We start from the raw sequence: 55,663 nt of genomic DNA, 5'->3' as shown, positions 1-55,663 counted from the left end.
GTATGCCACCAAGGCAGAGCATGGCAAGGTGGTGCCCACTTGGAACTACGCAGTGGTCCATGCCAAAGGCCTGCTGACGGTGCATGACGATGCGGCCTGGATCCGCAGCCAGATGCAGCAGATCACCGCCCAGCAAGAAGCGCCCATGGCCCAGCCATGGGCCGTGGACGATGCGCCACGCGACTACACCGAAAAAATGATTGCGGCCGTGGTCGGCATCGAGATCGTGGTGGACGAGTGGGTGGGCAAATGGAAGATCAGCCAGAACCAGCCGCCCGCCAACCAGACCACCGTGCGCGAAGGCTTGGAACGCCAGGGTACTGACGCCGCCCACACCATGGCGGGCTTGGTGCCTCGCCCCTGAAAACCGTGCTCCGTGCAGCGGCGGAGCGTGGGGCTTGATTTGCCGCTAGGCTAGCCTCGTTCCTCTACTTTCCCATCCGCGTGCTTGGCAAAGCGGCCTTTGTCGCGCGGGTGCACGGGGTCGTTGGCGCCCCAGGGCCAGCCGCCGAATTCGGTGCGACGGTAGTCGGCAAAAGCCTGGTGAATTTCGGCCTGGGTGTTCATCACAAACGGGCCGTACTGCGCCACCGGCTCGCCGATGGGGCGGGCCTGCAGCACCAACAGCTCGCTCTCGGCATCGCCATTCACCAAAGTGCAGTCGTGGTCGGCTTGTACCACCATCACCGATTTCACCGGCACGTCTTCACCCGCTACTTGCAAGGCGCCACCTTTGAAAAAGTACAGTACGCGGCGGGTATCGGCGCTCTGGGCCGCAGGCAGTGTCCACTGCGCACCGGGGCTGAGTTGGATGGTGTAAATGCCGAGGTCGCTATCCGGCTCGCTCGCCCACGAATCAGGCGGCGGTGGCAGGCCTTGCTTGTCGTGGAGCTTGCCGGCAATGCAGACCACTTGGGTGGTGTTGCCTTGCGCGTCGGTGGCGGTGATGCGTGGAATGTCTTCATGCCAAAACATGGTGAAGTGCGGCTCGGCCATTTTGTTTTTGGCCGGCAGGTTCACCCAGATCTGGAACAGCTCGGTGGAGTTGGGCGCATCGGTGTGCAGCAGTGGAAACATCTCGCAGTGCACGATGCCTTTGCCCGCTGTGAGCCACTGCACATCGCCGCCGCCAAAGCGGGCAGTGGCGCCCAGCGAGTCCGAGTGGTCGATGCGGCCATTGCGCACGATGGTCACCGTCTCAAAGCCCCGGTGTGGGTGGGAAGGAAAGCCCGGCACCGTATCGCCGTGGTACATGCTCCAGCCGTCTTGGCCCGCAAAGTCCTGGCCGATGTTGCGGCCGGCCAGCAGGGCCGGGTCCGGCGCCATCTGCGCATTGCCGGCGGGGTAGGCGTCGTTGTGGTGTACGCAAAATAAAAACGGGTCCATGGTTTGCCAGGGGAACCCGAGGGGGGCGATGGAGAGCAGGGTTTTCATAGCGCTAGATTGTCGTCCGGCTTCCGGGGCTGTGCCAGCGGCCACTAAGATCCCCCTATGTTGTTTTCTTCTTTTCCCGCACGTGCGGGACTGGTGTTGGGCCTGGCAGCGGCGGTGCTCGCTGTGGATGCGTGGGTGCGCCCGGCCGCGCCCGGCCCGGCCTTGGCGCAGATGCCGGCTATTGCGGTGCATGGCCAGCCGGTGCAGGCGGCCTCGTTGCAGCGTGTAGCCATGGGCGATGTGCCCATGCCCCCCGGCACCCAGGCGGCACATGCCAGCAGCCTGCTGCCCATGCCGGCCAGCAGCGCCACGGCCTTGAGCCTGTTTTGGTTTTCGGGGGAGCGCGAGAGCGGCCCCTTGGTGCAAATTGCCGCCACCCAGTGGGACCGCGCCAGTGGCCGCTGGCTGGAGCCCCGCTTTGTGGTGAACCGCGAAACCATGGGCGAGGTGCTGGGCCACGGCCTGCGCCGCTTGGGCAACCCGGTAGCGTGGATGGACGGGCAGGGCCGCATGCACCTGTTTGTGGTGGCCACCGGTTGGGGCGGGTGGGCGGCCAGCCGGGTGCTGCACCTGCGGCAAAGCAGTGCGTCGCAAGCGCTGCAAGACCTGGCGTTTGAGCCGGTGCGGGTGCTGCCTTTGTCGTGGTTGTGGAACACCAGCTTTCTGGTGCGCAATGCCGCGTTTCCTTTGCAAGACGGGGGCATGGTGCTGCCGGTGCACTTTGAGCTGGGCCTCAAGTACCCGGTGGCAGTGCGCCTGGATGCGCAGGGGGAGTTTGCCGGTATGACGCGCATTTCTGCCCAGGCCTACAAGCTCCAGCCCACCGTGGTGGCCCAAAGTCCAGCCGAGTGGGTGGCCCTGATGCGCGATGAGCGCCACAACGGCAAAGTCACCGCGGCCCGCACCCGCGATGGCGGCGCGAGCTGGGAAGACCTGCCCGATTTGCCCCTGGGCAACCCCGACTCGGCGGTGGCCGCTTTTGGCCTGGGGCCGCAGCAAATGCTGCTGGCCCACAACCCCACGCCGGAAGGCCGCGCCAAGCTGGACCTGAGCCGCAGCCACGATGGCCTGCAATGGACCTGGCAGCAAACCCTGCGCCAAGGCACCGAGGAGGCCGAGTTTTCCTACCCCGCCATGGCGTGGGCCGATGACGCTTTGTGGCTCGCTTACACCGTGGACCGGGCCACCTTGTCCTGGCAGCGCTTTGCCCCCGGAGGCACGCCATGAGCGCGCCGGCCTTGCCTGCATTGGGCGTGATGCAGCTGTGGCTGCAGATCGGCTGGGCGCTGGTGATTGCCGGAGGCGTGACGGCGGTACTCGCTCGGTTGACCACGCGGTTCACCGCGCGGGTGGCTGTGCTGCGTGCCGTGGCTGCGGCGCTGGCGCTGTGGGCCTTGTTGCCCGGCCCGTATTCCTGCGCGTATTGGTTGGGGCTAGCGTTTCAGGCGCCTAGCGGGGTGCTGGCATTGGCGTGTGGCGCGTTGGCATGGCCCGCGTTGCGGAGCCCCGGCCGGGCATTGCTTGGGGCTACACCGGCGACCCTGCCAGCGGAGGCCGGCTTGGCCGTGGCTGGGGTGCTGCTGGGCTGGGTGCTGCTGCTGGATACATTTGCGCAACTGCCGTGGGCGGTGTACGGCCTGGGCTTCGGCCCTGCCGCTGTGGCCGGGGTGCTGTTGCTTGCGCTGCTGCCCTTGCTGCAACCGGGGGCCTGCCTGCGAGTGACCGCATGGCTGGCACCTGCGGCGGTGCTGCTGTTTGTGGCGCTGCGCTTGCCCACGGGCAATGTGTTCGATGCGGTGCTGGACCCCTGGCTGTGGCTGGGCCTGCATGGGGTGGTGTTGCGGGGCGCCTACCGGCGCTGGAAGTCCTAGGGTTAACCCTACTGTTGAACGCCACAGTAGGCGCACAAAGGGTGGAGCCGTATCGTTGCGCCCTTTCATTCCTCGACTGCAGAACTACGCTATGGCTTCGACTTCCGGGCGCAAACCGCTCTACCAATCCCTTTACGTTCAGGTGATCACTGCGGTGGTCATCGGGGTGCTGCTGGGGCATTTTTACCCCCAGACCGGCGCTGACATGAAGCCGCTGGGTGATGCCTTCATCAAGCTCATCAAGATGATCATTGCCCCCATCATCTTTTGCACGGTGGTGGTGGGCATTGCCGGCATGGAAGACATGAAAAAGGTCGGCAAGACCGGCGGCCTGGCGCTGCTGTACTTTGAGATCGTGTCCACGCTGGCACTGGTGATCGGTTTGATCGTGGTGAACGTGTTGCAACCCGGCGCGGGCATGCATGTGGATGCCGCGTCGCTGGACACCAAGGGCATTGCGGCCTACACCGCGCCCGGCAAGATGCAGGGCACCGTGGACTTTTTGCTCAACGTGATTCCTACCTCGGTGATTGATGCGTTTGCCAAGGGCGAGATTCTGCAGGTGCTGCTGTTCTCGGTGCTGTTTGGCTTTGCGCTGCACAAGTTCGGCGGCCGCGGCACCATGGTGTTTGATTTGATCGAAAAGACCTCCCACGTGCTGTTCGACATCGTCGGCATCATCATGAAGGTGGCCCCCATTGGTGCGTTCGGTGCCATGGCCTTCACCATCGGCAAATACGGCGTGGACTCGTTGTTCTCGCTGGGCAAGTTGATGGGCGCGTTCTACGTGACCTGCCTGATTTTTGTGTTCGGCGTGCTGGGCATCATCAGCCGCTTGCACGGTTTCAGCATCGTGAAGTTTGTGCGCTACATCAAGGAAGAGCTGCTGATCGTGCTGGGCACTTCGTCCTCGGAGTCGGTGCTGCCCCGCATGATGGAAAAGCTGGAAAACCTGGGCGCTCGCAAATCGGTGGTGGGCCTGGTGATTCCGACTGGCTACTCCTTCAACCTCGATGGCACCTCTATCTACCTGACCATGGCGGCGGTGTTCATTGCGCAAGCCACCGACACCCCCATGGACCTGACCCAGCAGCTCACCTTGCTGGCCGTGTTGCTGCTCACCTCCAAGGGCGCAGCGGGCATCACCGGCAGCGGCTTTATTGTGCTGGCGGCAACTTTGTCGGCCGTGGGCCATGTGCCGGTCGCAGGCTTGGCGCTGATCTTGGGTATTGACCGCTTCATGTCGGAAGCCCGCGCCCTGACCAACCTCGTTGGCAATGGCGTGGCGACCTTGGTGGTCGCCAAGTGGACAGGGGACCTGGACATGCAGCGCCTGCAACAAGGCCTGGCCAACCCCACGGAGATCGAAGCCCAGGAGCCCGAGGTGCTGCTGGACCAGCAAGTGGCCACCATGGCGGTGCCAGCCGACGCGCGCTGATGCGGAGAGAGCTGGATACGTTCAATACACAAGGGCCTTCGGGCCCTTTTGTTTTTGGGGGGCGGTAGCGGCTGTATCGCGCTGCGGAACTCTTGGGGCCGGGGGGGGGTCCACTCCCTGTCACTGTTTGGAAAATTGCATGCACCGCAGAACTGCCCTGGCGTCCCTCGCCACACTCTCCACCCTGTTCAACAGCACCTTGGCCGGCGCCGCCTCGCAGCCCTTGCTGCAGGCCTTGAAGCCCTCGGCCCGCATGCCGGTGCTGTTTGTGGGGCACGGCAGCCCGATGAATGCGATTGAAGACAACGCCTGGCGCCGGGGCTGGCAGGCCGTGGGTGCCGAGCTGCTGGCCCGCAAGGAGCGGCCGCAGCTGATTCTGTGCGTGTCGGCCCACTGGCTGACGCAGGGCTGGCAGGTCACCGGCATGGCGCAGCCGCCCACCATCCACGACTTCGGTGGCTTTCCGCAGGCACTGCACGATGTGCAATACCCCGCACCCGGTGCACCTGCCGTGGCTCGCAGCCTGGCGCAGGAGCTCAAAGCCCCCATCGGCGACAAGCTGGCGCTGGACCCTGAGCGCTGGGGCTTGGACCATGGCACCTGGTCGGTGCTCAAGCCTATGTTTCCCAAGGCGGATATTCCTGTGCTGCAGCTCAGCATGGACTACAGCCGCCCGCCCGCCGAGCACTTTGCGCTGGGCCGCCAGTTGCAAGCGCTGCGCAGCCGGGGCGTGCTGGTGGTGGGCAGCGGCAACATCGTGCACAACCTGCGCGCGACCCGCGAGGGCACTGGCCCGAACGAAACCTACGACTGGGCCCGCGAGTTCGACACCCGCGTGCAAGACCAAATCAAGCAAGGCCGCCTGGACCAGTTGCCCCAGTTTCAAGCCATGGGGGCAGTGGCGCAGCAGGCCCACCCGTCGCACGACCACTACCTGCCCCTGCTCTACGCTGCCGGTGCTGCGCGCCCGGATGAGATGCCGCGCTTTTTCAACACCGGTTTTCAGTCCGCCTCCATCTCCATGCGCTCGGTGATGTGGGGGTGAGTGGGGCACGGAGCGTGTGAGTTTGCTCCTGTTTTGATAGCTGCTTGCGCAGATGCAGTGAGCACTAGGTGCCGATTTAATGCCTCATCGGATACCCCAAGCCGTCTGATGCCTTGGCAGGGTAAACCTGCACTCCCTCCCGCGTGGCGCGCTTCTATACTGAATGAATGAACGAGTTAGTACATTCTGGTGGCGAGGCAGACACCCCCGCCCCGCGCAAGGCGACCACGCGCACCAACGACCCGGCGCGCACCATGGCCGGCATTTTGGAGGTGGCGACACAGGAGTTCGCGGCCAAGGGCCTGAGCGGTGCGCGCATCGATGCGATTGCCGAAGCCACGCACACCAGCAAGCGCATGATTTATTACTACTACGGCAGCAAAGAGGGGCTGTATGTGGCGGTGCTGGAGGAGTCGTACCGGCGCATGCGGGCCATCGAGGCCGAGCTGCACCTGGACGACCTGGAGCCGGTGGCTGCGCTGCGCAGGCTGGTGGAGTTCACCTTCGACCGGCATGCGGACAACGAAGATTTCATCCGCCTGGTGATGAACGAAAACATCGAGCAGGGCAGCTATTTGGCCCAAAGCAAGTCGATCCAGCAGCTCAATGTGCCTGCCATCGATGCGATCCGCCGGATTTACGAGCGGGGTGTGGTGCAGGGCGTGTTTCGCGAAGGGCTGGACCCGGTGGACATCCACGCTTCCATCTCCGCGCTGACGTTTTTCAACGTGTCCAACCGCCATACCTTCGGGCTGATCTTCAAGGACAAGGCCCGTTCGGCCCAGTCGGCGGCGCGGCGCGCCAGCATTACCGACATGGTGGTGCGTTTTGTGTGCAAGCAGGAGCGCGAGTGATTCACTTCCGGCATAACAGCTTTAGTGGTTATGCCGAGGATGTTTAGGGAAAACCCGCAATCTCAAAAACTAACTAGTTCGTACATTATTAAGAGTACGACCCTGAGGAGCTTTCTGTGCTTAAAAAATTGATTGATGCCTATTGCCGACTCATCGGCTACGCCATCGCCGCAGCGCTGGCGCTGATGGTGGTGCTGGTGTTCGGCAATGTGTTCATGCGCTACGCGTTCAACTCCGGGCTGACCGTGTCGGAAGAGCTGTCCCGCTGGCTGTTTGTGTGGGTGACCTTTTTGGGTGCCGTGATTGCGCTGCGCGACAACGCGCACTTGGGCACCGACATGCTGGTGAGCAAGTTTGGCCCCACCGGCAAGCGCATCTTCATGGGCATTTCGCTGGTACTGATGATTTACTGCCTGTGGCTGATCTTCAAGGGCACGTATGACCAGTTCATGGTCAACAAAGACTCCGACAGCGCGGTCATGGAAGTGTCCATGGGCTGGTTTTACGCGGGGGGCATGGTGTTCTCGGCCTTGAGCTTTCCGATCCTGGCGCTGGACCTGTTCCGCCTGGTGACCGGCCAGATTGCCGACGAAGACCTGATGCTGATTCAGGAATCTGAAGAAGCCGCCCACTAAGTCCTGGAGCCACTTGTCATGACGATCATTATTTTTCTGGGTTCCCTGATGGCGGCGATGGCCATTGGCGTGCCTATCGCTTTCTCTTTGTTGTTGTGCGGTGCCGCGCTGATGTGGCACCTCAATATGTTTGACGCCCAAATCCTCGCGCAAAACCTGCTCGAAGGCTCCAACAGCTTCCCCTTGCTGGCCGTGCCCTTTTTCATGTTGGCCGGTGAAATCATGAATGCGGGCGGCCTGTCCCGCCGCATTGTGAACTTCGCCATGGCGCTGGTGGGCCACGTCAAGGGTGGCCTGGGTTATGTGACCATCGTGGCCGCGGTGATCATGGCTTCTCTGTCCGGTTCTGCCGTGGCGGACGCGGCTGCGCTGACCGCTTTGCTGCTGCCCATGATGGTGGCGGCCGGGCATGACAAAGCACGCTCTGCAGGCCTGATTGCCTCGGCCGGCATCATCGCGCCCATCATTCCCCCCAGCATCGGCTTTGTGGTGTTCGGTGTGGCGGCCAACGTGTCGATTTCCAAGCTGTTCATGGCCGGCATCTTCCCGGGCGTGTGGTTGGCGCTCTCGCTGGTGGTGACCTGGTGGTGGCTGGTGCGCAAAGAGGTGGTTGTGCCGCCACCCCGCAAGAGCGCTGCTGAGGTGGTTGAGGCCTTGCGCCTGGCGACCTGGGCGCTGGTGCTGCCTTTCATCATCGTATTCGGCCTGAAGTTTGGTGTGTTCACCCCGACCGAAGCGGCGGTGGTGGCGGCGGTGTACTCGCTGTTTGTGTCTACGGTGATTTACCGTGAGTTGAACTTTAAAAAGCTGGTGCCCCTGTTCGTGACTGCCGCCAAAACCAGTGCGGTGGTGATGTTCCTGGTGGCTGCGGCCATGGTGTCGGCCTGGTTGATTACAGTGGCCAACCTGCCTGCGCAAGTGGTGGCCTTGCTGGAGCCCTTGCTCGACAGCCCCAAGCTCCTGATGTTTGCCATCATGGTGCTGGTGATTGTGGTGGGCACGGCCCTGGACATGACGCCCACCATCCTCTTGCTGACCCCCGTGCTGATGCCGGTGGTGAAGGCCGCTGGTATTGACCCGGTGTACTTCGGTGTGCTGTTCATCATCAACAACGCCATCGGCTTGATCACGCCACCGGTGGGCACCGTGCTCAACGCGGTGGCCGGTGTGGGCAAGGTGAGCATGGACGAGGTGACCAAAGGCGTGGTGCCATTCATGATTGCCCAGTTCGCCATCATGTTCCTGATGGTGCTGTTCCCGCAGCTGGTGATGGTGCCGGCCCGCTGGTTTTATTGATTCCCCCTGATTTTTAACCCCTGAGGAGACAACTCATGAAGCGACTGTTTATCAAATCCGTCCTGGCAACCGTGGCCTTGGCCGCTTGTGGACTGGCATCCGCCCAAGACATCAAAGAACGCACCATCAAGTTCGGCCTGAACAGCCCCGAAGGTCACCCCGCTGTGGCCGGCATGCGCAAGTTCGCCTCTGCGGTGGAAGCCAAGTCGGGCGGCAAGATGAAGGTGCAACTGTTCCTGAACGGTGCCTTGGGCAGCGACCAGGCCACCTTGTCCGCCTTGAAGGGCGGCACGGTGGAAATGGCCGTGATGAACTCCGGCATTCTGGCCAGCGAAGTGAAAGCGCTGGAAGTGTTTGACTTCCCCTTCCTGTTCGCCAACGAAAAAGAAGCTGACGCGATTGTGGACGGCCCCATCGGCCAGAAGATGCACGCTGCCTTGGCAGACCGCGGCATCATCGGCTTGTCGTATTGGGAGCTGGGCTTTCGCAACATCACCACCGGCAAGAAAGCCATCACCAAGGTGGAAGACATTGCCGGCCTGAAGCTGCGCGTGATCCCCAACGCGATCAACGTGGACTGGGTGAAAGCTCTGGGCGCCAACCCCACGCCACTGCCATTCCCCGAGGTGTACGCCGCCTTGGAGCAGGGCGCGATTGACGGCCAGGAAAACCCGATTGCCGTGATCGCCGCGAACAAGTTCTGGGAAGTGCAAAAGAACGTGGCCCTGACCAACCACCAGTACAACCCGCAATCCGTGATCTTCAGCAAGAAGGTGTGGGACAGCATGTCCGCCGCTGAAAAGAAGATCATCGACGACGCGGCTGACGAGGCCGTGAAAGCCCAGCGCGAAGCCAACCGCGCTGCCTTGAACGCCAACCTGGAGTTGCTCAAGAAGAACGGCATGACCATCAGCACCCTGCCGGCTGCTGAAATTGCCAAGCTGCGTGAGAAGATGAAGCCCGTGATCGACAAACACAGCGCTGCCCTGGGCACCGTCGTGGCCGATGTGCAGGCTGAATTGGCCAAACTGCGCAAGTAATAGCGCAGCGCAAAACGGCCCTTCGGGGCCGTTTTGCTTTTGTATTTTTCATTTTTTCTAGAGGTGTGTATGAAAGTTCTGATGCTCCACGGCATTAACCACAACATGTTCGGCAAGCGCGATCCGGTGCAGTACGGCACCATCACCCTGGACGAAATCAATGCCAGCCTCACCGCGCTGGGCAAAGAGTTGGGCGTGGAGGTGGAGGCATTCCAGACGAATTGCGAAGGCGCCATGTGCGAGCGCATTCACCAAGGGTTTACCGACGGGGTGGATGCTGTGCTGATCAACGCCGGTGCGTGGACGCACTACAGCTATGGCATCCGCGACGCGCTGGCCATTCTGACCTGCCCCATCGTAGAGTTGCACATGTCCAACATCCATGCCCGCGAGGAGTTCCGCCACAAGTCGGTGTTTGCGGAAATCGTCAAAGGCCAGATCGCTGGCTTCGGTGTGGACAGCTACCTGCTGGCCCTGCGCGCCGGTGTGTCAGCGGCCAAGGCAGCGAAGTAAGTTTTTCGGAGTTTACCGCCCGCCTCTCAGGGGCACGGTTCACCGCCGGGCGGTGAGCAACCACTCGCGGCGGAAGAGCCAGTCCTGTACCTGCCAGAGGTTGTCCAGCGTGACTTCGCTGTCCTTGTGGCGGCTTTTTACATGCCAACGTTGCGCCAGCAGGGTGCAGCCGGGCAGGCAGGCCGGGGGCTCGTTCAAGTCCTCCTGCAGCCAGATCACGGCATCAAATTCATTCAGCAGCCGCGCCAGCCGCTCCTTGGGCAGCATCTCCGGGTACAGCGCCCCGGTGTTGCGGCCTTCGGCGTCATAGGGGGTGATGTGCGCACCGTGCAGCAGGAAGTGAAAGCGCTCGTACTGACCGGTGAACCCGTTGGGCACCGCTACGCGCTGGCCTTTCATTTGAGCCTCGATAGCCGGGCTGTAACCCGCTGCGTCCTTGGAGATGGGCTGCACCATCAGCGTGAAGCAGCCATACACCGCCAGCACCGCGACCAGGCTGGCATTGCCGGCCCACGATTTACGATAAAAGCCGGCCGTGGCGCCCGCAATACCTGCGCAAGCAGCTATCAAAGTCATAGCAACTTCGGTGCGGGTCGCCATCTCCAGAGTCCCCATCACCCAGCCGATGCGGCCCAGCATCACCAGCGCGGGCAAGGTGATGAGCAGCGTCAGCCAGAACCAGATGCGGGGCAGCCGGTCCCACACCAGTGCCATGGCAATGGCCACGGCAGGCATGGCCGGAATCACATAGCGCTCGGAGCGCTGGTTGGGAATGGTGAACACCACCAGCCACACCAGTACCCAGGCCAGCACGATCCACAACGCAGGGCTCAGGTTGGCGCGCCGGCGCAGTTGGCCGGTGTGGCGCAGGGCGAGCAAGCAAAAGCCCAGCACTGGTAGCGCCAGCAGGCCGCCATTGGCCGGGTAGGCCAACAGCTGCGTCCACATGGGGTAAGGGCCGGAGAGCGCGGCTTGCCAGTAGCCCATGGCGCTGGACATCTTGCCGGCGTTCTCGGCCACCACAAACTCTTGCCAGACGCTCGCCGGGTCCGGGTCCAGCACGAACCACAGGGCAAAAATCCCCACCCCAATGAGCGTGCTCCAGCCCGTGCCCATGGTGGTGCAAAGGGTCGTGCGCCAACTCCAAGGGGTGCTCAACAACACGGCGCACCACAGCGCCGCAGCAGCAGGCGCCACCAGGGCAAAGGATTTGTAGGCCGCACCCAAGCCCATCGCAATGCCGAACAGTGTGTAGGCCAGCGCGCCGGGCGTTGCCGGCGTGTTGGCGTCCTGTTGGGCCGGGTTGCGCAAGCGCAGCCACAGTACCCACCACATGGGCAAGGCCAGCCAGAAAGTTTCGGGGGCCGACGTTAGGTACACCCGCCCGTAGCGGAAGGTGGAGAAAAACAGCAGGTACAGGACGGCCGCGATGCAAGCGGTGCGCAGCCGGCTCGTCGCATCGCTCATCCGGTAAGCAAAAAATACGAGCAACGCAGTGGTGGCAAAGGTGTAGGCAATGCTGGGCAAGCGCAGTGCGAACAGGCTCCAGGTCTGGCCCCAGCCACCGGCCACCATGGCCTGCCAGATCAGCAAGGGCGGCTTCGTGTTGCGGGTTCCCACCAGCTCCGACTGCAGGGGCAGCCAGTGGCCGCTTTCTGCGGTCATCCGGGCGATGTGGATGTACACCATTTCGTCGCCATTGGTGGGTGCATAGCTGCTGCCCAAGCCGAAGAGGTAGAGTGCAGCCGCTACAAAAACAAGAGCTAGCCACGCCCTATTGGCGAGCGCTAGAGGCTCAAAACGCTTGTGATTGGGCCCCATGGCGTGCTCAGTCGCGGTGGCGTTTGAAGGTCCAGCGGTCGTTGGCCAGGAAGTTGCTCACGCTGGCGGCCACGATAGCGATGATGTTGGCCAGGCGGTAGTCCATGCTGCCCGATAGCAGCAGGGTCAGCACATATTGCATGCCGCTACCGAAGGCCGAAGCGGTCACGTACTGGCCGAATTCCATGCCCAGCAAGCGAAGGCTCACCGGTTGTATTTCGCCCGCTTCCAGGGTCTTGACCCGGTCCGACCAGGTCCACAGGCGGTTCCAAGTGAAGTTGTTCAGGGTCGCCAGTGCGATGGCGAGGACCAGCGAGAAGTAAGGCTTGTTGTAGCCGGCTTCCAGGTTGTTGAACACATACTCATGGCCGAAGTGCAGCACCACGAGGTTGACCACCGTGCCACTGGCGCCCACGATGCCGAACTTGATGTAGCGGTAGCGTTCCAGCAGCCCGAGTGCCCAGAGCACTGCGCGTTGCAGGCCCGTCATGCGGTGGCACCTGCCGTGGTGTCCGCAGACTGGCTCAAATAGGCCAGCGCTTGGTCGAGCACCGGATCGGGGGCGATGCGCTTGAGGCACTGGTTGTCACCATCGCAGAAGGTCAGGCGGTGGTTGTAGGCCGTCAGGCAGGGTGAGCAGGCAATGCCGCTTTCCAGAATGATGGTGCGGTGGCCCAAGGGGCCATAGAGCTTGCCGGTTTCCGGCCCGAAGAACACCATGGTCTGGATGGGCGTGACGGTGGCAAAGTGGCTGGGGCCGCCGTCGTTGGTGATCAGCAGGCTGCTCGCATGCATCAGCATGAGCAGTTCGCGGATGCTCTTGGTGTAGCCAGTGAGGTCAATGCACGCGTCGTGGCCCACTTGGGTTTTCAGGTCGCGGGCCAATACAGCATCGTCTTTCAGGCCGATGAGGCCGACCGCATACCCGGCAGCACATAGGCCTTGCACCACGCGTGCGTAATGCGCTGCAGGCCAGGCGCGCTCCTGCAGGATGCCGCCCCCGGCGTACACCAGTACCAGCCGGCGGTCGCGGGTGACGGGGTGATCGCTCTCCAGCTTGCCCCGGTAGTGGCCCAGCTCGGTGTCGGTGAACTTGACGGACAGCTCGGTGTCTTCCGGCGTCGCGCGAATGGCCCCCGCCCGGTTGCGCGGCATGCCCTCAGGCGCATCCAGCGCATCCACCAGCGACAAGAACTGCTTGCTGATGTGCTGGTAGGGGTTGTACGGAATGCTGTGGTTGATGAAGCTGCCGCGGTACAGGCCTTCCTGGGTGTGCGGCGTAAAGCCTACACGCACGGGGGCACCAGTGCTGAAAGACAGCAGGGCGCTCACGCGGGAGAACAGCTCGCAGTCGATCACCGCATCCAAGCCGATGCTGCGCATCTTCAGGCTCACCTTGAGGATGTCGGCCATCAGTGACGCACCGGAGCTGTCGTCCAGTGTGTGCATGTGCTCTACGTCCGTGAGCGAGAGCAGTTTGGAGACTTCCTGGTTCTTTTTGAGCTGCAGCACGTGAATCGCCGCACCCGGGTACTTGCGGCGCAACTCCGCAAACATGGGCCCCGCCAGCACGATGCTGCCCATCTCGGACAGCAGGATGACCAGGATGTTTTTCGGCGCCGCCGGCATGCGCGCGGGTGCCGTGAAAAGCCCCGTCAAACGCACCCATGCAGACACACCGCCGCAGAGTAGCTGGCCAACCCAGCGGTCAATGAAGCGTTGTGTCTGGATGTTCATAGGCGGTGCTTACTTCAGGCCGGCAGCGGCACGCAGGGCGGCTGCTTTGTCGGTGCGCTCCCAGGTGAACTCGGGCTCTTCGCGACCGAAGTGGCCGTAAGCCGCAGTCTTCTCGTAGATCGGGCGCAGCAGGTCCAGCATCTGGATGATGCCCTTGGGGCGTAGGTCGAAGTGCTCGTTCACCAGGGCGGCGATCTGGTCGTCAGGGATGACGCCGGTGCCTTCGGTGTAGACAGTCACGTTCATGGGCTTGGCCACGCCAATGGCGTAGGCCACTTGCACCTGGCACTGGCGCGCCAACCCAGCGGCCACCACGTTCTTGGCGACATAGCGGGCTGCATAGGCGGCAGAACGGTCCACTTTGGACGGGTCTTTGCCGGAGAAGGCGCCACCACCGTGGGGGCAAGCGCCGCCGTAGGTGTCCACAATGATTTTGCGTCCGGTCAAGCCGCAATCGCCCTGGGGTCCGCCGATCACAAAGCGGCCGGTGGGGTTGATCAGGTAGCGGGTGTTCTGCAGCCACTCTTTGGGCAGAACAGGCTTGATGATTTCTTCAATGATGGCTTCGGTGAACGAGGCCTTCATCTTGTGCTGGGTTTCGGACTGGTCAGGGCTGTGCTGGGTAGACAGCACCACGGTGTCGATGCTGTGGGGCTTGCCATCCACATAGCGCATGGTCACCTGGCTCTTGGCATCCGGGCGCAGGAAGGGCAGGCGTCCGTCTTTGCGCAGCTGCGCTTGGCGCTCCACCAGGCGGTGGGCGTAGTAGATGGGCGCGGGCATCAGCTCGGGCGTTTCGTCGCAGGCATAACCGAACATCAGGCCCTGGTCACCGGCACCAATGTTGAGGTGGTCGTCAGATGCGTGGTCCACGCCTTGGGCGATGTCGTTGGACTGCTTGTCGTAGGCCACCAGCACGGCGCAACCTTTGTAGTCGATACCGTACTCGGTGTTGTCGTAACCGATGCGTTTGATGGTGTCGCGCGCCACCTGGATGTAGTCCACGTGCGCGTTGGTGGTGATTTCACCTGCGAGCACCACCAGACCGGTGTTGGTCAGGGTCTCAGCGGCCACGCGGGAGCGGGGGTCTTGCTTGAAAATCGCATCCAGAATCGCGTCGGAAATCTGGTCTGCCACCTTGTCGGGGTGACCTTCGGATACGGATTCAGAGGTAAAGAGGAAATCGTTCGCCATTCAGTTTCTCCAAAGTAAACATCAAGACGCGTTGCTTGAGCTTCGGAGCTTTCAGCGAACGCTTTAGCAGATTCGCCGGAATCAGCGAGGCACAATGGCTTCTTTTTGATCAGTTGCCCCTGTGGTGTCACCCTGCAAGTAGTTCTGTAACTCGGTGACAGCACAGATTTTAGCCCACCCATGGCCTTTGTATTTCAATTCCTTTCCCGCTGGCCCCTGCGTCTGTTGCACGCGTTGGGTGCGTTGTGCGGGTGGGTGGTGTACGCCTTGTCTGCGGAATACCGTCATCGTTTTCAGGCACATATCCGTTTGGCAGGCGTGTCCGTTGCAGACGCGCGCGCGGCTGTTGCTGCGGCAGGCCACATGGTGCTGGAGCTACCCAAGTTGTGGCTGGGTGCGCCGGTGGCAGTGCAGTGGGATGGTGCACACCACATCGAGCAGGCGTTGGCAGAGCGGCGTGGCATCATTTTTTTAACGCCCCACTTGGGTAGTTTTGAAGTCACTGCGCAAGCCTATGCCCAACGCTTCGGCGCCTCGGGTTCTGCCATGACGGTGCTGTATCGGCCCGCACGTCAGCCGTGGTTGCGCCGCATTGTGGAAGCCAGTCGTTCCCGGCCCGGGCTGCACACGGCACCGGCCAACCTGGCGGGTGTCAAGCAGCTCATCAAGGCGCTGAGGGCCGGCGCGTGTGTAGGGTTGTTACCTGATCAGGTTCCGCCCGAGGGGCAAGGGGCTTGGGTGCCGTTTTTCGGGCAACCGGCCTACACCATGACATTGGCGGCCCGTTTGGCGCAGCAAACCGGGGCGCGTGTGGTGTTGGCATGGGGCGAGCGATTGCCGGCGGGTGCGGGGTACAAGGTATGTGTGCAACCCTACGAAGTGGCCTTGTCCCGGGATTTGAGCGAGGCGACAGCCCAAATCAATGCCGCCATGGAGCAGGTGATCCGGCAGTTGCCCTCGCAATACTTGTGGGGGTATGCGCGTTATAAACAGCCCCGTCAGCCGGACACCGGCTCTACGCAAGAGGGTTAGTCAAAGCATGAGTCGTTGGATATTGCGGGGCATCGAAGTGTTGGGGCGTTTGCCGCTCCCAGTGCTACGGGCGCTGGGTGTGGTGTTGGGGTGGGGGTTGTATGCCGTCGTGCGCTCACGCCGCCACGTGGTCCACACCAATTTGAGGATTTGTTTTCCGGACCTGCCGCCCGCGCAGCGTCGGCGTCTGGCGCTGCGTACTTTTGTTGCCTTTGCCCAGGCGTGGCTGGATCGGGGTTGGCTGTGGCATGCCGAACCCGCCGTATTGCGCCAGCGCTTGCGCTTGTCCGGGGCACTGCATGAATTGGAGGGGCATACCCCTACCGTATTGTTCGCGCCGCATTTTGTGGGGTTAGATGCCGGCTGGACTGCGTTGACACAGCAGGTCGACCGCAGCTTCACTACGATTTATACCGACCAAGCCAACAAGGTTGCGGATGCCTGGATCCTGGCCGGACGACAGCGCTTGGGTGGGCGCCTGTTTGGCCGGATTGAGGGGGTGAAACCCATCATTGCCGGGCTGAAGGCCGGGGAGCCCTTGTACCTGCTGCCCGATATGAATTTCGGGCCCGAAGAATCGGTATTCGTCCCTTTTTACGGTCGCCCCGCGGCGACGGTGCCTTCTTTGTCGCGCTTTGCGCGCTTGTCACGCGCCAAGGTCGTGCCGGTGATCTGCCGTTTGGCGCCGCATGGCTACCACATCGACGTATTGCCAGCCTGGGCGGACTTTCCCAGTGGGGATCTGGAAGCGGATACCGCCAGCATGAACCGTACGTTGGAGACCTATATCAACGCCATGCCGGAGCAGTACTACTGGGTGCACAAGCGCTTCAAAGACCAGCCTGCAGGCGTAACGCCTCCTTACTGAGGTGTCGCAGGCGCTGTGGCGGGCTCTTCGGCTGCAGGGGCATTGGGGTGTGCCCAGTCCCACAGCAGCGTCGCCACTTCATCAATGCCAGTGCGCTTGGTGGCTGAAAACAGGCGAACTTCACCACCGCCGGCTTGTAGCTTGGTAATGGACAACACCTTCGCACCTTCGGTGCGGGTGAGCTTGTCGGCCTTGGTCAGAATCACCAGAAACTTCAAACCTTCCGCGACCCGGGGGCGGATCACATCCAGCAGGATTTCATCAAGTTCTGTCATGCCATGACGTGGATCGCACATCAGCACGATGGCCTTGAGATTTTTACGGGTGACGAGGTAATTCGCCATTACCTGCTGCCAGCGAATTTTGTCCTGCTTGGGCACCGCTGCGTAGCCGTAGCCTGGCAAGTCGGTCAGCACTGCGTCGGTGGCGCCTTGTTTGCCCAAGGCAAACAGGTTGATGTGCTGGGTGCGTCCGGGTTTTTTGGAGGCAAACGCCAGCTGTTTTTGCTGGGTGAGGGTGTTGATGCAGGTCGATTTGCCTGCGTTGGAGCGCCCCACGAAGGCGATTTCTGGCACATCCAGCTCCGGCAAGAAGTGCAACTGGGGCGCTGTGGTCAGAAAGCGTGCGGTGTGCAGCCAGCCCAAGGCAACCGTGGCGGCGCTTTTTTCGGAGGCGGTAGAAGACTTGGCGTAGGGCGTGCTGCCCTTTGGGTTTTGTGTGGTGGTCATTGAATTAGAAGGTAAACCCAGAGCTGCATTGTAGAATGGTGCAGTTTTGCTCACCAGACATAACATTCCTATGAAGTTGATTGCCCAATTGATCATTGCCGCTTCGGTGGCCACGCTTGCTGTCTCTTCTTATGCTGAAGAGCCCAAACATGAGGCCCCCAAGGTGGCCAAGCCGGATTTGGCCAAGGGCGAAGCCAGCTTTGGCGCGGTGTGCGCTGCCTGCCACGGGGCAGACGGCAACTCCGGCACGCCCGCCTACCCCAAGCTGGCGCAACAGCATCCCGAATACCTGGTGAAGCAGCTGCAGGAATTCAAGTCTGACAAGCGCAACAACGCTGTCATGAAGGGCTTTGCCTCTGCCTTGAGCGATGAGGACATGAAGAACATTGCTTACTGGGTGACCAGCAAGAAGGCCAAGCCCGGCTTTGCCAAAGACAAGGAACTGGTGACCTTGGGCGAGCGCATCTACCGTGGTGGTATCGCAGATCGTCAGGTTCCCGCTTGTGCAGGTTGCCATAGCCCCAATGGCGCAGGCATCCCCTCCCAATACCCTCGTTTGAGTGGTCAGCATGCGGATTATTCGATTGCCCAGTTGACCGCGTTCCGTGACGGTGGTCGCAAAAACAGTCTGCAAATGACACAAGTGGCAGCCAAGCTGAACGACCGCGAAATCAAGGCGGTGGCTGACTACATCGCCGGACTCCGCTGATTCGCTGACTTTGAAGGTTCTGCGGAACCAAAGCGGGCGCTAGCAACCCAATAGGCGGGACCATCCACAGGATGGCCTGCCTTTTTTTTTTGATTGTTCTCTTCATGACCGTTTCCACCCAAGGCCTTGAGATTGCCGCCGGCTCCCGCGTATGGCGGGCAACCGTGGAGTTGCTGTCGTCCATGCGGTTTGCCATTTCCTTGCTGACGGTCATCTGCATTGCCTCCGTTATCGGCACTGTGCTCAAGCAGCACGAGCCACTGGGAAACTATGTCAACCAGTTCGGTCCTTTCTGGGCCGAGGTGTTTGAGCGGGCCAGTCTGTACAACGTGTACAGCGCCTGGTGGTTCTTGTTGATCTTGGCGTTTCTGGTGACAAGCACGTCGCTCTGCGTGCTGCGTAACACCCCCAAAATCCTGGCGGACCTGCGTTCTTACAAAGAAAACATCCGGGCACAGAGCCTGCAAGCCTTCGGGCACAAGGCCCAGGCGAAGTGGACTGAACCGGCAGAAGCATCTGCCAAGCGTTTGGGTGCCTTGTTGGCGGGTGGTGGCTGGAAGGTGAAGCTGCAGTCGCGGGAAACGCCACGCGGCACTGGCTGGATGCTGGCGGCCAAGGCGGGTGCCAGCAACAAGCTGGGTTACATCGCGGCACACAGCGCGATTGTGCTGGTGTGTCTGGGTGGTTTGCTGGATGGTGATCTGGTGGTGCGGGCGCAAATGTTGTTCAACGGCAAGTCGGCGTACAAAGGCGGCGGACTGATTGCCGATGTGCCGCAGCAACACCGCTTGGGAGAGCGCAACCCCACCTTCCGTGGCAACCTGATGGTGGCGGAGGGGACCCAGTCCAGCACTGCGATTTTGAGCCAATCGGATGGCATCCTTTTGCAAGAGCTGCCATTTGCGGTGGAGTTGAAAAAATTTGTAGTGGAGTATTACTCCACTGGCATGCCCAAATTGTTTGCCAGCGATATCGTGATCCACGATAAAGCCACGGGTGAGCAAACGCCTGCACGTGTGGAGGTGAACCACCCGGCGAGCTACAAAGGCATCGAAATCTACCAATCCAGCTTTGACGATGGCGGGTCGAACCTGACCTTCAAGGGGTTGCCCTTGCGTCATGCAGGCCCTGCATTTGAACTCAAGGGCCTGGTGGGCGGCTCTGCGGGGCTGTCCAACCAAGGCGGTACGGCGGGAGACGATTTGACGGTGGAGTACACCGGCTTGCGGGTGATCAACGTCGAAAACCTGGGCAAAGAAGCGGGCGGCAAGACCGATGTACGTGGCGTGGACCTCGCCGCTGCGCTGGATTCGCAAATGGGTGCGGCCAACAAGCACAAAGACTCCAAAGCCTTGCGCAACGTGGGCCCCAGCTTCAGCTACAAGTTGCGGGACAAGGCGGGGCAGGCTCGGGAGTTCAACAATTACATGCTGCCGGTGGATCTGGGGGATGGCGTTCCGGTGTTCCTGCTGGGTATGCGGGACAGCCCGGCCAACCCGTTCCGGTATTTGCGGATTCCGGCGGATGCAGATGGCTCCATGGACGGGTTTTTGCGCCTCAGCCGTGCGCTGGCAGACCCGGCTTTGCGTGAGCAGGCAGTTAAGCGCTATGCCAGCAAAGCCATGGACCCTAAGCGGCAAGACCTGGCCCAGCAACTGGCGGGCTCTGCCAACCGTGCGCTGCAGTTGTTTGCCGGTGCGGGTGAAACCGCGGGCCCCAACCAGACGGCGGGCTTGCAGGCGGTGTCTGACTTTATTGAGGCCAATGTGCCGGAGGCCGAGCGCAGCCGGGCGGGTGAGGTCTTGGTCCGCATCCTGAATGGTGTGCTCTATGAACTGGCGCAGCTCAGCCGCGAGAAAGCGGGCCTCAAGCCGATGCCCGCCGATGCTGCGACCCAGATGTTCATGACCCAGGCGGTACTCGCGCTGAGTGACGTGCCTCTGTACCCCGCGCCCTTTGTGCTCTCGCTCACCGACTTCACGCAGGTGCAGGCCAGTGTGTTCCAGGTGGCCCGTGCCCCCGGCAAAACGGTGGTGTACCTCGGGTGTGCGCTGCTGATACTCGGGGTATTTGCGATGCTCTATGTGCGGGAGCGCCGATTGTGGATATGGTTGGAGCCCGCCGAGGGGGATCCGCAAACTACCAAAGCGACCATGGCCCTGTCCACTAACCGCAAGACCATGGACGGCGACAAAGAATTCGATCACCTGAAACGCCGGCTTTTAGCTTGGAAGGAATGAACAAGATGAGTGCTGTATCTGCCAACACCCCTGCGCCCGCGTCGCAGACTGTCACCCTCACGTTGAACCAAGGCTATTTCCAACGCTCGGTGTGGGCTTGGCTCTTTGCCGCATTGGTGGTCGCGGGCGGGCTGTTTGCCTTTTTCCGTTACCAGGACGCTATGGATGTTTATGAAAAAGGCATCCTGTTGGCGGCCATTCCGGCCGCGGTGTGGCTGGGGTGGCTGTGGACGCCTTTACAACGCCTGATGTTGGGCGTGGCAGCGCTGTCCTTGCTGGGTGTCAATGCCTACCAGGGCGACTTGGCCCGTGCTGAGTCGGTGTTCTGGCTGAAGTACTTTTTGTCCAGCCAATCGGCCATTTTGTGGATGAGCATGCTCTTCTTCATGGCCACGTTGTTTTACTGGATTGGCGTGTTTGCCAAAGGCCGCGCAGAGGGGCTGGAGCTGGTGGCGTCGCGTCTGGTGTGGGCTGCGGTCACGATGGCGCTGACAGGCACCATGGTGCGCTGGTTTGAGAGCTATCTGCTGGGGGCGGATATCGGTCACATCCCGGTGAGCAATCTGTATGAAGTGTTCGTCATGTTTTGCTGGATGACGGCGGTGTTTTACCTGTACTTCGAGGCACAGTACAACACCCGTGCCTTGGGGGCGTTTGTCATGCTGGTGGTGAGTGCGGCCGTGGGCTTTTTGCTCTGGTACACGGTGGAGCGCCAGGCGCAAGAAATTCAGCCTTTGGTGCCGGCCCTCAAAAGCTGGTGGATGAAGCTTCATGTGCCAGCCAATTTCATTGGCTATGGCACGTTTGCTTTGGCCGCCATGGTGGCCTTTGCCTACCTGATCAAACAGCAGGCAACCGAGACCAAGTGGTACCGCATGGCGCCCTTGTGGTTGCTGGGCGTGGTGCTGTGTTTTGAGCCGATTGTGTTCCGCAAGTCTTCTGCGAGCGGCTTGAGTGACTACTGGGCCATGTACTTCGGCATCTCCGCCTTGATCGTGGCGGGCATTTTGTTGGGCCGCCGCGCGATCGCCGCCAAGTTGCCCGAGCTGGAGGTGCTGGACGACGTGATGTACAAGTCCATCGCAGTCGGCTTTGCGTTTTTCACCATTGCTACCGTGCTGGGTGCCTTGTGGGCGGCAGAGGCGTGGGGTGGTTACTGGAGCTGGGACCCCAAGGAAACCTGGGCCCTCATCGTGTGGTTGAACTATGCGGCCTGGTTGCACATGCGCCTGATGAAGGGCCTGCGGGGCACCGTGGCGGCCTGGTGGGCACTGGCGGGCTTGGCGGTGACCACATTTGCCTTCATTGGCGTCAACATGTTCCTGAGCGGATTGCACAGCTACGGAACTTTGTAAGAAAACCCGGTCTCCCACGACCAAACTGGAAACAAGGAAGTCTCTATGCACCTCAAGTCATCCTCCAACGGATTCGAGCACCCGGTTTCCAGCGAAATCACCCCGCAGGTGGTCTACCAAGACCGCCGCCGTTTGCTCAAGCAGATGGCAACCGGGGTGGCGGGTGCCGGCCTGGCTACATGGGCCTCGCGCAAAGCCATGGCCCAGGGCGCGGGCTGGGGCGCCAAGCCCGGCAAGCTAGCTGCCTTGAATACCAAACCTACTGCGGTGGACGGTGCGGTTACTTCCGAAAAAGTGACGCCTTACAAAGACGCCAGCACCTACAACAATTTCTATGAGTTCGGCACGGACAAGGCCGACCCCGCCGTCAACGCCCACACCCTGAAAACGGCGCCGTGGACGGTCGAGATTGAGGGGCTGGTCAAAAAGCCGGGCAAATTCGCCTTGGAAGACTTGCTCAAGCTCAGCCCTCTGGAGGAGCGCATTTACCGTTTGCGCTGCGTAGAGGGTTGGTCCATGGTGATTCCGTGGGTGGGCTATTCGCTGGCAGAGCTGATCAAAAAAGTGGAGCCGTTAGGCAGCGCCAAATATGTCGAGTTTGTGACGCTGGCAGATCCGAAAACTATGCCATTCGTGGGCTCCCGCGTGCTGGACTGGCCCTATGTGGAAGGCCTGCGTCTGGACGAGGCGCAGCACCCGCTGACCTTATTGACTTTCGGCATGTATGGCGAGGTGCTGCCCAACCAGAGCGGTGCGCCGGTGCGCTTGGTCGTTCCGTGGAAGTATGGCTTCAAGAGCGGCAAGAGCATCGTGAAAATCCGCTTCACCGAGAAGCCACCTGCAACCGCGTGGAACAAAGCAGCGGCCAACGAGTACGGTTTCTATTCCAACGTCAATCCGAATGTCGACCACCCCCGCTGGAGCCAGGCGACCGAGCGCCGTATTGGCGAAGACGGGCTGTTTGCCAAAAAGCGCAAAACCCTCATGTTCAACGGCTACGAGGCCCAAGTGGGTCAGTTGTACGCCGGTATGGACCTGAAGAAGTTTTTCTAAACCTGATTGTTTGCAATGAACACGTGGTTGTTACACCGCGCTGCGAAGCCGTGCCTGTTGCTCATCCTCTGTGGCCCCTTGGCGTACCTCGTGTGGGCGGCGTTTGCCGATCAGTTTGGCGCTAACCCCGCAGAAGCGTTGATCCGCTCCACCGGGGACTGGACGCTGCGTTTGCTGTGCCTGACGCTGCTGATGACGCCGCTGCGGGTGCAGACGGGCTGGACCGGGCTGGCGCGCTTCAGGCGCATGGTGGGCGTATCCACCTTTTGCTATGGCATGTTGCATGTGGCGGCCTATAGCTGGCTGGACATGGGGCTGGAGCTGGCGGATATTGCCGCCGACATTCTCAAGCGCCCGTTCATTCTGGTGGGCTTTGCTGCCATGGTGCTGCTGAGCGCGCTGGCCGCTACTTCCTTCAACCGGGCCATCAAAGCGATAGGCGCCAAGCGCTGGCAGGCCCTGCACCGCAGTGTGTATGCGGTGGCGGTGCTTGCCATCCTGCATTTTTTCTGGATGCGCGCCGGCAAAAACAACTTTGCCGAGGTGGCGGTCTACGCCGCCATTCTCAGCCTATTGCTGGGCTGGCGCATTCGCCGGTTTATAGGTAAAAATAGCCGCTAGCGCACGTGAAATATGCGCAAGCAGCTATGTTTTTAGTAGCAATTAAAGCAGCTTTTCGCCACGAATCTGGTCTGCGAAGCTGTCGCGCTGGCGGATCAGGTGGCTTACTGTGCCGTCTACCAATATCTCTGCGGCTTTGGGCCGTGAGTTGTAGTTGCTGGACATGCTCATGCAATACGCACCGGCAGACAGCACGGCCAGTTTGTCGCCCGCTTTCACCTGCAGTGCGCGGTCGTGGCCAATCCAGTCTCCGCTTTCGCACACCGGGCCCACCACGTCGAACACGTCCGAGCCTGCCGTAGCCACCGCCGCTTGCTGCAGAGGGACGATGCTGTGAAAGGCCTGGTACATCGCAGGGCGGGGCAGGTCGTTCATCGCGGCATCCACGATGCAGAAGTTTTTTTGCTCACCGGGCTTCATGTAGAGCACCTCGGTCACACACACGCCCGCGTTGCCCACCAGGGAGCGGCCTGGTTCGATCATCAGCTGGCGCTGGCCGAAGCCACGGGCATCCAGCTTGGCGAGCAGTTTGTGCCACAAGGCATCAGCTGCAGGGGGCGTATCGCCGTTGTAGTTGATGCCCAGTCCGCCGCCGAAGTCGATGTGGTGGATGGGGATGCCCGCTGCCTCGATGGACTCGACCAAGTCCAGCATGCGGTCCATGGCATCCAGGTAGGGTGTTTCTTCGGTGATTTGGGAGCCAATGTGGCAGTCAATGCCCACCACTTGCAGGCCGGGCAGGGCGGCTGCGCGTTGGTATGTCATGAGGGTGCGTTCATGCGCAATCCCGAACTTGTTGCCTTTGAGACCCGTGGAGATGTAAGGGTGGGTTTTGGGGTCCACGTTCGGATTGACACGGATGCTGATGGGCGCGCGCTTGCCCAAGCCTAGTGCGACCTCGTTCAGCACGTCGATTTCTGCCTCGCTCTCCACGTTGAAGCAGCCAATGCCCACTTCCAGTGCGCGGGTCATTTCCGCCCGCGTTTTGCCCACGCCGGAGAAGATGACCTTGTCCGCTTGCGCTCCGGCAGCCAGCACCCGGGCCAGTTCGCCCTCGGACACGATGTCGAAGCCGCAGCCGGCTTGCGCAAACAGTTGCAGGATAGCCAGCGAGGAGTTGGCCTTCATGGCATAGCAGATGCGGGCGTTGCGTCCGGCGAAACCGCGTTGGTAGGCGGCCAGCGCGTCCAGCATGGAGGCCTTGGAGTACACAAAAAGCGGGGTGCCATGGGCAGATGCCAGTGCGTCGAGCGCGCAGCCTTCCACTTGGAGTTGCGCGTTGGCGTAATGGATATGGGGTTGGCCGGGGAGAAGAGGTGCGCTCATGGGGTCGTAGGGGCTGTGTCTTTGACAAGGGGTGGGGAGGACGGGCTGCTGGAAGGCGCTACTTTGGCGGGAACCTTGGGGAGGTAAAGCGGCCCGGTCTGGCCGCAGGCGCCCAGAGACAGCACACACATCAGTGGAATCAGGCCACTGACTAAAATTCGCGATCGATTCAACATAGTGAAATTGTAATGACCGACCCCGAATTCATGAGCCTGGCCGAATCTTTGTTGGGCGCCATCGAGCTGGCGTGTGACAGGATCAATGACGAATCGGATGCCGATATCGACAACCAGCGCGTAGGCGGCATGGTGACACTGACGTTTGCCAACCGGTCTCAAATCATTGTGAATCTGCAGAAACCCCTGCATGAAATCTGGATGGCGGCCAAATCCGGTGGCTACCACTACAAGTGGTCAGGCACCGCGTGGCAAGACACCAAAGGGCAGGGCGAGTTTTTTGCAGCCTTGAGCGCCAATGCCAGCCAGCAAGCCGGCATGGCACTGGTGTTCGCCGCGGCTTAGTTTTTAAAGAGATCGATAATTTTTTTCTTTTCATCTGCAGCCGCTGGCGCGTCTGCAGGTGTTTCTGGTTTTTCGCTCAGTCCGAGATTGCTCACACCGGCTCCGTGGGTGAACTCTTCGTAAAACCACTCGTTGCCGAGTTTGACAACGCCCTCGGGCGCAGAAGGCTCTGCTACCGGGACGCCCTTGAGCGCGGTTTCCATGAAGCTAATCCACACGGGCAGGCTCAGACCGCCGCCGGTTTCCCGGTCGCCCAATTTGCGTGGTGTGTCGTAGCCAATCCAGGTGATGGCGGTCAGGGTGGGTTGGTAGCCTGCAAACCATGCGTCCATCGAGTCGTTGGTCGTACCGGTTTTGCCATATACGTCCGGGCGCTTCAAGGTTGCCTGTGCCCGCGCCGCCGTGCCCGAGCGCGTGACTTCTTGCAGCAAGCTGCTCATCATGAAGGCGTTCCGTTCGTCAATGGCCCGCTCGCTCTCTGCCAAGTCTGGCGCCTTGGTTTCAATCAGCACTTTCCCACGCTGTTCGCTGACCTTGGAAATCAGCCAAGGATTGATGCGGTAGCCGCCGTTGGCAAATACCGAGTAGGCCGTGGCCATTTGCAGCGGGGTCACGGTGCCGGCGCCGAGGGCCATGGTCAAGTAAGGCGGGTGTTTGTCTGCTTCAAAGCCGAAGCGGGTGATCCAGTCTTGCGCGTACTGGGTGCCGATGGAGTTGAGCACCCGGATAGAAATCATGTTTTTGGACTTGGCCAAGCCGCGCCGCAAGGTCATCGGGCCTTCAAAAGTACCATCGTAATTTTTGGGCTCCCACGGTTGCCCGCCGGTGACGCCCGCGTCAAAAAACAAAGGTGCATCGTTCACCACCGTGGCGGGGGTGAAGCCTTTTTCCAGTGCCGCCGAGTAAATAAAGGGTTTGAAGCTGGAGCCCGGCTGGCGCCAAGCTTGGGTGACGTGATTGAACTTGTTTTTGGCAAAGTCGAATCCACCGACCAGTGCTTTGATGGAGCCGTCGCGGGGGTCTAGCGCGACAAAAGCGGCCTCCACTTCGGGGAGTTGCGTAATTTCCCAAGTGCCTTTGGCGGTTTTCGCGACCCGGATGACAGCGCCTTTGCGCAGTTTGATGTTCGGGGGGGCTTTGTCAGACAGGCCTGATTGGGCGGGTTTGAGGCCGTCTCCGGCAATGTCTACCACCTCGCCGCCTTGGCGCTGGGCTTTGATGTGCTTGCTGTCCGCCTCTAGCACGATGGCGGCCATCACATCACCGTTGTCCGGGTGCTCATCCAGTGCCTCGTCGATAGCGTCTTCCAGGTCTTGGCCTTTTTCCGGCAGATTCAAGAATTTTTCCGGCCCTCGGTAGACTTGGCGGCGTTCAAAATCCATGATGCCGCGGCGCAAAGCCCGGTAGGCGGCAACTTGCTGTTCCGACTTCAAGGTGGTTTGCACACTGAGGCCGCGGGTGTAGGTTTCTTCACCGTACTGGGCAAACATCAACTGGCGGACCATCTCCGCCACATATTCGGCATGGATGGTGTTGGTGCCGGGGCCGGTTTTAATCTTCAGCTCTTCGGCGCGGGCCGTTTCGGCTTCTTGTTCGGTGATAAACCCGTTCTCCAGCATCCGGTCAATGATGTATTGCTGCCGTGCTTTGGCGCGTTTGGGGTTGCTGATGGGGTTGTAGGCCGAGGGCGCCTTGGGCAGGCCGGCCAGCATGGCCGCCTCTGCGATGGATATGTCTTTCAGTGGCTTTCCGAAATACGTTTCTGACGCTGCGGCGAAGCCGTATGCCCGGTTCCCCAGAAAAATCTGATTCATGTAAATCTCAAGAATCTGGTCTTTGCTGAGCAAGTGCTCCAGCTTGAAGGTCAGCAAAATTTCATAAATTTTCCGGGTGAAGGTTTTTTCTGAGGTCAGGTACACATTGCGGGCCACCTGCATAGTGATGGTGGAGGCGCCTTGGCTTTTGACCCGGCCCACGTTGGCCAAGCCCGCCCGAATCACGCCGATATAGTCCACGCCGCCGTGCTGGTAAAAGCGCGCGTCTTCGACCGCCAGAATGGCGTCCGTCATGACCTTGGGAATTTCTTTGATGGGCGTCAAATTGCGCCGCTCTTCGCCAAACTCTCCGATCAGGTCACCTTCTGCCGAGTAAATTCTTAAAGGCAGCTTAGGCCGGTAATCCGATAAATCGCTGATATCGGGCAGGTTGGGAAAAGCCATGGCCAGCGCAATCGCCACGAGCGCCGCTACGGAGATCAGTCCGGCGACTGCAAGCCCTATCAGCCAGAAAAGAGTCACAAGGGCCCAATGTCTTTGGGGACTTTGGGTGGCAGGCTGTTGGCGTGGGGTGTCAGGCATGAATTACTTTTCAGTTAGAGCCCGATTATAAAAATGGATCATTCGGACGATCTTGTTAGGCTCGGGCGTGCAAATCGTAGCGGAATACGGTTGTGTTTCGTCGGCTTTTGGCAACGTAAGAAATTGTCAGAAAGTGAAAAAACCTTTGCCGCTCAATACTCTTGCTGATAGCATTCAAGTGAATTCTTAAGTTTGGCCGGTGCTTTCCCGGCTCGTTTCAGGGGACTAATTTGATCTCATTGGGGTCTCTATTCAGCCGGCAGCCCGCTCCCATGATCGGGTTGGACATCAGCTCGTCCAGTGTCAAACTGGTAGAGCTGGGGCGCGACAAGGCTGGAAATCTCGTCTTGGAGCGCTGTGCCATTGAGCCCCTAGAGCGTGGGTGGATATCGGATGGCAACGTCGAGAAGTTTGACGAAGTCGCGGATGCAGTTCGCCGCCTGGTGAAGAAGAGTGGCTCCAAAACCAAAAACGTCGCCATGGCGCTGCCGCCATCGGCAGTGATCACCAAAAAGATTATTTTGCCCGGCGGTATGTCAGACCAAGAGCTGGAGCAGCAGGTCGAGTCAGAAGCCAACCAGTACATTCCGTTTCCTCTGGATGAAGTGAGTCTGGATTTTTGTGTCGTTGGTCCCAGTGCCGCTTCTGCTGGCGATATTGAGGTGCTGATTGCCGCATCCCGCCGCGAAAAAGTGCAAGATATTCAGGGCTTGGCAGAGGCGGCTGGCCTGACGCCGGTGATTGTCGATGTGGAGTCCTACGCATCCCGCTTGGCCGCAGGCCGTTTGATTGAAAATCTGCCCAGCAAGGGTGCAGGGCTGATCGTGGCACTGTTTGAGATCGGTGCGATGACGACCAGCATGCAAGTGCTGCGCGACGAGGAAGTGTTGTATGACCGGGATCAGGCCTTTGGTGGCGCACAACTGACCCAGCAAATCGTTCGGCAATATGGTTTTTCGCAAGAAGAGGCGGAGACCAAAAAGCGCAATGGCGAATTGCCTGAGGACTACGATTCCACCGTCTTGAAGCCTTTTATCGATACGATGGTGCAAGAGTTGGGGCGCGCGCTGCAGTTCTTCTTTACCAGTACACCGCACAACAAGGTGGACTACATCATGCTGGCGGGGGGCTCTGCGGCATTGCCTGGCTTGACTAATGCGGTTACGCAGCAGTCCACATTCCCCTGCAGTTTGCTGAATCCCTTTGACGGCATGGAAATTGGTGATGGTGTGCGACTCAAGCGCATGACCCGTGAAGCACCCTCTTATCTGACCTCTTGTGGTTTGGCATTGCGGAGGTTTTCGCAATGATTTTGATCAACCTCTTGCCTCACCGCGAGGCAGCGCGTAAGCGACGCAAGGATATTTTCAACATTACCCTCGGTGCGTCGGTGTTGCTTGGGGGGATATTGGCCGGCACGGTTTACTTGTGGTTTGAAGCTGCCATATCGCACCAGCAATCGAACAACCAGGTTTTGGAAGTTGAAATTAAAAAGCTGGAAGGCCAAATTAAAGATATTGCCGGTCTCGAAGCGGAAATCGCTGCTCTGCGCGCGCGTCAGCAAGCGGTGGAGGATTTGCAGTCGGACCGTAATTTGCCCGTGCATTTGCTCACCGAGTTGACGAACCAGCTTCCTGATGGCGTCTATATCAATAAGATGACGCAGCAAGATCAACTAGTGAATCTCACCGGAGTGGCGCAATCCAATGAGCGAGTTTCTGAGTTACTACGTAATCTCGCCGGTAATACACCCTGGTTTTCAAAGCCCGAGTTGATTGAAATTACCGCAGGCACTGCCCCTGTCTCTCCCAAAGAGCAGAAGCGGGTGTACAACTTTACGATCCGGGTAAAGCTAATGCGCGCCAGTGAGGCTGAAAAACAAGCGCAAACCGCCAAAGCGGCGGTCGCTCCCGCAAGCGCGGCCTCCGGAGGCGCGATGTCTCCGGCCAAAACATAGGGCGCACGTTATGGCGACTGGTATCAATAAATCAATAGATTTTGCGGCGTTGCAAGAGCAAATCGCTGCGCAGTTCCGCGACTTGGATCCCAAAGATCCCTCGCTCTGGCCTGCTGCACCCCGTTACGCATTGTTTGTGTTTGCGGCGGTCTTGGTTGTTGTGTTGTTGTGGTTTTTTTGGCTGACGAGCTCACAGGAGGCCTTGCAGGCTGAGCAGGAGAAAGAAGTCAAACTGCGCGAAGACTACAAAACCAAACTCACCAAAGCGGTGAATTTGGATGTTTTGAAGAAACAACGCGAACAAGTGCAGCAGTACGTGACACAACTGGAGAAGCAGTTGCCTAGCAAAGCTGAAATGGATGCGCTTTTGTCCGATATTAACCAAGCTGGCTTGGGGCGCAGTTTGCAATTTGAGTTGTTTCGCCCCGGTCAAATTGCGGTGAAAGAATATTACGCCGAGTTGCCGATTACCCTGCGGATCTCTGGCCGTTACCACGATGTGGGCAGTTTTGCATCTGACATTGCGAATCTGTCACGGATCGTGACATTGAATAATTTGTCTTTAAGTCCTAGAGGAGATGGCAATCTGACTTTGGATGCAACGGCCAAAACCTTCCGCTATCTGGATTCGGATGAAGTGCAAGCGCAGCGCAAAGCGACGGGAGCTAAAAAGTGAAGACTTCTTACAGCTTCGCCTTGCTGGCCTGCGTGACATTGCTGTCGGCGTGTGGTTCAAACACCGAGGATGATCTGCGGCAATGGATAGTTGAGGAACGCAACCAGACCCGACCCAAAGTGGCCCCTATCCCTGCGCCCAAGCAGTTTGTCCCCGAGGCGTACGCCATTACCGCTGCGGTGGAGCCTTTTAGCAACGTGAAATTGACGCAGGCACTCAAGCGGGAGTCGTCACAGGCTGTGACAAACGGTGCGCTGGTCGCACCGGAGTTGGCGCGGCGCAAAGAGCCCTTGGAGGCTTTCCCGCTGGACTCTATGTCTTTGGTGGGGCATTTGACCAAATCAGGCCAGCCGGTTGCTCTGGTTAAGGTGGATAACCTTCTGTACCAAGTCAAGCCTGGTAACTATCTGGGTCAGAACTACGGCAAGGTGACGCAAATCACCGAGACCCAAGTTACCCTGCGCGAAATCGTGCAAGACGCCGTAGGCGAATGGATCGAGCGTTCCGCAACTCTGGAGTTGCAAGAGAGGGCGAAATGACAACTATCACACCGTTTATTGGAATGCGCATGTTAAAAAGTATCGGGCTGGCGCTTTGCCTTCTCGCGGGTCAGTCCGTGTTTGCTCAGACGTCGATCGAGTCGGTGACTGGCTCGGTGCAAGGTGGCACAGAGGTGGTGCGCATCGATTTGTCGCAAGCCATTAACGCATTGCCCACCGGGTTTGCCATTCAGTCACCTGCGCGCATTGCCTTGGATTTTCCTGGGGTTGCCAATGCCATGGGGCGGTCTACGATTGAGATCAACCAAGGCAATTTGAAGTCGGTGAGTGTGGTGCAAGCGGGTGAGCGCACCCGCGTGGTGCTGAATTTGAAGCAAGCAGCCTCGTACAAGGCTGAAATCCAAGGCAAATCGTTGCTGGTGTCTTTGGACGCTGCCCAAGCAGCAAACTCCAAGCCGTCAAACGCATTTGCCGAGGCGACTGCCCGTGTTTCTGCACCCTTGAAGGACATTGATTTCCGTCGCTCTGCCGATGGTTCTGGCCGCGTTGTGGTGACACTGCCCAACAACCAAGTCGGCGTAGATATTCGCCAGCAAGGCCAGGGGCTGCTGGTGGAATTCATGAAGTCAAGTTTGCCTGAGGGGCTACGTCGCAAATTGGATGTGGCGGATTTTGGTACCCCGGTGAAAACCGTCACGACTACCCAATCAGGTGACCGTGTGCGCATGGTGATCGAGCCCCAAGGCCAGTGGGAGCACAGCGCTTACCAAAGCGACGAGCAGTTCGTCGTAGAAATCAAAGAAGTGAAAGTAGATCCCAAAAAGCTGACGCAAGGCGCGGGCTACAACGGACAAAAACTGTCGTTGAATTTCCAGAATATTGAAGTCCGTTCCCTGTTGCAGGTGATTGCAGATTTCACCAATTTCAACATCGTGACTTCCGACTCAGTGTCAGGCTCAGTCACCCTGCGTCTGCAGGATGTGCCCTGGGATCAGGCCTTGGACATTATTTTGCAGGCCAAGGGTTTGGGTATGCGCAAGACCGGCAATGTGCTGTGGGTTGCGCCCAAAGACGAAATCGCGGCAAAGGAAAAACTGGATTTGGAAACCGTAGTTGCCGTGCAGAGTTTGGAGCCACTGCGAACACAAGCTTTCCAGATCAACTACGGAAAAGCGTCTGATATTGCAGCGGGCCTGATTGCTGCAAGCTCCGGGGCGGGGCAAGGCGTTACCGCCAGCCGTATATTGAGCTCCCGTGGCAGTGTGATTTTTGAAAACCGCACGAACCAATTGTTTGTGACAGATATTCCCAGCAAGCTGGAGCAGGTGCAGCAGTTGATTGCCAAGATTGACATTGCCGTGCGCCAGGTGCTGATCGAAGCACGCATCGTCGAGGCGTCAGACAGTTTCGGTAAATCACTGGGCGTTAAGTTGGGTGGTGGTGGTACTGCCGCTGCCAGTGGTGACCGGCCCGGTTTGGCCTTGGGGTCCAGTTATGTGGTCGGGTCTGCGGCGACGACGTCTGGCAACTTCGTGAATCTTCCCTCCACCGGTGCCTTGGGGTCCAGCACCCCCGGCCAGTTTGCGGTGTCGATTTTTGGAGCGGGTGCTGACCGTTTCTTGAATCTGGAAATTTCCGCCTTGGAGGCCGAGGGCAAGGGCAAGGTGGTGTCCAGCCCACGCGTGGTGACGGCCGACCAAATCAAAGCGTTGATTGAGCAGGGCACGGAATTGCCTTATCAAGTCGCGTCGTCCAGTGGCGCCACATCCATTGCGTTCCGTAAAGCAAACTTGAAGCTGGAGGTGTTGCCTCAGATCACGCCCGAGGGCAACATTATTCTGACCTTGGATGTCACTAAAGACACCGTGGGCCAGTCAACGCCAGCCGGCTTCGCAATCGATACCAAGCATGTACAAACGCAGGTGTTGGTAGAGAATGGCGGCACCGTGGTGATCGGTGGCATCTTCACTGAAAGCTCTACGGACAGCGAAACCAAGGTGCCTTTCTTTGGTGATTTGCCTGGGTTGGGTGTGCTGTTCCGCAGCCGGGCCAAAGAAATCACCAAGCGCGAGATGCTGGTGTTTATTACCCCCAAGGTCATCGCCGACAAGGTGGTTGGCCGGTAAATTCGCCGGATTTCTGATGGACTGCAATTGAGTATCAGCCTAGTAGGTCTTCCCGGCTCCGGGAAGACGACGGTGGGGCGCCAGCTGGCTCGCCGTTTACGTCTCCCTTTTGTGGACTCTGACCACGCGATTGAAACCCGGATCGGCTGCTCGATCCGCGAGTTTTTTGATCGCGAGGGGGAGGCGCGTTTCCGTGACATGGAGGAGGTGGTGCTGGACACCCTCTCCCTCGACCCGCATTGCGTGTTGTCGACAGGCGGTGGTGCGGTATTACGCCCGAACAACCGAGCGAATTTGCATTCGCGGGGGCAGGTCGTGTACTTGAAGTCCACGCCGGAGGAGTTGTTCCGGCGACTCCGCCATGATGTGAGTCGCCCCTTGCTGCAGGTGGCGGACCCTTTGAGCCGGATGCGCGAATTGTTTGCCGTGCGAGACCCTCTGTACCGGGAAACAGCGCACTTTGTGCTGGAGACCGGCCGCCCCTCGGTGGCGACCTTGGTCAACATGATCGTCATGCAGTTGGAGTTGGCGGGCGCTGTGCCTGCGCAAAACTAACCCGTTACAGCACAGCACGTTGGGGGCGGCACGCTGCGAGGCCCTAAACTCGGGGGCTATGAGTACACAGGCACACCAAACCGTTCACATCTCGTTGGAAGATCGCAGCTATTCAATTCTTGTCGGCGATGCATTGTTTGACTCCGCTGCGACCTATGCTGGTTTGCCTAAAGGCTCCACGGCGCTGGTGGTGAGCAACACCACCGTCGCCCCGATGTACGCGCAGCGCTTGCAAGCGGCATTGCGCGGTCACTACCGTGCCGTGCTTTCTCTGGAGTTGCCGGATGGTGAGTCCTTCAAGCACTGGCAGACGCTGAATCTTATTTTTGATGCACTCCTTGCCAACCACTGCGACCGCAAGACAGTGTTATTCGCCTTGGGCGGCGGCGTGGTCGGCGACATGACGGGCTTTGCCGCTGCGAGCTACATGCGGGGCGTGCCATTTGTGCAAGTTCCTACCACCTTGCTGGCGCAAGTGGACTCCTCGGTGGGTGGCAAAACCGGCATCAACCACCCCTTGGGTAAAAACATGGTAGGTGCGTTTTACCAACCCCAATTGGTGGTGTGTGATTTGGGTGTCTTGAAGTCCTTGCCTGCGCGCGAGGTTAGTGCCGGCTTGGCTGAGGTGATCAAGTACGGCCCCATCGCGGACATGGAGTTTTTGAGCTGGATCGAGTCCAACATCCAGCGCTTGGTCGCCTTGGATACCGACGCGTTGGCCCATGCAGTCAAGCGCAGTTGCGAGTTGAAGGCGTGGGTGGTGGGGCAGGACGAGCGAGAGTCCGGTCTGCGTGCCATTTTGAATTTTGGTCATACCTTTGGCCATGCCATTGAGGCCGGGCTGGGCTACGGCGAGTGGTTGCACGGGGAGGCTGTGGGCTGCGGCATGGTGATGGCCGCTGAGCTGTCCCGACGCCTGGGCTTGGTGGACGAGGCATTCGTAAACCGCCTGAAGCGCCTGATTGTGGCAGCGGGCTTGCCGGTGAAAGGTCCCACGCTGGATGCCGGTGACAACCCAGGGCGCTATTTGGAGTTGATGCGTCTGGACAAAAAGTCGGACGCCGGAGAAATCCGTTTCGTGTTGATCGATGGCCCTGGTCGTGCCGTGGTGCGGGCGGCGCCGGATGCGGTGGTGCGTGAAGTCATTGACGCATGCTGCAGTTGATTGCTATTAAATTCATAGCTGCTGGCGCATATCCCGTCTGCGCTAGCAACACTTTTTATGCATGAACTCCAACCCTATGCCTGCCAGCCCGGGCACAGCCGCGGTCGCCGCTACCCGGAGCCGGAGGCGCCGACCCGCACGCCGTTTCAGCGGGACCGGGACCGCATTGTCCACTCCACCGCCTTCCGGCGCTTGGTCTACAAAACGCAGGTGTTCATCAACCACGAAGGCGACCTGTTTCGCACCCGGTTGACGCACTCGCTGGAGGTTGCGCAACTGGGGCGCTCGATGGCGCGCACCCTGGGGTTGAATGAAGATGTGGTCGAGACCATTGCTCTTGCGCACGACTTGGGCCACACGCCCTTCGGCCATGCCGGGCAGGACGCCTTGCATGAGTGCATGACCGACCACGGTGGTTTTGAGCACAACCTGCAGAGCCTGCGGGTGGTGGACCACTTGGAGGCACGTTACCCGGCCTTTGATGGCTTGAACCTGTGCTTTGAGTCCCGCGAGGGCATTCTCAAACACTGTTCCAAAACCAATGCCGCCTTGCTGGAGCAAGCTGAGTCTGGCTACGCGGGCGCCTCTGGCGGCGTGGCGCGCCGGTTTTTGGAAGGGGGGCAACCCAGCCTGGAGGCACAGTTGTGCAATCTGGCAGACGAAATTGCCTACAACTGCCACGATATTGATGACGGCGTGCGCTCCGGCTTGTTGGGTTGGGAGCAGATGCTGTCCGTGCCCTTGTTTGCCGACTACGCCCGCCGCGCCCAGCAGGCGCACCCCGCGCTGGCGCAGCCCCACCAGCAACGCCGCTGGCTCTACGAAACCATACGCCTGATGCTGAGCGACATGGTGTACGACGTGATGCGCGCCAGCGCAGCGCAAATTGCAGTGCAAGCGCCCGCAAGTCTGGAGGACATCCGGCGCGCACCGCCTCTCATGGTCTTCAGTGCGGACATGCGAGCCCGCTCGCGCGAGCTCAAACACTTTCTGTTTCACCAGTTGTACCGCCATCCGCAGGTGATGGACACCATGGACCGGGCCAAGCAGGTGGTTCGCGACCTGTTTGCCATCTATGTGGCGGACCCAGTCGAAATGGGGCAGGACGACGTCGAGTCCGACGCCACACCACTCCATCGCCGCGTGAGCGACCATATTGCCGGCATGACGGACCGCTTTGCCCTGCGCGAGCATGAGCGTTTGACCGGAGCGAGGCTGTTCCATGTCTGACACTTCCAAAACTTCCCGACTATTTGCGGGCGAGACAGAAGGTGCTGTGCTTGCGCGGACCCGCCGCTGGCTGGAGCGCGCGGTGATCGGTTTGAATCTGTGCCCGTTTGCCAAATCGGTGCATGTGAAGCAACAGATTCACTACGCGGTGAGCGCTGCGACCGAGCCTGCCGATGTGCTGGAGGTCTTGCAGGAGGAGCTGCAAGCTTTGGCAAGTGCTGACCCCCAGGCGCGCGACACCACGTTGCTGGTGCTGCCGGTGGCCTTTCTGGAGTTCGTGGACTTCAACGATTTTTTGTACGCCGCCGACAAGTGCCTGCGCAAACTCAAACTCAGCGGCGAGCTGCAGATTGCCAGCTTTCACCCGCTATTTGAATTTGCAGATGCAGAGCCCGAGGCCATCAGCAACTACACCAATCGCGCGCCCTATCCCATCCTGCACCTGCTGCGGGAGGCGAGCATCGACAGGGCGGTAGAGGCTTTCCCCGAAGCAGAAGCCATTTTTGAGAAAAACATCGAAACCCTGGAGCGACTGGGCTTGGAGGGCTGGAGTGCGCTGGACGTAGGCCCGCCCGCGCGCCATCCGACATGAGTACACACGCATGAAATCCCCAAGCAAACCCCACAGCAAGCCTGCAAAAGGTGCCACGCCGCCCGCCGCCGATGCGAATGCCTTGGCACCCGAAATCCGCCCCGGCCAATCGGTGGAGCTGCTCAAAGAGCTGCATATCCTGACCCGGGACGGCAAGCTCAACCAGGACTCCCGCCGCAAGCTCAAGCAGGTGTATCACCTGTACCAGTTCATTGAGAAGTTGATGAACGAGCTGCCGGTGCGCGAGGGCAAGGCGTTCACGCTGGCCGACCACGGTGCGGGTAAGTCGTATCTGGGTTTCATCCTGTACGACCTGTACTTCAAGCACCTGCCCCAGAGCCAGTTGTACGGCATCGAGACCCGGGCGGAGTTGGTGGACAAGTCATTGGCACTGGCCCACAAGCTGCACTTCGAGCGCATGCATTTCCTGAATGTGAGTGTGGCCGAGTCCACCAGCCTGCAGGAATTGCCGGACACCTTTGATGTGGTGACCGCGTTGCACGCCTGCGATACCGCCACGGACGACGCCATTGCCTTCGGTTTGGAGAAAAAGGTGCGTGCCTTTGTGCTGGTGCCATGCTGCCAGGCAGAATTGGCCCGGCACTTGAACCAGAACAAGGCGCTGAACTTGACGCGCACCCCTTTGGCCGAACTCTGGCGCCACCCCCTACACACCCGGGAAATCGGCAGCCAGCTCACCAATGTGCTGCGTTGCTTGTACTTGGAGGCGCATGGCTACCAGGTGACCGTGACCGAGCTGGTGGGCTGGGAGCACAGCATGAAGAATGAGCTGATTCTGGCTCGTTACACCGGCCAGAAGAAACGTGCGGCCGCCCAGCGCCTGCGTGCCTTGTTGACCGAGTTCGGCCTGCAGGCCTTGCTTGACACACGGTTTACATTGCCCGCAGACAATAGCGTTGACAACGAAACCCCTGCCTGACACGTTAGGTCGGGATAGCAAAGCGCTTCGCGCATCCGGAGAATGACATGCAACAAACAATGAAATGGGCCGCTGTGGCCGTGGTTTTGACTGCCTTGGGCGCTTGCGCGAGCAGCAGCCCCGATGTGATCCAGCGTGGTGACGCCCAGCGCATGGCCCAGGTGCAGGACGGGGTGATCCTGTCGGTGCGCAATGTGGTGGTGGACGGTAACCAGTCCGGCGTAGGTGCCGCCGTGGGCGGCGTGGTGGGCGCCATCGGCGGGTACGGAGGCAGTGGCGTGCAGCGCGAAGCCCAGGTGCTAGGGGTGCTAGCCGGCGTGGCTGGTGCGGCCGCAGGTAACGCGCTGGAGCGGTTTGCTACCAAAGAAGAGGCCGTGGAAATTCTGGTGCAACTCAAAGGTGGCGACCGTCGGGCCATCGTGCAGGCCAAGGGCGGAGAGCAACTGGCCGCGGGCGACGAAGTCATCATCGTCACCACCGGTGGCAAGGTGCGTGTGACCAAAGCACCAAAATAATTGACGTGCATCAAAGTCCCGGGGCGGGGCTGATTTCACAATCGGGGTTCATGTGGGCGCATAGGCGCCCACTTTGCATAAGGGGCCTGCCATGGCTGTTGAACTCTACAAAGATGCCCATCACTGCTGTGTGATGTTCACCGACCTGGTGTCGGACGAAACCGAGGCCGTGCAAGCCAACCAGTTTTTGATCGTGGACCACGGCGAGGGGGTGATTCTCGACCCCGGTGGCAACATGACCTACAACGAGTTGAACCTGACCATGCGCAAGTACATTGCGCCCCAGCACCTCGATTACATCCTGGCCTCGCACGCCGACCCCGACATCATTGCCTCGCTGGACCGCTGGATGACCTCCACCCAGGCCAAGCTGCTCATTTCCAAGCTCTGGGCCCGGTTTGCGCCCCATTTTTGCAAGATCGGCAAAACGGAAGACCGCATCATCCCCATTCCGGACGAGGGCGGAAAATTGCGTTTCGGCAAAACGGATTTGTGGCTCCTGCCTGCCCACTTTCTCCATGCCGAGGGCAATTTCCAGTTTTACGACCCGGTGAGCAAGATCCTGTTCTCTGGGGATTTGGGCGTGTCCATGCTCAGTGGCCAGGAGGCGCGCCAGCCCATCACCAGCCTCACCCCCATGCCCCATGGCATGGAAGCGTTTCACCGCCGCTACATGGTGAGCAACAAAATTCTCAAGCTCTGGGTGCGTATGGTGCGGGGGCTGGAGATTTCCATGATCGTGCCCCAGCACGGTGCGCCGCTGCAGGGTGCTGCCATCGGGCAGCTGCTGGATTGGCTGGACAACCTCTCCTGCGGCATCGACCTGATGGGCACGCCGCAATACCAGCTGCCGCAAATCGATTTGTAAGGAGCGTGCCGGACTGCGGCCGTTGTCATCCGCTACCATCGCGCCCCATGGCACGACTTCCGCGATTGGCAATAGCAGGGCATTTGCACCACGTGTTGCAGCGGGGAGGGCATGGGCAGCCGATTTGTCGGGATGCCGAGGATTACCAGGCCTTGTTGGAGGCGTTGCTGACAGCCTCCCGGCAGCACAAGGTGGCCGTCCATGGCTATGTGTTGTTGGCAGACCATTTCCACCTGCTGCTCACACCCGAGACCGATACCGCATTGCCACTGATGATGCAGGCCTTGGGCCGGCAGTACGTGCGGCACTTCAACCAGCGCTATGACCGCCGCGGCACCTTGTGGGAAGGGCGCTTCAAATCCACCGTGCTGCAAGACACCCATTGGTTGGCTGCGGCCACCTTTCTGGACTCTCACCCCCTGCGCACCCACGGTGGACCGCTTGCGCCGGAGTATCCGTGGTCCAGCCACGGCCACTACACGGGGGCCAAGGCCGATCGACTGATCACGCCCCATCCCGCATATTGGGCATTGGGCAATACGCCCTTTGCGCGCGAAGCCGCGTACCAAGCCGCAGTGCAGGAGGGCTTGAATCCGGCCCAAAACGGGGAGTTGACCGACGCCGTGACCCACGGCTGGGCATTGGGGAGTGCCGAGTTTGTGGCCGAGTTGCAAAAAAACACGCCACGTCGTTTGGCGCGCAAGGCTGCAGGACGCCCAATTTCTACCGAAAAAAAGAAATAAATATAGCGCTAGCGCTCGTGGATATTGCGCAAATTGCTATCAATTTAATGTGTCCCTTATATTAAATTGAATCAAAATCTGGTTTTTAAATTGGTGTCTGACCCCGTTTAATTTTGCTTGGCACTTTTGTTGCATTGCAGTATTCTTCACGTCCACTGTAATTTTCAGGAGTGCGCCATGACCACGGCAGCCGAAATCCAACACATCAAAGACCACGGTTTGTATTCCAACGCCAATGAGCACGATGCCTGCGGCGTCGGTTTTGTGGCGCACATTCGCGGCGAAAAGAGCCACGACATCGTCAAAAACGCACTCAAGATCCTCGAAAACCTCGACCACCGGGGTGCGGTGGGTGCAGACCCCCTGATGGGTGACGGCGCCGGCATCCTGATTCAGTTGCCCGATGCGTTGTACCGCGAAGAAATGGCCAAGCAAGGCGTGGCCTTGCCCCCACAGGGTGAGTACGGCGTCGGCATGATCTTCCTGCCCAAGGAACACGCTTCCCGCCTCGCTTGCGAGCAGGAGATGGAGCGCGCCATCAAGGCCGAAGGCCAGGTGCTTTTGGGCTGGCGCGATGTGCCAGTGAACCGCGACATGCCCATGTCGCCCACCGTGCGCGAGAAGGAGCCTATCCTGCGCCAGGTGTTCATCGGCCGTGGCAATGACGTGATCGTGCAGGACGCGCTGGAGCGCAAGCTGTACGTGATCCGCAAGACCGCCAGCGCCAACATCCAGGCGCTGGGCCTGAAGCACTCCAAAGAGTATTACGTGCCCAGCATGTCCAGCCGCACCGTGGTCTACAAGGGCCTGTTGCTGGCCGACCAGGTGGGTGTGTACTTCAAGGACCTGGAAGACGCACGCTGCGTGTCGGCTCTGGGCTTGGTGCACCAGCGCTTCTCCACCAACACCTTCCCTGAATGGCCGTTGGCTCACCCCTACCGCTATGTGGCGCACAACGGTGAAATCAACACTGTCAAAGGCAACTACAACTGGATGAAGGCCCGCGAAGGCGTGATGTCGTCCCCCGTGCTGGCCGCCGACCTGCAAAAGCTTTACCCCATCAGCTTTGCGGACCAGTCCGACACCGCCACCTTCGACAACTGCCTTGAGCTGTTGACCATGGCCGGCTACCCCATCAGCCAGGCCGTGATGATGATGATTCCCGAACCCTGGGAACAGCACACCACCATGGACGAGCGCCGCAAGGCCTTCTACGAATACCACGCCGCCATGATGGAACCCTGGGACGGCCCGGCCTCCATCGTGTTCACCGATGGCCGCCAGATTGGCGCCACCCTGGACCGCAACGGCCTGCGTCCTTCCCGCTACTGCATCACCGATGACGACCTGGTGATCATGGGTTCTGAGTCCGGCGTGCTGCCTGTGCCCGAGAACAAGATCGTGCGCAAATGGCGCCTGCAGCCCGGCAAGATGTTCCTGATCGATCTGGAACAAGGCCGCATGATTGACGACGAGGAGCTCAAAGCCAGCCTCGCCAACAGCAAGCCTTACAAGCAGTGGATCGAGAACCTGCGCATCAAGCTGGACGACGTGTCCTTCGACGAGCGCCGCATCGACAAGGCCTTGTCCGATGTGGTGGCCGGTGTGGAGCCCAAGCGTGTCACCGACCAGGTGAGCCTGCTGGACCGCCAGCAAGCCTTTGGCTTCACCCAGGAAGACCTGAAGTTCTTGATTGCCCCCATGGCTACTGCCGGCGAAGAAGCCATCGGCTCCATGGGCAACGACAGCCCCTTGGCGGTGCTGTCCGACAAAAACAAGCCGCTGTACAGCTACTTCAAGCAGTTGTTTGCGCAGGTGACCAACCCGCCGATCGACCCGATCCGCGAAGCGATCGTGATGTCTTTGGTGTCCTTCATCGGTCCCAAGCCCAACCTGCTGGACATCAACCAGGTCAACCCGCCCATGCGCCTCGAGGTGAGCCAGCCGATTCTGGACTTCGCCGACATGGCCAAGGTCCGCGATATCGAGCAGCACACCCAAGGCAAGTTCCGCAGCGCGACGCTGGACATCACCTACCCCCTGGCCTGGGGCCATGAGGGCGTGGAAGCCAAGTTGGCATCCTTGTGCGCAGAAGCTGTGGACGCGATCAAGGGTGGCAAAAACATCCTGATCATCAGCGACCGCAGCATCAGCGCCACCCAGGTGGCCATTCCTGCGCTGCTGGCCTTGTCCGCGATTCACCAGCATCTGGTGCGCGAAGGTCTGCGCACCACCGCCGGTTTGGTGGTGGAAACCGGCACCGCCCGCGAAGTGCACCACTTCGCCGTGCTGGCCGGCTACGGTGCCGAAGCCGTGCACCCCTACCTCGCCATGGAAACCCTGGAAAGCATCCACAAGGACCTGCCGGGTGACCTGAGCGCTGAAAAAGCCATCTACAACTACATCAAGGCGATCGGCAAGGGCCTGTCCAAGATCATGTCCAAGATGGGCGTGTCGACCTACATGTCCTACTGCGGTGCCCAGTTGTTCGAAGCCATCGGCCTCAACACTGAAACCATCGACAAGTACTTCACCCGCACCCCCAGCAAGGTGGAAGGTATCGGCGTGTTCGAGATCGCCGAAGAAGCCATCCGCATGCACAAGCTGGCGTTTGGCGACAGCCCCGTGCTGGCCAATGCGCTGGATGCCGGCGGTGAATACGCCTGGCGTACCCGTGGTGAAGAGCACATGTGGACCCCGGATGCGATTGCCAAGCTGCAGCATTCCACCCGTGCCAACAACTGGAACACCTACAAAGAGTACGCCCAGATCATCAACGACCAAAGCAAGCGCCACTTGACGCTGCGCGGCCTGTTTGAGTTCAAGGTAGACCCCACCAAGGCGATTCCGCTGGAAGAAGTCGAGCCTGCCAAAGAAATCGTCAAGCGTTTCGCCACCGGCGCCATGTCTTTGGGCTCCATCTCCACCGAAGCGCACGCCACGCTGGCTGTGGCGATGAACCGCATTGGCGGCAAGAGCAACACCGGTGAGGGCGGTGAAGACGCTGCGCGTTACCGCAATGAACTCAAAGGCATCCCGATCAAGCAAGGCGACAGCCTCAAGAGCGTGATCGGTGCCGAGAACGTGGAAGTCGACCTGCCCTTGCAGGCCGGCGACTCTCTGCGCAGCCGCATCAAGCAAGTGGCGTCTGGCCGCTTCGGTGTAACCGCCGAGTACCTGTCCAGCGCAGACCAAATCCAGATCAAGATGGCCCAAGGCGCCAAGCCCGGTGAGGGCGGCCAGCTGCCCGGCGGCAAAGTGTCTGACTACATCGGCAAGCTGCGTCACTCCGTACCCGGCGTGGGTCTGATTTCGCCCCCTCCGCACCACGACATCTACTCCATCGAGGACCTGGCCCAGCTGATCCACGACCTGAAGAACGTGGCTCCACACTCCGGCATTAGCGTCAAGCTGGTGTCTGAAATCGGCGTGGGCACCATCGCTGCCGGCGTTGCCAAGTGCAAGGCGGACCACGTGGTGATCGCCGGGCACGACGGTGGTACCGGTGCATCTCCTTGGTCCTCCATCAAGCACGCAGGTTCCCCATGGGAAATCGGCTTGGCCGAAACCCAGCAGACCCTGGTGCTGAACCGCTTGCGCAGCCGTATCCGCGTGCAGGCTGACGGTCAGATGAAGACCGGCCGCGACGTCGCCATCGGTGCCCTGTTGGGTGCGGATGAGTTCGGCTTTGCTACCGCCCCCCTGGTGGTGGAAGGCTGCATCATGATGCGCAAGTGCCACCTGAACACCTGCCCCGTGGGCGTGGCGACCCAAGACCCTGTGCTGCGCGCCAAATTCTCAGGCAAGCCTGAGCACGTGGTGAACTACTTCTTCTTCATCGCTGAAGAAGTGCGCCAGATCATGGCCCAGCTGGGTATCCGCAAGTTTGACGACATGATCGGTCGTTCCGACCTGCTCGACACCCGCAAGAGCATCGAGCACTGGAAAGCCCAAGGCCTGGATTTCGCCCGTTTGTTTGCCCAGCCGCAAGTGCCTGCCGACGTGCCACGCTTCCAGACCCTTACCCAAGACCACGGTCTGGAAAAGGCGCTGGACAACGTGCTCATCGCGAAGAGCCGTGCGGCCATCGACAAGGGTGAAAAAGTGCAGTTCATGGAGCGTGCCCGCAACGTGAACCGTTCGGTGGGTGCCATGCTCTCCGGCGCTGTCACCAAGGTACACCCAGAAGGTTTGCCGGATGACACCATCCGCATCCAGCTGGAAGGCACAGGCGGCCAGTCTTTCGGCGCCTTCCTGGCCAAGGGCATCACGCTGTACCTGATTGGTGATGCCAACGACTACACCGGCAAGGGCCTCTCCGGCGGCCGCGTGGTGGTGCGTCCGAGCATCGATTTCCGTGGTGAAGCCATCCGCAACACCATCGTGGGTAACACCGTGATGTACGGCGCGACCACCGGCGAAGCCTTCTTGAGCGGCGTGGCCGGCGAGCGCTTTGCGGTTCGTTTGTCTGGCGCCACTGCGGTGGTGGAAGGCACTGGCGACCACGGTTGCGAATACATGACTGGTGGCACCGTGGCGGTGCTGGGCAAGACCGGCCGCAACTTTGCAGCGGGCATGAGCGGCGGTATTGCCTACGTCTACGACGAAGACGGTCAGTTTGCCAAGCGTTGCAACACCGCGATGGTGAGCCTGGAGAAGGTGTTGACTGCCGCTGAGCAGGAAGCCACTTTGGACAAGGGTATCTGGCACCGTGGTGAATCCGATGAGGCCCAGCTCAAGAAGCTGCTGGAAGACCACAACCGCTGGACTGGCAGCAAGCGCGCCCGCGAGCTGCTGGACAACTGGGATGTCTCCCGCGCCAAGTTCGTGAAGGTATTCCCCAACGAGTACAAGCGTGCTCTGGGTGAGATTCATGCACGTAAATCGGCTGTAGCGCCCGCCAAATCTGCGCCAGCAGCTACTAAAAAAGAAGCAGCGGCTGCCAAGTAAGGCCCGTCTGATCTAACGCACAAGGACGTACATCATGGGAAAAGTCACTGGCTTCATGGAGTTTGAGCGCATCGAAGAGGGCTACAAGCCTGTTACCGAGCGCTTGAAGAACTACAAAGAGTTCGTTATCGGTCTGGACGACGCGCAGGCCAACAAGCAGGCTGCGCGCTGCATGGACTGCGGCACGCCGTTCTGCAACAACGGCTGCCCGGTCAACAACATCATTCCGGACTTCAACGACCTCGTCTTCCGCAAGGACTGGAAGGCCGCGATCGACACGCTGCACAGCACCAACAACTTCCCCGAGTTCACCGGCCGCATCTGCCCCGCACCTTGCGAGGCAGCCTGCACCCTGAACGTCAACGAAGAAGCGGTGGGCATCAAGTCGATTGAGCACGCCATCATCGACCGCGCCTGGGCCGAAGGGTGGGTCACCCCCCAGCCCGCCAAGGTCAAGACCGGCAAGAAGGTTGCCGTGGTGGGCTCCGGCCCCGCTGGCATGGCGGCGGCCCAGCAATTGGCGCGCGTCGGCCACGACGTCACCTTGTTCGAAAAGAACGACCGCATCGGTGGCCTGCTGCGCTACGGTATTCCCGACTTCAAGATGGAAAAGTCCCACATCGACCGCCGCGCTGAGCAGCTGGCCGCCGAAGGTGTGACCATCCGCACTGGCGTGCTGGTAGGTGACATGCCCAAGGGCTCCAAGGTCACCAACTGGGCCAAGGAAACCATTTCTCCCGAGCAGCTCAAGAAAGATTTCGACGCGGTGCTGCTGACCGGCGGTTCCGAGCAGTCCCGCGACCTGCCAGTGCCCGGCCGCGATCTGGACGGTATCCACTTCGCCATGGAGTTCCTGCCCCAGCAGAACAAGGTGAACGCTGGCGACAAGCTGAAGAACCAGTTGCGCGCAGATGGCAAGCACGTCATCGTTATTGGCGGTGGCGATACCGGCTCTGACTGTGTGGGTACCTCCAACCGCCACGGCGCGGTCAGCGTGACCCAGTTTGAGGTGATGCCCCAGCCTCCAGCTGAAGAAAACCGTCCGCTCACCTGGCCTTATTGGCCGCTGAAGCTGCGCACCAGCTCCAGCCATGAAGAAGGTTGTGAGCGCGTGTTCGCCATTTCCACCAAGGAATTCATTGGCGAAAAAGGCAAGGTCACGGGTCTCAAGACCGTGCAAGTCGAGTTCAAGGATGGCAAGTTGGTGGATGTGCCCGGTACGGAGAAAGTGCTGAAGGCCGATCTCGTGCTGCTGGCCATGGGCTTTGTGAACCCGGTCGCAACCGTGTTGGAGTCTTTTGGCATCGACAAAGACGCCCGTGGCAACGCCAAGGCGACGACTGACTTCACAGGCGGCTACGCCACCAACGTGCCCAAGGTGTTTGCGGCTGGCGATATCCGCCGCGGCCAATCCTTGGTGGTGTGGGCGATCCGCGAAGGCCGTCAAGCAGCGCGCGCAGTCGACGAGTTCTTGATGGGCTTTACCGAACTGCCACGCTGATAAGGGTTTTCCCCTTTATCATTCCAAGGCCGGGCACATCCCGGCCTTCTTGCTTTTATGGCCTCCACTCCTTCCTCTGCTCTGGTTGAACTGAAAAACGTGTCGTTCGGATACGGCGAGCGCCGCATTCTGGATGGCGTGTCGTTGACCGTGCCACGCGGCAAAGTCACCGCCTTAATGGGCGCATCCGGCGGTGGAAAAACCACGGTGCTGCGCCTGATCGGTGGCCAAAACCGGGTGCAGGCCGGCCAGGTTCTGCTGCACGGCCCGAGTGCGGGCGATGTGCCCCAGGACGTGTCTCGCATGGGCGCCGCAGAGCTCTACGCAGCCCGCCGTCGCATGGGTATGTTGTTCCAGTTCGGGGCTTTGTTCACCGATTTGAGCGTGTTTGACAACGTGGCCTTTCCCCTGCGGGAGCACACCGGTTTGTCGGAAGCGCTGATCCGGGACATCGTGCTCATGAAACTCAACGCCGTGGGCTTGCGGGGTGCGCGGGATTTGATGCCCTCCGAAGTCTCCGGTGGCATGGCGCGCCGCGTGGCCTTGGCGCGTGCGATTGCGCTGGACCCCGAGTTGGTGATGTACGACGAGCCGTTTGCCGGCCTGGATCCGATTTCCCTTGGAACCGCAGCGCGGCTCATCCGCCAACTCAATGACGCCATGGGGCTGACCAGCATCGTGGTGTCGCATGACCTGGAAGAAACCTTCCATATCGCCGACCAGGTGATTGTGTTGGCCAACGGCAAGATCGCAGCGCAAGGAACGCCGCAAGAGGTGCGCGACAGCACCGACCCGCTGGTGCACCAGTTTGTGAATGCCTTGCCGGAAGGCCCGGTGCGCTTTCACTATCCGGCCGTGCCGGTGGATGCGGATTTTTCTGCGGAGGCTGCGCGATGAGGTTTTTGCATCCTGCCGAGCTGGGGTTCGCCGTGCGCAGCAAGCTCGCAGACTTGGGGGCCGGCGCCCGTTTGCTGGGGCGTCTGGTGTGGTCTTTGGGCGCCGTGTTGCGCCGTCCTGCGTTGCTGCGTGACCAGATCCATTTCATGGGCAACTATTCGCTGGCCATCATTGCGGTGTCTGGTGTGTTTGTCGGCTTTGTGATGGGCTTGCAGTATTACTACGGTTTGCAGCGCTTCGGCGCGGCGGACTCTGTGGGCATGCTGATCAGCCTGAGCCTGGTGCGGGAGTTCGGGCCGGTGCTGACAGCGCTTTTGTTCGCAGGGCGTGCGGGTACTTCCTTGACCGCAGAAATCGGCCTCATGAAGGCCGGTGAACAACTCAGCGCCATGGAGATGATGGCGGTGGACCCTGTGTCGCGCATCCTGGCGCCGCGCTTCTGGGGTGCGGTGATCGCCATGCCCATCTTGGCAGCGGTGTTCAGCGCCGTGGGCGTGTTGGGCGGTTGGGTGGTCAGCGTGCCCATGATCGGTATCGACTCCGGTGCCTTCTGGAGCCAGATGCAGAGTGGGGTGGATGCGTGGGTGGATGTGGGTAACGGTGTCATCAAGAGCGTGGTCTTTGGTTTTGCGGTGAGCTTTATTGCGCTGCTGCAGGGGTTTGAGGCGCAGCCCACGCCCGAGGGCGTGGCCCGTGCCACGACCCGCACCGTGGTGGTGGCATCGCTTACCGTGCTGGCCTTGGACTTTGTCCTCACGGCCATGATGTTCAGTATTTAGGGGAAGAAGAATGCAACGTTCCAAAAACGATGTGTGGGTCGGGTTGTTTGTGTTGCTGGGCGCAGCGGCGTTGGTGTTTTTGGCCCTGCAATCGGCCAATCTGTTGACCTTCAGCGTGGACAAGGGCTACCCGGTGAGTGCCAAATTCGACAACATCGGCGGCCTCAAGCCCAAGGCGGCGGTCAAGAGTGCCGGTGTGGTGGTGGGCCGGGTGGAGTCCATCGGCTTCGATGACAAGAGCTTTCAGGCCAAGGTGCAGCTGTCCATGGACAAGCGCTTCGTGTTTCCCAAAGACAGTTCGCTCAAAATTTTGACCAGCGGTTTGTTGGGCGAGCAGTACATCGGTATTGAAGCCGGTGCCGACTCGGCCAATTTGGCGGCTGGCGATGTGATCAGCACCACCCAAAGCGCGGTGGTGCTCGAGAACCTGATCAGCCAGTTCCTCTACAGCAAGGCTGCAGACGGCCCTTCTGACAAGTCTGAGAAATGATGCGTCTCCCTATGCGTTGGCTGGTTTTGCTGGCATTGGCTGCTACTTTGCAAGGGTGTGCGACGGTGTCGAACCCTGATCCGCGCGATCCGTTGGAGTCCATGAATCGTACCGTTTTTGGGTTCAACGATGCGGTGGACCGTGCGGTATTGAAACCGGTGGCCACGGCCTACAAACAAACCTTGCCCTCGTGGGCGCGTACCGGAATCAACAATTTTTTCGCCAATCTCGACGACATGTGGTCGGTGGTCAACCATGCCTTGGCTCTGAGGGGTCAGGCCTTTGGTGACAGCGTGGGGCGTGTGATGGTGAACACCACTATCGGTCTGGGCGGCTTGGTTGATGTGGCCAGTGACTTGAGTATCGACAAGCACCCCGCCACCTTCAACACCACCTTGGGCCGCTGGGGAGTAGGGGCCGGGCCTTATGTGGTGCTGCCACTGCTCGGGCCGTACACCTTGCGTGAAGTGGCGGCATTTCCCGTAGACCGCCAAGGCAATCTGGTGAATCAAGTGGCGGATGAAGGTACCCGCACCGGGCTCACCGTGGTGGATGTGGTGGATACCCGCTCCACGTTTTTGGATTCTGAGGGCGTGATCAATGGCGCTGCGCTGGACCGGTATTCTTTTATACGTGACAGCTATCTGCAACGCCAGCGCAATCAGGTCTATGACGGCAATCCGCCGGACGAGGAGCCCCTAGAGCCGTAAGGTTGTGGCCTGCGGATGCAGACTTGCCGCACGGTGTGCATAATTTGCACTCGTTTGATGGGAATAACAATGTTTAGTAAACGCGGGTTTTTGGGATGTGCCGGTTCGCTGCTGTTGGCGGCGGGTGTTGTATTTGCTCCTATGGCACATGCCGAGGATGAGGCTCCTGATGGGCTCATCAAGCGCCTGTCGGTGGATGTGCTGGACACCATCAAAGCGGACAAGAGCTACCGCTCTGGGGACCTTGCCAAAGTGGTTGCACTGGTGGACACCCGCATCATGCCCAACGTGAACTTCCAGCGCATGACCGCGTCTGCCGTGGGCCCGGGCTGGCGCCAAGCGACGCCTGAGCAGCAAAAGCGCTTGCAGGACGAATTCAAGATTCTGCTGGTGCGCACCTATGCAGGTGCTTTGGCCCAGGTGAGCGACCAAACGATTGCCATGAAGCCCCTGCGCGCCGCGCCTGAGGATAAAGAAGTCATCGTTCGTACCGAAATCAAAGGCAAGGGTGACCCGATCCAGTTGGACTACCGCCTGGAAAAAACACCGGGCGTGGGTGCCGGTTGGAAGATTTACAACCTGAACGTGCTGGGCGTGTGGCTGGTGGAAACCTACCGCAGCCAGTTCGCCCAGCAGATCAATGCCAAGGGCGTCGATGGTTTGATTGACGCTTTGGCGGAACAAAACAAGGCCAACGCCAAGAAAGGCTGATGTGCTGAACCTGCCCACCACCATGACCCACGAAGTGGCTCCGGCCTGTCTGTCCGAACTGCGTGCGGGCTTGCAACATGAAGCGGCCACGGTGGTGGTGGATGGTGAGCGCTTGCAGCGTTTTGATTCTTCGGCACTGGCTGTGTTGCTGGAGCTGCGACGCGAATGCGCCAAGGCCGGCAAAATGTTTGCGGTACAAAAACTCCCCGCCCGGCTGCGTGACCTGGCCGCCTTGTACGGGATTGACGCTCTCCTCAAGCCCGCCTGAGGGCGGCAGCGTAAAATCGCGGGTTCTTTATGCCCGCCATCTCCTTCCAATCCATCTCCAAGACGTATCCCTCGCCCAAGGGGCCGAAAGGCACGACCTTCAAGGCCGTCGACAACGTCAGTCTTAACATTGAAGAGGGCGAATTTTTCGGTCTCCTCGGCCCGAATGGAGCGGGTAAAACCACCCTGATCAGCATGTTGGCGGGCTTGTCTCGCCCCAGCAGCGGCTCGGTGCATGTGCTGGGCAGCGATGTGGAAGCCGATTACGCCGACGCCCGCCGCAAGCTGGGCGTGGTGCCGCAGGAGCTGGTGTTCGATCCATTTTTCAATGTGCGCGAAATGTTGCGCATCCAGTCCGGTTACTTTGGCCTGACGAATAACGACGCTTGGGTCGATGAGTTGCTCGAAGGTCTGGGGCTGGCCGACAAAGCCAACGCCAATATGCGTCAACTCTCAGGCGGCATGAAGCGTCGCGTGCTGGTGGCGCAGGCCTTGGTGCACAAACCGCCCGTCATCGTGCTGGACGAGCCCACCGCCGGCGTGGATGTGGAGCTGCGCCAGACCTTGTGGCAGTTTGTGGCCAACCTCAATAAGCAAGGCAGCACCGTGTTGCTGACCACCCATTACCTGGAAGAGGCCGAAGCCTTGTGCGGGCGCATTGCCATGCTTAAGACCGGCCGTATTGTGGCGCTGGACAAAACCAGCGATTTGCTCAAGGCCGCCAGCAGCAACGTGCTGCGCTTCAAAACGGCGGACACATTGCCTGCGGATTTGGCTGCGCGTGCGCGCATTACCGGTCGTATCGTCCAACTGCCGGCCAACAACGCGCTGGAAATCGAAAACTACCTCGCTGCCGTGCGCGAAGCCGGGGTGACGGTGGAAGACATCGAAATTCGCAAAGCCGATCTGGAGGATGTGTTCCTCGACGTGATGAACCAGCAAGGAGCACAGGCATGAACGGCTGGCAAACCCTGCTCTACAAAGAGACCCTGCGCTTCTGGAAGGTGGCGGCCCAAACCATTGCCGGGCCGGTGCTTACCGCCATGCTGTACCTGCTGATCTTCGGTCACGCGCTGGAAAGCCATGTGAAGGTGTACGACCAAGTCAGCTATACCGCCTTTTTGGTACCTGGCTTGGCCATGATGAGCTTGTTGCAAAACGCATTTGCCAACAGCTCGTCCTCGCTCATCATGAGCAAGGTCATGGGCAACTTGGTGTTCCTGCTGCTGACACCGCTGTCGTATTTCAACTGGTTTGTGGCTTATGTGGGTGCCGCCGTGATTCGCGGCTTGGTGGTGGCGCTCGGTGTGTTTGTGGTGGCCGCATTTTTTGCGCCCATGAGCTATGCGGCGCCTCTGTGGATTCTGGTGTTCGCGGTGCTGGGCGCTACCTTGATGGGCGCACTGGGCCTGATTGCAGGCCTGTGGGCGGAGAAGTTCGACCAGCTCGCCGCCTTCCAGAACTTCGTGGTCATGCCCATGACGTTCTTGAGCGGAGTGTTTTATTCCATTCATTCCTTGCCGGTGTTCTGGCAGGGTGTGAGCCACTTCAACCCGTTTTTCTACATGATCGACGGCTTCCGCTTCGGCTTCTTCGGCATCAGCGACGTGTCCCCGTGGATGAGCGTTTCTGTGGTCGGCGGAGCCACAGTGGTGGTGAGCCTGATTGCCCTTCAATTGCTGCGCAGCGGCTACAAAATCCGCAGCTGAGATTCCTATGACCGCAGACCAACTCCAAGCCATCATCACCGCCGGCCTCGCCTGCGACCATTGCGCGCTCGAAGGCGATGGCCGCCACTGGTACGCCACTATCGTGTCGCCTGAATTCGAAGGCAAGCGCCTCGTGCAGCGTCAGCGCTTGGTGTACGCCACCTTGGGCAACCGCATGCAAACCGATGAGGTGCATGCCTTGTCCATGAAAACTTTCTCGCCCGCTGAATGGGCAGCCCAGTCCGCCTGAGGCGCACGCAACCCCGAGAGCCCGCCATGAGCGCAGACATGATCACCCTGGCCCTGTCCAAAGGCCGCATTTTTGAAGAAACCGTGCCGCTGCTCAAAGCCGCGGGCATTGAGGTGCTGGACGATCCCGAAAAGTCCCGCAAGCTGATTCTGGAAACCAACCAGCCCAACGTGCGCGTGCTGGTGGTGCGTGCCACTGACGTGCCCACGTACGTGGAATACGGCGGTGCTGATTTGGGTATCACCGGTAAAGATACGCTCTTGGAGCATGGCAGCCAAGGCTTGTACCAGCCGCTGGACTTGCAAATTGCCAAGTGCCGCATCAGCGTGGCCGTGCGTGCCGACTTTGACTATGCATCCGCCGTCAAGCAGGGCTCCCGCCTGAAAGTGGCAACGAAATACGTGGCCATTGCCCGTGACTTCTTTGCCAGCAAGGGCGTGCACGTGGATCTGATCAAGCTCTACGGCAGCATGGAGCTTGCACCCTTGGTCGGCCTGGCCGATGCGATTGTGGATCTGGTCTCCACCGGCAACACGCTCAAGGCCAACCACCTTGTCGAAGTGGAGCGCATCATGGACATCAGTTCCCGCCTGGTGGTGAACCAAGCTGCTCTCAAGCTCAAACAAGAACCTATCCGCAAGATCATCGACGCCTTTGCCGGCGCCGTAGGCCAATAACTCCGGAAATCCGTTTGCTATGACTTTTGTAGCTGCTCCCGCACGTCTATCCACCGCTAGCGGCACTTTTGAGGCTGAATTCAAGGCTCGCCTGCATTGGTCTGCGGACACCGACGCCGCTATTGAGCAGCGTGTGGCCGACATCCTGGCTGACGTGCAGCAGCGTGGTGATGCCGCCGTGCTGGAGTACACCGCCCGTTTCGATGGCCTGAGCGCTACGGACATGAGGGCGCTGGAGCTGACCCAAGCTGAGCTCAAGGCTGCGTTCGACAGCATTCCCGCAGACCAGCGCGTTGCGCTGGAGGCCGCCGCCAAGCGCGTGCGCAGCTACCACGAAGCACAAAAGAAGGCTTCCGGTGAGAGCTGGACCTATCGCGACGAAGACGGCACGCTCTTGGGCCAAAAGGTCACGCCGTTGGACCGCGTGGGCATCTATGTGCCCGGCGGTAAGGCGGCTTATCCCAGCAGCGTGTTGATGAACGCCATCCCTGCCCACGTCGCAGGGGTTGGCGAAATCATCATGGTGGTACCTACGCCGAAGGGCGAGAAGAATGCGCTGGTGCTGGCCGCCGCCTACGTGGCCGGCGTGACCCGCGCCTTCACCATCGGTGGCGCACAAGCCGTGGCTGCTTTGGCTTATGGCACTGCCACCATCCCTGCGGTGCACAAAATCACCGGCCCCGGCAACGCCTATGTGGCCGCTGCCAAGCGCCGCGTGTTCGGCACCGTGGGCATCGATATGATTGCCGGCCCTAGCGAGATTCTGGTCTTGGCCGACGGCACCACTCCGCCGGACTGGGTGGCGATGGATTTGTTCAGCCAAGCCGAGCACGACGAGCTGGCGCAAAGCATCTTGCTGTGCCCGGACGCGGCCTACATCGAGCAAGTGCAACAGAGCATCAACCGCCTGCTGAATGAGATGCCGCGTGCCGAGATCATTGCCAAAAGCCTCACCGGCCGTGGCGCACTGATCCAGACCCGCAGCATGGAAGAGGCCTGCGACATCAGCAACCGCATTGCGCCGGAGCACTTGGAAGTCTCCAGCAACGACCCGCACCGCTGGGAGCCATTGCTCAAGCACGCCGGCGCCATCTTCCTGGGCGCTTATACGTCTGAGAGCTTGGGCGACTACTGCGCCGGACCCAACCACGTGCTGCCCACCAGTGGCACTGCACGTTTCAGCAGCCCGCTGGGCGTGTATGACTTTCAGAAGCGCAGCAGCCTCATCGAGGTGAGCGAGCAGGGCGCCCAAGGCCTGGGCCAGATCGCCTCGGTACTGGCCCATGGCGAGGGCCTGCAAGCCCATGCACGTGCGGCGGAAATGCGATTGAAGTAAGAATGGGCGCATCAGGACGACCAATCCCCATGCGCACCACACCTACCTCCAACATCTTCTCTACCCTGCGGTACTCGGCTGCTCTGCTCGCCCTGTGCCTCGTCGTTGCTTCGACTGCCCAAGCCATGACGATCCGCGAAATGCGGACGCTGGAAAAGACGGAAAAGCAAGGCAGCACCTACACCGATTACTACCTGGTCGGCGTCATGGAAGGCGCGCTGGAGGCGCACAGCCAAGCGGTGCGTGCCGGTGCCAGCGCCAGCATCTGCCTCAACGGCCGCCGCCTGGAGCCCAGCATGGCCAAGAACCTGTACACCACCGAACTCAAACGCAATGCCGATCTCTACGAGGCCGACATGCCGGTGCAGCTGGTGGTGGTGAATGCGCTGGGGACGGTTTATCCCTGCTTGTGATGGGCGGGGTGTGCTGGTTGCACTAGCACTTTGTCTTGCGCAATGATGTTACGAAAGCTCTCGCTGATTGCAGCCCAGTCCACCACGTCCACCCGTATGCTCAGATCGGAAGCGTCTAAGGCGTGACGCAGGTTTGCCAAGGTTTCGAGAGATAGGGGTTGCTCTTGAACGACGACCAAGTCCAAATCCGAATAAAGCTTGGCAGTTCGCCGCGCACGGGAGCCGAACGCCCAGATTTCGGTATGAGGCAATTCCTGGCACAAGACGCGCTGCACTTCTTGCCAATCCGAGGCGGATAGCTGTATCGGAGGCTCCAGCAGCATAGACATAGTCAGGCGCTTCGGCGTTGCAGGTTAGTTAGCAGCACTTTGGCTTCGTCCAGAAACTGAGGCGCAACACCGAACACCGCCTCTGCCTTGGCCGCATCGTAGGTATGGCTGCTGTCAGTGCGCGCTTGCCGGTAAGTCTTCCACGCATTCCAGTCTGACTTCAAAAGCCCGCGCTCATTGCCGAGGCGAATCAGGCTTTGAAACGTTGCCAAGTCCAACTCTGCGGGGCTGGCTTCGGTCGCTTCCAAGTAGCGCTTGAGCATTTTCCAGCTCAATTCGTAGGTGAACTCAAAGCACTGGATGACTGAATTGCGCAGCTGCTCACGCAAGCCCGGATCTGCCAGCGCGGCGGGCGAGTGGGCATACGCCAAGCTTTTTTCGAGTTGAGCGATGGCGTTTGCAAGCGGTTGGAAATCGAGGGTCACGGAGAGCTCCTGAGCGGAAGACCAAGTTTAACGAGATGAACTCGATAGGTATCTCGGAGGCCCTGCCGGCTTCGAATGGGCCGACATGGGGGGCAGTTGGTCAAGGTGAATGCACTGGGCATGGTTTATCCACTGTTGGTGAGTCCGTTAGTTGATTTTTTTGCTATCTATTCGATAGCTCCTTACGCATATTTTTTTGAGGGCTGGGGCCAATAATGTCAAAAAAATTAGAGGGAGTGTGCGGTGACTTTCTTTCAACACAGGCCCGGACACTGCCGCTTTTAATCAGTGGGGAATAGGCAGCCTGGCTTTCACATGGGTTAACGTGAGCAGCCGAGTCAGATATTTCGACAAAATGCGCTGGCCTCGGTCTTGTGGAAGTCCACGGCGCCTGGGGCGTGCCCGCAAAGCCTGCTCACGCATGAGACGTTCAATCCGATGCAGGCCACAGTTGTGACCCAAGGCCAGGACGTCATGCCACACACGTCGTGCTCCATAGGTCCTGTCGCTGCCAAGGAAGCTTTGACGCACCAGCGTGCCCATGACCTCATCGGTTTGGCTGCGTAGGCTCTTGGGTCTGCTCAACCATGCGTAAAAGCCGCTGCGTGAGACACCGAGCGTCTCGCATATCAAACCCACTGGCCAAGCCACTCGGTGCTTCGCT

The 55,663-nt window shown here is 60.0% G+C and carries 56 protein-coding genes and 1 pseudogene (1 of these 57 cut by a window edge); 45 read left to right on the top strand and 12 right to left on the bottom strand.

All coding sequences use genetic code 11. The features are described from left to right. On the top strand, window positions 1-364 hold the 3' portion of the coding sequence (locus tag FDM28_RS00285; RefSeq protein WP_138511921.1) for an FMN-binding negative transcriptional regulator. 266 nt of this gene lie to the left of the window's left edge; only the last 364 of its 630 coding nucleotides appear in the window; its start codon lies off the left edge, out of view; its stop codon occupies window positions 362-364. Window positions 365-414: 50 nt separating this feature from the next. On the opposite strand, the gene FDM28_RS00280 is transcribed toward FDM28_RS00285, so the two are convergent. Further along, on the bottom strand, window positions 415-1,434 hold the full coding sequence (locus FDM28_RS00280; protein WP_138511919.1) for a pirin family protein: 1,020 nt from the start codon (window positions 1,432-1,434) through the stop codon (window positions 415-417). Window positions 1,435-1,491: 57 nt separating this feature from the next. Between FDM28_RS00280 and FDM28_RS00275 the strand changes: the two genes are divergently transcribed. From FDM28_RS00275 to aroQ, 9 genes are all read left to right on the top strand, one after another. Then, complete coding sequence (locus tag FDM28_RS00275; protein ID WP_138511917.1) at window positions 1,492-2,661, top strand: exo-alpha-sialidase; 1,170 nt, start codon at window positions 1,492-1,494, stop codon at window positions 2,659-2,661. Beyond that, complete coding sequence (locus FDM28_RS00270) at window positions 2,658-3,305, top strand: hypothetical protein (protein ID WP_138511915.1); 648 nt, start codon at window positions 2,658-2,660, stop codon at window positions 3,303-3,305. The genes FDM28_RS00275 and FDM28_RS00270 overlap by 4 nt, the downstream gene beginning before the upstream one ends. 91 nt (window positions 3,306-3,396) lie before the next feature. Next, on the top strand, window positions 3,397-4,743 hold the full coding sequence (locus FDM28_RS00265) for a dicarboxylate/amino acid:cation symporter (protein ID WP_138511913.1): 1,347 nt from the start codon (window positions 3,397-3,399) through the stop codon (window positions 4,741-4,743). A gap of 139 nt (window positions 4,744-4,882) precedes the next feature. Beyond that, window positions 4,883-5,788, top strand: coding sequence for a 4,5-DOPA-extradiol-dioxygenase (gene ygiD / locus FDM28_RS00260; RefSeq protein ID WP_138511911.1), 906 nt, complete (start codon window positions 4,883-4,885; stop codon window positions 5,786-5,788). A 167-nt stretch (window positions 5,789-5,955) separates the two neighbouring features. After that, entirely contained in the window at window positions 5,956-6,642 is a 687-nt protein-coding gene (locus tag FDM28_RS00255; protein WP_138511908.1) for a TetR/AcrR family transcriptional regulator, read from the top strand. A gap of 116 nt (window positions 6,643-6,758) precedes the next feature. Continuing rightward, complete coding sequence (locus FDM28_RS00250; protein WP_138511906.1) at window positions 6,759-7,277, top strand: TRAP transporter small permease; 519 nt, start codon at window positions 6,759-6,761, stop codon at window positions 7,275-7,277. 18 nt (window positions 7,278-7,295) lie between these two features. Continuing rightward, window positions 7,296-8,573, top strand: a complete 1,278-nt coding sequence (locus FDM28_RS00245) for a TRAP transporter large permease subunit (protein ID WP_138511904.1) — start codon at window positions 7,296-7,298, stop codon at window positions 8,571-8,573. A gap of 35 nt (window positions 8,574-8,608) precedes the next feature. Then, window positions 8,609-9,613, top strand: a complete 1,005-nt coding sequence (locus tag FDM28_RS00240; protein WP_138511902.1) for a TRAP transporter substrate-binding protein — start codon at window positions 8,609-8,611, stop codon at window positions 9,611-9,613. Between the two features lie 69 nt (window positions 9,614-9,682). After that, the gene (gene aroQ / locus FDM28_RS00235; protein WP_138511900.1) at window positions 9,683-10,126 is read left to right on the top strand and encodes a type II 3-dehydroquinate dehydratase; all 444 of its coding nucleotides are present in this window, start codon (window positions 9,683-9,685) and stop codon (window positions 10,124-10,126) included. A gap of 39 nt (window positions 10,127-10,165) precedes the next feature. Here the strand turns inward: aroQ and FDM28_RS00230 are convergent, their stop codons facing one another. Genes FDM28_RS00230 through metK form a run of 4 tightly spaced genes read right to left on the bottom strand, consistent with a single transcriptional unit; the run spans window position 10,166 to window position 14,878 of the window. Continuing rightward, a complete protein-coding gene (locus tag FDM28_RS00230; protein WP_138511898.1) occupies window positions 10,166-11,947 on the bottom strand; it encodes an ArnT family glycosyltransferase in 1,782 nt (593 codons plus the stop codon). 7 nt (window positions 11,948-11,954) lie between these two features. Further along, a complete protein-coding gene (locus FDM28_RS00225; RefSeq protein WP_138511896.1) occupies window positions 11,955-12,437 on the bottom strand; it encodes a GtrA family protein in 483 nt (160 codons plus the stop codon). After that, window positions 12,434-13,684, bottom strand: a complete 1,251-nt coding sequence (locus tag FDM28_RS00220) for a glycosyltransferase family 9 protein (protein WP_138511894.1) — start codon at window positions 13,682-13,684, stop codon at window positions 12,434-12,436. The genes FDM28_RS00225 and FDM28_RS00220 overlap by 4 nt, the downstream gene beginning before the upstream one ends. Before the next feature lie 9 nt (window positions 13,685-13,693). Next, window positions 13,694-14,878 (bottom strand): methionine adenosyltransferase, encoded by a 1,185-nt coding sequence (gene metK, locus FDM28_RS00215; RefSeq protein WP_087496465.1) that lies wholly within the window; start codon window positions 14,876-14,878, stop codon window positions 13,694-13,696. Window positions 14,879-15,058: 180 nt separating this feature from the next. Here metK and FDM28_RS00210 point away from each other — a divergent pair, with 180 nt between their 5' ends. Further along, window positions 15,059-15,910, top strand: coding sequence for a lysophospholipid acyltransferase family protein (locus tag FDM28_RS00210; protein WP_138511892.1), 852 nt, complete (start codon window positions 15,059-15,061; stop codon window positions 15,908-15,910). Between the two features lie 7 nt (window positions 15,911-15,917). Continuing rightward, window positions 15,918-16,778 carry a lysophospholipid acyltransferase family protein gene (locus FDM28_RS00205; protein WP_138511890.1) on the top strand — a complete coding sequence of 287 codons (861 nt, stop codon included), beginning with the start codon at window positions 15,918-15,920 and terminating at the stop codon, window positions 16,776-16,778. Here FDM28_RS00205 and yihA read toward each other — a convergent pair. Continuing rightward, complete coding sequence (yihA, locus tag FDM28_RS00200; RefSeq protein WP_138511888.1) at window positions 16,772-17,506, bottom strand: ribosome biogenesis GTP-binding protein YihA/YsxC; 735 nt, start codon at window positions 17,504-17,506, stop codon at window positions 16,772-16,774. The two genes, FDM28_RS00205 and yihA, sit on opposite strands and share 7 nt — an antisense overlap. 70 nt (window positions 17,507-17,576) lie before the next feature. Between yihA and FDM28_RS00195 the strand changes: the two genes are divergently transcribed. The 5 genes from FDM28_RS00195 to FDM28_RS00175 all read left to right on the top strand — a co-directional run bounded on the left by FDM28_RS00195 (window position 17,577) and on the right by FDM28_RS00175 (window position 23,484). After that, the gene (locus tag FDM28_RS00195) at window positions 17,577-18,215 is read left to right on the top strand and encodes a c-type cytochrome (RefSeq protein ID WP_138511886.1); all 639 of its coding nucleotides are present in this window, start codon (window positions 17,577-17,579) and stop codon (window positions 18,213-18,215) included. A gap of 104 nt (window positions 18,216-18,319) precedes the next feature. Then, window positions 18,320-20,455 (top strand): cytochrome c biogenesis protein ResB, encoded by a 2,136-nt coding sequence (locus tag FDM28_RS00190; RefSeq protein ID WP_138511884.1) that lies wholly within the window; start codon window positions 18,320-18,322, stop codon window positions 20,453-20,455. Window positions 20,456-20,460: 5 nt separating this feature from the next. Beyond that, window positions 20,461-21,810, top strand: a complete 1,350-nt coding sequence (gene ccsB, locus FDM28_RS00185) for a c-type cytochrome biogenesis protein CcsB (protein ID WP_138511882.1) — start codon at window positions 20,461-20,463, stop codon at window positions 21,808-21,810. 45 nt (window positions 21,811-21,855) lie between these two features. Continuing rightward, complete coding sequence (gene msrP / locus FDM28_RS00180) at window positions 21,856-22,863, top strand: protein-methionine-sulfoxide reductase catalytic subunit MsrP (RefSeq protein WP_138511880.1); 1,008 nt, start codon at window positions 21,856-21,858, stop codon at window positions 22,861-22,863. A gap of 15 nt (window positions 22,864-22,878) precedes the next feature. Then, entirely contained in the window at window positions 22,879-23,484 is a 606-nt protein-coding gene (locus FDM28_RS00175; protein WP_138511878.1) for a protein-methionine-sulfoxide reductase heme-binding subunit MsrQ, read from the top strand. Window positions 23,485-23,526: 42 nt separating this feature from the next. Here FDM28_RS00175 and lysA read toward each other — a convergent pair whose 3' ends face one another. Both lysA and lptM read right to left on the bottom strand, forming a co-directional pair. After that, window positions 23,527-24,810, bottom strand: a complete 1,284-nt coding sequence (gene lysA, locus FDM28_RS00170) for a diaminopimelate decarboxylase (RefSeq protein WP_138511876.1) — start codon at window positions 24,808-24,810, stop codon at window positions 23,527-23,529. Further along, window positions 24,807-24,986 (bottom strand): LPS translocon maturation chaperone LptM, encoded by a 180-nt coding sequence (gene lptM / locus FDM28_RS00165; protein ID WP_138511873.1) that lies wholly within the window; start codon window positions 24,984-24,986, stop codon window positions 24,807-24,809. Before lptM ends, lysA begins: the two co-directional genes overlap by 4 nt. Window positions 24,987-24,998: 12 nt before the next feature. On the opposite strand from lptM, the gene cyaY reads away from it, so the two are divergent. Further along, window positions 24,999-25,331 (top strand): iron donor protein CyaY, encoded by a 333-nt coding sequence (cyaY, locus tag FDM28_RS00160; protein WP_138511871.1) that lies wholly within the window; start codon window positions 24,999-25,001, stop codon window positions 25,329-25,331. Here the strand turns inward: cyaY and FDM28_RS00155 are convergent. After that, entirely contained in the window at window positions 25,328-27,688 is a 2,361-nt protein-coding gene (locus FDM28_RS00155) for a penicillin-binding protein 1A (RefSeq protein ID WP_138511869.1), read from the bottom strand. The genes cyaY and FDM28_RS00155 overlap by 4 nt on opposite strands. 230 nt (window positions 27,689-27,918) lie before the next feature. Between FDM28_RS00155 and FDM28_RS00150 the strand changes: the two genes are divergently transcribed. The 27 genes from FDM28_RS00150 to FDM28_RS00020 all read left to right on the top strand — a co-directional run bounded on the left by FDM28_RS00150 (window position 27,919) and on the right by FDM28_RS00020 (window position 54,245). Further along, window positions 27,919-28,998 (top strand): pilus assembly protein PilM, encoded by a 1,080-nt coding sequence (locus FDM28_RS00150; protein WP_138511866.1) that lies wholly within the window; start codon window positions 27,919-27,921, stop codon window positions 28,996-28,998. Continuing rightward, a complete protein-coding gene (locus FDM28_RS00145; RefSeq protein ID WP_138511864.1) occupies window positions 28,995-29,645 on the top strand; it encodes a PilN domain-containing protein in 651 nt (216 codons plus the stop codon). Before FDM28_RS00150 ends, FDM28_RS00145 begins: the two co-directional genes overlap by 4 nt. A gap of 10 nt (window positions 29,646-29,655) precedes the next feature. Beyond that, window positions 29,656-30,321, top strand: a complete 666-nt coding sequence (locus FDM28_RS00140) for a type IV pilus inner membrane component PilO (RefSeq protein ID WP_138511862.1) — start codon at window positions 29,656-29,658, stop codon at window positions 30,319-30,321. Then, entirely contained in the window at window positions 30,318-30,860 is a 543-nt protein-coding gene (locus FDM28_RS00135; RefSeq protein WP_240791850.1) for a pilus assembly protein PilP, read from the top strand. The genes FDM28_RS00140 and FDM28_RS00135 overlap by 4 nt, the downstream gene beginning before the upstream one ends. A gap of 29 nt (window positions 30,861-30,889) precedes the next feature. After that, entirely contained in the window at window positions 30,890-32,947 is a 2,058-nt protein-coding gene (locus tag FDM28_RS00130; RefSeq protein WP_240791849.1) for a type IV pilus secretin PilQ, read from the top strand. Window positions 32,948-32,974: 27 nt separating this feature from the next. Beyond that, window positions 32,975-33,502, top strand: a complete 528-nt coding sequence (locus FDM28_RS00125; protein ID WP_138511860.1) for a shikimate kinase — start codon at window positions 32,975-32,977, stop codon at window positions 33,500-33,502. Between the two features lie 58 nt (window positions 33,503-33,560). Beyond that, the gene (gene aroB / locus FDM28_RS00120; RefSeq protein WP_138511858.1) at window positions 33,561-34,667 is read left to right on the top strand and encodes a 3-dehydroquinate synthase; all 1,107 of its coding nucleotides are present in this window, start codon (window positions 33,561-33,563) and stop codon (window positions 34,665-34,667) included. Window positions 34,668-34,724: 57 nt separating this feature from the next. Next, window positions 34,725-35,897 (top strand): deoxyguanosinetriphosphate triphosphohydrolase, encoded by a 1,173-nt coding sequence (locus FDM28_RS00115; protein ID WP_138511856.1) that lies wholly within the window; start codon window positions 34,725-34,727, stop codon window positions 35,895-35,897. Continuing rightward, the gene (locus FDM28_RS00110; RefSeq protein ID WP_138511854.1) at window positions 35,890-36,489 is read left to right on the top strand and encodes a DUF1415 domain-containing protein; all 600 of its coding nucleotides are present in this window, start codon (window positions 35,890-35,892) and stop codon (window positions 36,487-36,489) included. The genes FDM28_RS00115 and FDM28_RS00110 overlap by 8 nt, the downstream gene beginning before the upstream one ends. A 10-nt stretch (window positions 36,490-36,499) precedes the next feature. Continuing rightward, window positions 36,500-37,429 (top strand): class I SAM-dependent methyltransferase, encoded by a 930-nt coding sequence (locus FDM28_RS00105; RefSeq protein ID WP_138511852.1) that lies wholly within the window; start codon window positions 36,500-36,502, stop codon window positions 37,427-37,429. 47 nt (window positions 37,430-37,476) lie between these two features. Beyond that, window positions 37,477-37,944, top strand: coding sequence for a hypothetical protein (locus FDM28_RS00100; RefSeq protein ID WP_240791848.1), 468 nt, complete (start codon window positions 37,477-37,479; stop codon window positions 37,942-37,944). Between the two features lie 91 nt (window positions 37,945-38,035). Continuing rightward, a complete protein-coding gene (locus tag FDM28_RS00095; RefSeq protein ID WP_138511850.1) occupies window positions 38,036-38,812 on the top strand; it encodes an oxygen-binding di-iron domain-containing protein in 777 nt (258 codons plus the stop codon). 47 nt (window positions 38,813-38,859) lie between these two features. After that, window positions 38,860-39,555 carry a transposase gene (locus FDM28_RS00090; RefSeq protein WP_138511849.1) on the top strand — a complete coding sequence of 232 codons (696 nt, stop codon included), beginning with the start codon at window positions 38,860-38,862 and terminating at the stop codon, window positions 39,553-39,555. Between the two features lie 177 nt (window positions 39,556-39,732). Further along, a complete protein-coding gene (locus FDM28_RS00085) occupies window positions 39,733-44,505 on the top strand; it encodes a glutamate synthase-related protein (RefSeq protein WP_138511847.1) in 4,773 nt (1,590 codons plus the stop codon). Window positions 44,506-44,539: 34 nt separating this feature from the next. After that, window positions 44,540-46,006 carry a glutamate synthase subunit beta gene (locus FDM28_RS00080; protein WP_138511845.1) on the top strand — a complete coding sequence of 489 codons (1,467 nt, stop codon included), beginning with the start codon at window positions 44,540-44,542 and terminating at the stop codon, window positions 46,004-46,006. A gap of 57 nt (window positions 46,007-46,063) precedes the next feature. Continuing rightward, the gene (locus FDM28_RS00075; protein WP_138511843.1) at window positions 46,064-46,903 is read left to right on the top strand and encodes an ABC transporter ATP-binding protein; all 840 of its coding nucleotides are present in this window, start codon (window positions 46,064-46,066) and stop codon (window positions 46,901-46,903) included. Further along, complete coding sequence (gene mlaE, locus FDM28_RS00070; RefSeq protein ID WP_138511841.1) at window positions 46,900-47,682, top strand: lipid asymmetry maintenance ABC transporter permease subunit MlaE; 783 nt, start codon at window positions 46,900-46,902, stop codon at window positions 47,680-47,682. The genes FDM28_RS00075 and mlaE overlap by 4 nt, the downstream gene beginning before the upstream one ends. Window positions 47,683-47,692: 10 nt before the next feature. Continuing rightward, window positions 47,693-48,172 (top strand): outer membrane lipid asymmetry maintenance protein MlaD, encoded by a 480-nt coding sequence (mlaD, locus tag FDM28_RS00065; RefSeq protein WP_138511839.1) that lies wholly within the window; start codon window positions 47,693-47,695, stop codon window positions 48,170-48,172. Further along, window positions 48,169-48,882 carry an MlaA family lipoprotein gene (locus FDM28_RS00060; RefSeq protein WP_138511837.1) on the top strand — a complete coding sequence of 238 codons (714 nt, stop codon included), beginning with the start codon at window positions 48,169-48,171 and terminating at the stop codon, window positions 48,880-48,882. Before mlaD ends, FDM28_RS00060 begins: the two co-directional genes overlap by 4 nt. Window positions 48,883-48,951: 69 nt before the next feature. Further along, on the top strand, window positions 48,952-49,593 hold the full coding sequence (locus FDM28_RS00055) for an MlaC/ttg2D family ABC transporter substrate-binding protein (RefSeq protein WP_138511835.1): 642 nt from the start codon (window positions 48,952-48,954) through the stop codon (window positions 49,591-49,593). Between the two features lies 1 nt (window position 49,594). After that, on the top strand, window positions 49,595-49,861 hold the full coding sequence (locus tag FDM28_RS00050) for an STAS domain-containing protein (RefSeq protein ID WP_138511833.1): 267 nt from the start codon (window positions 49,595-49,597) through the stop codon (window positions 49,859-49,861). 29 nt (window positions 49,862-49,890) lie between these two features. Continuing rightward, window positions 49,891-50,817: an ABC transporter ATP-binding protein gene (locus tag FDM28_RS00045; RefSeq protein ID WP_138511831.1), complete on the top strand. Its 927-nt coding sequence runs from the start codon at window positions 49,891-49,893 to the stop codon at window positions 50,815-50,817. After that, window positions 50,814-51,569 (top strand): ABC transporter permease, encoded by a 756-nt coding sequence (locus FDM28_RS00040; RefSeq protein ID WP_138511829.1) that lies wholly within the window; start codon window positions 50,814-50,816, stop codon window positions 51,567-51,569. The genes FDM28_RS00045 and FDM28_RS00040 overlap by 4 nt, the downstream gene beginning before the upstream one ends. 7 nt (window positions 51,570-51,576) lie before the next feature. Continuing rightward, window positions 51,577-51,819 (top strand): BolA family protein, encoded by a 243-nt coding sequence (locus tag FDM28_RS00035; protein WP_138511827.1) that lies wholly within the window; start codon window positions 51,577-51,579, stop codon window positions 51,817-51,819. 38 nt (window positions 51,820-51,857) lie between these two features. Beyond that, the gene (hisG, locus tag FDM28_RS00030; RefSeq protein ID WP_138514139.1) at window positions 51,858-52,496 is read left to right on the top strand and encodes an ATP phosphoribosyltransferase; all 639 of its coding nucleotides are present in this window, start codon (window positions 51,858-51,860) and stop codon (window positions 52,494-52,496) included. 19 nt (window positions 52,497-52,515) lie between these two features. After that, window positions 52,516-53,832, top strand: coding sequence for a histidinol dehydrogenase (gene hisD, locus FDM28_RS00025; protein ID WP_138511825.1), 1,317 nt, complete (start codon window positions 52,516-52,518; stop codon window positions 53,830-53,832). Window positions 53,833-53,861: 29 nt separating this feature from the next. Next, complete coding sequence (locus FDM28_RS00020; RefSeq protein ID WP_138511822.1) at window positions 53,862-54,245, top strand: Rap1a/Tai family immunity protein; 384 nt, start codon at window positions 53,862-53,864, stop codon at window positions 54,243-54,245. Here the strand turns inward: FDM28_RS00020 and FDM28_RS00015 are convergent. The 3 genes and pseudogenes from FDM28_RS00015 to FDM28_RS00005 all read right to left on the bottom strand — a co-directional run. Continuing rightward, window positions 54,230-54,574 (bottom strand): nucleotidyltransferase family protein, encoded by a 345-nt coding sequence (locus FDM28_RS00015; RefSeq protein ID WP_138511820.1) that lies wholly within the window; start codon window positions 54,572-54,574, stop codon window positions 54,230-54,232. The genes FDM28_RS00020 and FDM28_RS00015 overlap by 16 nt on opposite strands. A gap of 2 nt (window positions 54,575-54,576) precedes the next feature. Then, window positions 54,577-54,999: an HI0074 family nucleotidyltransferase substrate-binding subunit gene (locus FDM28_RS00010; protein ID WP_138511819.1), complete on the bottom strand. Its 423-nt coding sequence runs from the start codon at window positions 54,997-54,999 to the stop codon at window positions 54,577-54,579. Window positions 55,000-55,356: 357 nt separating this feature from the next. Further along, window positions 55,357-55,663 (bottom strand): annotated as a pseudogene (locus tag FDM28_RS00005) (IS3 family transposase); the annotation flags it as partial.

The organism is Rhodoferax bucti (assembly GCF_005876985.1).
GTDB lineage: Bacteria > Pseudomonadota > Gammaproteobacteria > Burkholderiales > Burkholderiaceae_C > Allorhodoferax > Allorhodoferax bucti.
Note: the sequence above shows the minus strand (reverse complement) of the source record. Positions and strands in the feature narration are given on the sequence as shown.

Bases quoted from the DNA above. Each gene is read 5' to 3' on its own strand.
- FDM28_RS00275 (WP_138511917.1), top strand. From the start codon at position 1,492: ATGTTGTTTTCTTCTTTTCCCGCACGTGCGGGACTGGTGTTGGGCCTG.
- FDM28_RS00240 (WP_138511902.1), top strand. From the start codon at position 8,609: ATGAAGCGACTGTTTATCAAATCCGTCCTGGCAACCGTGGCCTTGGCC.
- FDM28_RS00145 (WP_138511864.1), top strand. From the start codon at position 28,995: ATGATTTTGATCAACCTCTTGCCTCACCGCGAGGCAGCGCGTAAGCGA.
- aroQ (WP_138511900.1), top strand. From the start codon at position 9,683: ATGAAAGTTCTGATGCTCCACGGCATTAACCACAACATGTTCGGCAAG.
- FDM28_RS00055 (WP_138511835.1), top strand. From the start codon at position 48,952: ATGTTTAGTAAACGCGGGTTTTTGGGATGTGCCGGTTCGCTGCTGTTG.
- FDM28_RS00130 (WP_240791849.1), top strand. From the start codon at position 30,890: ATGTTAAAAAGTATCGGGCTGGCGCTTTGCCTTCTCGCGGGTCAGTCC.
- cyaY (WP_138511871.1), top strand. From the start codon at position 24,999: ATGACCGACCCCGAATTCATGAGCCTGGCCGAATCTTTGTTGGGCGCC.
- mlaE (WP_138511841.1), top strand. From the start codon at position 46,900: ATGAGGTTTTTGCATCCTGCCGAGCTGGGGTTCGCCGTGCGCAGCAAG.
- ccsB (WP_138511882.1), top strand. From the start codon at position 20,461: ATGAGTGCTGTATCTGCCAACACCCCTGCGCCCGCGTCGCAGACTGTC.
- FDM28_RS00195 (WP_138511886.1), top strand. From the start codon at position 17,577: ATGAAGTTGATTGCCCAATTGATCATTGCCGCTTCGGTGGCCACGCTT.
- FDM28_RS00280 (WP_138511919.1), bottom strand. From the start codon at position 1,434: ATGAAAACCCTGCTCTCCATCGCCCCCCTCGGGTTCCCCTGGCAAACC.
- FDM28_RS00095 (WP_138511850.1), top strand. From the start codon at position 38,036: ATGGCTGTTGAACTCTACAAAGATGCCCATCACTGCTGTGTGATGTTC.
- msrP (WP_138511880.1), top strand. From the start codon at position 21,856: ATGCACCTCAAGTCATCCTCCAACGGATTCGAGCACCCGGTTTCCAGC.
- FDM28_RS00090 (WP_138511849.1), top strand. From the start codon at position 38,860: ATGGCACGACTTCCGCGATTGGCAATAGCAGGGCATTTGCACCACGTG.
- FDM28_RS00075 (WP_138511843.1), top strand. From the start codon at position 46,064: ATGGCCTCCACTCCTTCCTCTGCTCTGGTTGAACTGAAAAACGTGTCG.
- ygiD (WP_138511911.1), top strand. From the start codon at position 4,883: ATGCACCGCAGAACTGCCCTGGCGTCCCTCGCCACACTCTCCACCCTG.
- FDM28_RS00015 (WP_138511820.1), bottom strand. From the start codon at position 54,574: ATGTCTATGCTGCTGGAGCCTCCGATACAGCTATCCGCCTCGGATTGG.
- hisG (WP_138514139.1), top strand. From the start codon at position 51,858: ATGATCACCCTGGCCCTGTCCAAAGGCCGCATTTTTGAAGAAACCGTG.
- lptM (WP_138511873.1), bottom strand. From the start codon at position 24,986: ATGTTGAATCGATCGCGAATTTTAGTCAGTGGCCTGATTCCACTGATG.
- FDM28_RS00045 (WP_138511831.1), top strand. From the start codon at position 49,891: ATGCCCGCCATCTCCTTCCAATCCATCTCCAAGACGTATCCCTCGCCC.
- FDM28_RS00105 (WP_138511852.1), top strand. From the start codon at position 36,500: ATGAAATCCCCAAGCAAACCCCACAGCAAGCCTGCAAAAGGTGCCACG.
- FDM28_RS00100 (WP_240791848.1), top strand. From the start codon at position 37,477: ATGCAACAAACAATGAAATGGGCCGCTGTGGCCGTGGTTTTGACTGCC.
- FDM28_RS00230 (WP_138511898.1), bottom strand. From the start codon at position 11,947: ATGGGGCCCAATCACAAGCGTTTTGAGCCTCTAGCGCTCGCCAATAGG.
- yihA (WP_138511888.1), bottom strand. From the start codon at position 17,506: ATGACCACCACACAAAACCCAAAGGGCAGCACGCCCTACGCCAAGTCT.
- hisD (WP_138511825.1), top strand. From the start codon at position 52,516: ATGACTTTTGTAGCTGCTCCCGCACGTCTATCCACCGCTAGCGGCACT.
- FDM28_RS00225 (WP_138511896.1), bottom strand. From the start codon at position 12,437: ATGACGGGCCTGCAACGCGCAGTGCTCTGGGCACTCGGGCTGCTGGAA.
- FDM28_RS00265 (WP_138511913.1), top strand. From the start codon at position 3,397: ATGGCTTCGACTTCCGGGCGCAAACCGCTCTACCAATCCCTTTACGTT.
- FDM28_RS00190 (WP_138511884.1), top strand. From the start codon at position 18,320: ATGACCGTTTCCACCCAAGGCCTTGAGATTGCCGCCGGCTCCCGCGTA.
- FDM28_RS00035 (WP_138511827.1), top strand. From the start codon at position 51,577: ATGACCGCAGACCAACTCCAAGCCATCATCACCGCCGGCCTCGCCTGC.
- FDM28_RS00175 (WP_138511878.1), top strand. From the start codon at position 22,879: ATGAACACGTGGTTGTTACACCGCGCTGCGAAGCCGTGCCTGTTGCTC.
- FDM28_RS00220 (WP_138511894.1), bottom strand. From the start codon at position 13,684: ATGAACATCCAGACACAACGCTTCATTGACCGCTGGGTTGGCCAGCTA.
- FDM28_RS00140 (WP_138511862.1), top strand. From the start codon at position 29,656: ATGGCGACTGGTATCAATAAATCAATAGATTTTGCGGCGTTGCAAGAG.
- aroB (WP_138511858.1), top strand. From the start codon at position 33,561: ATGAGTACACAGGCACACCAAACCGTTCACATCTCGTTGGAAGATCGC.
- FDM28_RS00210 (WP_138511892.1), top strand. From the start codon at position 15,059: ATGGCCTTTGTATTTCAATTCCTTTCCCGCTGGCCCCTGCGTCTGTTG.
- FDM28_RS00060 (WP_138511837.1), top strand. From the start codon at position 48,169: ATGATGCGTCTCCCTATGCGTTGGCTGGTTTTGCTGGCATTGGCTGCT.
- metK (WP_087496465.1), bottom strand. From the start codon at position 14,878: ATGGCGAACGATTTCCTCTTTACCTCTGAATCCGTATCCGAAGGTCAC.
- FDM28_RS00270 (WP_138511915.1), top strand. From the start codon at position 2,658: ATGAGCGCGCCGGCCTTGCCTGCATTGGGCGTGATGCAGCTGTGGCTG.
- FDM28_RS00080 (WP_138511845.1), top strand. From the start codon at position 44,540: ATGGGAAAAGTCACTGGCTTCATGGAGTTTGAGCGCATCGAAGAGGGC.
- FDM28_RS00155 (WP_138511869.1), bottom strand. From the start codon at position 27,688: ATGCCTGACACCCCACGCCAACAGCCTGCCACCCAAAGTCCCCAAAGA.
- FDM28_RS00085 (WP_138511847.1), top strand. From the start codon at position 39,733: ATGACCACGGCAGCCGAAATCCAACACATCAAAGACCACGGTTTGTAT.
- FDM28_RS00255 (WP_138511908.1), top strand. From the start codon at position 5,956: ATGAACGAGTTAGTACATTCTGGTGGCGAGGCAGACACCCCCGCCCCG.
- FDM28_RS00110 (WP_138511854.1), top strand. From the start codon at position 35,890: ATGTCTGACACTTCCAAAACTTCCCGACTATTTGCGGGCGAGACAGAA.
- FDM28_RS00040 (WP_138511829.1), top strand. From the start codon at position 50,814: ATGAACGGCTGGCAAACCCTGCTCTACAAAGAGACCCTGCGCTTCTGG.
- lysA (WP_138511876.1), bottom strand. From the start codon at position 24,810: ATGAGCGCACCTCTTCTCCCCGGCCAACCCCATATCCATTACGCCAAC.
- mlaD (WP_138511839.1), top strand. From the start codon at position 47,693: ATGCAACGTTCCAAAAACGATGTGTGGGTCGGGTTGTTTGTGTTGCTG.
- FDM28_RS00245 (WP_138511904.1), top strand. From the start codon at position 7,296: ATGACGATCATTATTTTTCTGGGTTCCCTGATGGCGGCGATGGCCATT.
- FDM28_RS00020 (WP_138511822.1), top strand. From the start codon at position 53,862: ATGCGCACCACACCTACCTCCAACATCTTCTCTACCCTGCGGTACTCG.
- FDM28_RS00205 (WP_138511890.1), top strand. From the start codon at position 15,918: ATGAGTCGTTGGATATTGCGGGGCATCGAAGTGTTGGGGCGTTTGCCG.
- FDM28_RS00115 (WP_138511856.1), top strand. From the start codon at position 34,725: ATGCATGAACTCCAACCCTATGCCTGCCAGCCCGGGCACAGCCGCGGT.